39 protein-coding genes (1 of these 39 cut by a window edge) are annotated in these 57671 nt (G+C 46.4%); 12 read left to right on the forward strand and 27 right to left on the reverse strand.

Annotation, left to right across the window (positions count from 1 at the left end):
• Positions 1–264: 264 nt before the first annotated feature.
• On the reverse strand, positions 265–1491 hold the full coding sequence (ispG, locus tag N836_RS69765; RefSeq protein WP_023076563.1) for a (E)-4-hydroxy-3-methylbut-2-enyl-diphosphate synthase: 1227 nt from the start codon (positions 1489–1491) through the stop codon (positions 265–267).
• A 126-nt stretch (positions 1492–1617) separates the two neighbouring features.
• On the reverse strand, positions 1618–2088 hold the full coding sequence (locus N836_RS69770) for a tetratricopeptide repeat protein (protein WP_023076564.1): 471 nt from the start codon (positions 2086–2088) through the stop codon (positions 1618–1620).
• Positions 2089–2412: 324 nt separating this feature from the next.
• On the opposite strand from N836_RS69770, the gene N836_RS69775 reads away from it, so the two are divergent.
• Positions 2413–3258: an AAA family ATPase gene (locus N836_RS69775; protein ID WP_023076565.1), complete on the forward strand. Its 846-nt coding sequence runs from the start codon at positions 2413–2415 to the stop codon at positions 3256–3258.
• A gap of 14 nt (positions 3259–3272) precedes the next feature.
• On the opposite strand, the gene N836_RS69780 is transcribed toward N836_RS69775, so the two are convergent.
• Positions 3273–5078, reverse strand: coding sequence for an aspartate kinase (locus tag N836_RS69780; protein ID WP_023076566.1), 1806 nt, complete (start codon positions 5076–5078; stop codon positions 3273–3275).
• Positions 5079–5547: 469 nt separating this feature from the next.
• Here N836_RS69780 and N836_RS69785 point away from each other — a divergent pair, with 469 nt between their 5' ends.
• A complete protein-coding gene (locus N836_RS69785) occupies positions 5548–6969 on the forward strand; it encodes an NAD(P)/FAD-dependent oxidoreductase (RefSeq protein WP_023076567.1) in 1422 nt (473 codons plus the stop codon).
• Between the two features lie 58 nt (positions 6970–7027).
• On the opposite strand, the gene N836_RS69790 is transcribed toward N836_RS69785, so the two are convergent.
• Genes N836_RS69790 through N836_RS69800 form a run of 3 tightly spaced genes read right to left on the reverse strand, consistent with a single transcriptional unit; the run spans position 7028 to position 10091 of the window.
• On the reverse strand, positions 7028–7936 hold the full coding sequence (locus tag N836_RS69790; protein WP_023076568.1) for a S66 peptidase family protein: 909 nt from the start codon (positions 7934–7936) through the stop codon (positions 7028–7030).
• Between the two features lie 37 nt (positions 7937–7973).
• Positions 7974–9773, reverse strand: coding sequence for a WD40 repeat domain-containing serine/threonine-protein kinase (locus N836_RS69795; RefSeq protein WP_023076569.1), 1800 nt, complete (start codon positions 9771–9773; stop codon positions 7974–7976).
• A gap of 36 nt (positions 9774–9809) precedes the next feature.
• Positions 9810–10091: a Ycf34 family protein gene (locus N836_RS69800; protein ID WP_023076570.1), complete on the reverse strand. Its 282-nt coding sequence runs from the start codon at positions 10089–10091 to the stop codon at positions 9810–9812.
• A gap of 342 nt (positions 10092–10433) precedes the next feature.
• Here N836_RS69800 and N836_RS69805 point away from each other — a divergent pair, with 342 nt between their 5' ends.
• Positions 10434–11705: a CCA tRNA nucleotidyltransferase gene (locus N836_RS69805; RefSeq protein WP_023076571.1), complete on the forward strand. Its 1272-nt coding sequence runs from the start codon at positions 10434–10436 to the stop codon at positions 11703–11705.
• Between the two features lie 45 nt (positions 11706–11750).
• Here the strand turns inward: N836_RS69805 and N836_RS69810 are convergent, their stop codons facing one another.
• The 14 genes from N836_RS69810 to hpsE all read right to left on the reverse strand — a co-directional run bounded on the left by N836_RS69810 (position 11751) and on the right by hpsE (position 29368).
• Entirely contained in the window at positions 11751–12566 is an 816-nt protein-coding gene (locus N836_RS69810) for a sulfite exporter TauE/SafE family protein (RefSeq protein WP_023076572.1), read from the reverse strand.
• Between the two features lie 71 nt (positions 12567–12637).
• Entirely contained in the window at positions 12638–13264 is a 627-nt protein-coding gene (locus tag N836_RS69815) for an HAD family hydrolase (RefSeq protein WP_023076573.1), read from the reverse strand.
• 41 nt (positions 13265–13305) lie between these two features.
• Positions 13306–13899 carry a pilus assembly FimT family protein gene (locus N836_RS69820; protein WP_023076574.1) on the reverse strand — a complete coding sequence of 198 codons (594 nt, stop codon included), beginning with the start codon at positions 13897–13899 and terminating at the stop codon, positions 13306–13308.
• A gap of 203 nt (positions 13900–14102) precedes the next feature.
• Entirely contained in the window at positions 14103–14624 is a 522-nt protein-coding gene (locus tag N836_RS74005; protein ID WP_023076575.1) for a pilus assembly FimT family protein, read from the reverse strand.
• Between the two features lie 17 nt (positions 14625–14641).
• Positions 14642–15682 (reverse strand): PulJ/GspJ family protein, encoded by a 1041-nt coding sequence (locus N836_RS69830; protein WP_023076576.1) that lies wholly within the window; start codon positions 15680–15682, stop codon positions 14642–14644.
• A 24-nt stretch (positions 15683–15706) separates the two neighbouring features.
• Positions 15707–16360, reverse strand: a complete 654-nt coding sequence (locus tag N836_RS69835; RefSeq protein ID WP_235071186.1) for a type II secretion system GspH family protein — start codon at positions 16358–16360, stop codon at positions 15707–15709.
• 68 nt (positions 16361–16428) lie between these two features.
• The gene (hpsA, locus tag N836_RS69840; RefSeq protein ID WP_023076578.1) at positions 16429–20979 is read right to left on the reverse strand and encodes a hormogonium polysaccharide biosynthesis protein HpsA; all 4551 of its coding nucleotides are present in this window, start codon (positions 20977–20979) and stop codon (positions 16429–16431) included.
• 482 nt (positions 20980–21461) lie between these two features.
• Entirely contained in the window at positions 21462–21698 is a 237-nt protein-coding gene (gene rpmB / locus N836_RS69845) for a 50S ribosomal protein L28 (protein WP_023076579.1), read from the reverse strand.
• Between the two features lie 168 nt (positions 21699–21866).
• Positions 21867–23849, reverse strand: a complete 1983-nt coding sequence (htpG, locus tag N836_RS69850; RefSeq protein WP_023076580.1) for a molecular chaperone HtpG — start codon at positions 23847–23849, stop codon at positions 21867–21869.
• 316 nt (positions 23850–24165) lie between these two features.
• The gene (locus N836_RS69855) at positions 24166–25035 is read right to left on the reverse strand and encodes a sulfotransferase family protein (protein WP_023076581.1); all 870 of its coding nucleotides are present in this window, start codon (positions 25033–25035) and stop codon (positions 24166–24168) included.
• 23 nt (positions 25036–25058) lie between these two features.
• Positions 25059–25943 (reverse strand): sulfotransferase family protein, encoded by an 885-nt coding sequence (locus N836_RS69860; protein ID WP_023076582.1) that lies wholly within the window; start codon positions 25941–25943, stop codon positions 25059–25061.
• 82 nt (positions 25944–26025) lie between these two features.
• Positions 26026–27273, reverse strand: a complete 1248-nt coding sequence (locus N836_RS69865) for a glycosyltransferase family 4 protein (RefSeq protein WP_023076583.1) — start codon at positions 27271–27273, stop codon at positions 26026–26028.
• Between the two features lie 8 nt (positions 27274–27281).
• Entirely contained in the window at positions 27282–28265 is a 984-nt protein-coding gene (locus N836_RS0139725; protein WP_023076584.1) for a glycosyltransferase family 2 protein, read from the reverse strand.
• Between the two features lie 86 nt (positions 28266–28351).
• The gene (hpsE, locus tag N836_RS69870; RefSeq protein WP_031294507.1) at positions 28352–29368 is read right to left on the reverse strand and encodes a hormogonium polysaccharide biosynthesis glycosyltransferase HpsE; all 1017 of its coding nucleotides are present in this window, start codon (positions 29366–29368) and stop codon (positions 28352–28354) included.
• A 695-nt stretch (positions 29369–30063) separates the two neighbouring features.
• Here hpsE and nrdJ point away from each other — a divergent pair.
• Positions 30064–32241 carry a ribonucleoside-triphosphate reductase, adenosylcobalamin-dependent gene (gene nrdJ, locus N836_RS69875; protein ID WP_023076586.1) on the forward strand — a complete coding sequence of 726 codons (2178 nt, stop codon included), beginning with the start codon at positions 30064–30066 and terminating at the stop codon, positions 32239–32241.
• Positions 32242–32427: 186 nt separating this feature from the next.
• Here nrdJ and N836_RS69880 read toward each other — a convergent pair whose 3' ends face one another.
• Entirely contained in the window at positions 32428–32610 is a 183-nt protein-coding gene (locus tag N836_RS69880; protein ID WP_023076587.1) for a hypothetical protein, read from the reverse strand.
• A 297-nt stretch (positions 32611–32907) separates the two neighbouring features.
• On the opposite strand from N836_RS69880, the gene N836_RS69885 reads away from it, so the two are divergent.
• Positions 32908–34368 (forward strand): DEAD/DEAH box helicase, encoded by a 1461-nt coding sequence (locus N836_RS69885; protein WP_023076588.1) that lies wholly within the window; start codon positions 32908–32910, stop codon positions 34366–34368.
• On the opposite strand, the gene N836_RS69890 is transcribed toward N836_RS69885, so the two are convergent.
• Positions 34365–36368: an ATP-binding protein gene (locus N836_RS69890; RefSeq protein ID WP_023076589.1), complete on the reverse strand. Its 2004-nt coding sequence runs from the start codon at positions 36366–36368 to the stop codon at positions 34365–34367. The genes N836_RS69885 and N836_RS69890 overlap by 4 nt on opposite strands.
• 21 nt (positions 36369–36389) lie before the next feature.
• A complete protein-coding gene (locus N836_RS69895; RefSeq protein ID WP_023076590.1) occupies positions 36390–37292 on the reverse strand; it encodes a substrate-binding domain-containing protein in 903 nt (300 codons plus the stop codon).
• A gap of 107 nt (positions 37293–37399) precedes the next feature.
• Between N836_RS69895 and N836_RS69900 the strand changes: the two genes are divergently transcribed.
• Complete coding sequence (locus N836_RS69900) at positions 37400–39406, forward strand: ABC-F family ATP-binding cassette domain-containing protein (protein WP_327058735.1); 2007 nt, start codon at positions 37400–37402, stop codon at positions 39404–39406.
• Between the two features lie 5 nt (positions 39407–39411).
• Here N836_RS69900 and N836_RS69905 read toward each other — a convergent pair whose 3' ends face one another.
• Complete coding sequence (locus tag N836_RS69905; RefSeq protein WP_023076592.1) at positions 39412–39696, reverse strand: hypothetical protein; 285 nt, start codon at positions 39694–39696, stop codon at positions 39412–39414.
• A gap of 1535 nt (positions 39697–41231) precedes the next feature.
• Here N836_RS69905 and N836_RS69910 point away from each other — a divergent pair.
• From N836_RS69910 to N836_RS74015, 6 genes are all read left to right on the forward strand, one after another.
• Positions 41232–45563, forward strand: a complete 4332-nt coding sequence (locus tag N836_RS69910; RefSeq protein ID WP_023076593.1) for an amino acid adenylation domain-containing protein — start codon at positions 41232–41234, stop codon at positions 45561–45563.
• Positions 45564–45658: 95 nt separating this feature from the next.
• On the forward strand, positions 45659–46393 hold the full coding sequence (locus N836_RS69915; RefSeq protein ID WP_023076594.1) for a HalD/BesD family halogenase: 735 nt from the start codon (positions 45659–45661) through the stop codon (positions 46391–46393).
• Positions 46394–46422: 29 nt separating this feature from the next.
• Positions 46423–46920 carry an SET domain-containing protein-lysine N-methyltransferase gene (locus tag N836_RS74010; RefSeq protein WP_023076595.1) on the forward strand — a complete coding sequence of 166 codons (498 nt, stop codon included), beginning with the start codon at positions 46423–46425 and terminating at the stop codon, positions 46918–46920.
• A 251-nt stretch (positions 46921–47171) separates the two neighbouring features.
• Entirely contained in the window at positions 47172–49901 is a 2730-nt protein-coding gene (locus tag N836_RS69920; protein ID WP_023076596.1) for an ATP-binding protein, read from the forward strand.
• A 136-nt stretch (positions 49902–50037) separates the two neighbouring features.
• Complete coding sequence (locus N836_RS69925) at positions 50038–51357, forward strand: hybrid sensor histidine kinase/response regulator (RefSeq protein ID WP_023076597.1); 1320 nt, start codon at positions 50038–50040, stop codon at positions 51355–51357.
• A 144-nt stretch (positions 51358–51501) separates the two neighbouring features.
• Positions 51502–52758: a hypothetical protein gene (locus N836_RS74015; RefSeq protein WP_023076598.1), complete on the forward strand. Its 1257-nt coding sequence runs from the start codon at positions 51502–51504 to the stop codon at positions 52756–52758.
• 8 nt (positions 52759–52766) lie between these two features.
• On the opposite strand, the gene N836_RS69930 is transcribed toward N836_RS74015, so the two are convergent.
• The 3 genes from N836_RS69930 to N836_RS69940 all read right to left on the reverse strand — a co-directional run.
• The gene (locus N836_RS69930) at positions 52767–53234 is read right to left on the reverse strand and encodes a chemotaxis protein CheW (RefSeq protein ID WP_023076599.1); all 468 of its coding nucleotides are present in this window, start codon (positions 53232–53234) and stop codon (positions 52767–52769) included.
• Between the two features lie 94 nt (positions 53235–53328).
• Entirely contained in the window at positions 53329–56313 is a 2985-nt protein-coding gene (locus N836_RS69935) for a hybrid sensor histidine kinase/response regulator (RefSeq protein ID WP_051394713.1), read from the reverse strand.
• Between the two features lie 86 nt (positions 56314–56399).
• Positions 56400–57671 carry the end of a GAF domain-containing protein gene (locus N836_RS69940; RefSeq protein WP_023076601.1) on the reverse strand. The gene runs 1854 nt beyond the window's last position, so 1272 of the gene's 3126 nt are visible here — the last part of the coding sequence; its start codon lies off the right edge, out of view; it ends in the stop codon at positions 56400–56402.

The raw sequence follows: 57671 nt of genomic DNA on the forward strand, positions 1-57671 counted from the left end.
CACACTTATTCATTTCATGCAGATTAGCAACTCCACAGGGTAATTGGCTAGTGAATTTAAGATCGGTATCTAACTAGCCGAGCAGACTAGCGGTAATCATAAATGCTCATTCAAGTCACCCTGAGCGATTTTCATAGGCTAACAAATCGAAATGAAATTTAGATGAGGACTCCCTTTGATAGGACTTAGTCCCGCAAAAACTAGCGTTTACACGCCCCACAAGCCCATGGTTTTTGCGGGTAACACTGTCCTTTTGAAAGGGGGTTAGTTTTCTGGCTCAACCCAACGGCCATCGGCCTTGATTAAATTAATCAATTCCTCTACGCCGCTATCCTCAGGCACCCGTTTAATTTCTTCCCGCCCCCGGTATAAGGAAATATATCCGGGCGTTTTACCGACATAGCCATAGTCAGCATCTGCCATTTCCCCAGGACCATTCACAATACAACCCATAACCGCAATATCTAATCCTGTGAGGTGATTAGTCGCTGCTCGTACCTTATGCAACACTTCCTCTAAATTGAACAATGTGCGGCCACAGGATGGACAAGCCACATATTCCACCATGGTTTTGCGTAGCCCCAGTGCCTGCAAAATGCTGTAACAAACTGGAATTTCTTTTTCAGGGGCTTCCGTCAGAGAGACGCGAATGGTATCACCAATTCCTTCTGCCAGGAGAGTACCGATACCGGCGGTGGACTTAATGCGACCGTATTCTCCATCGCCAGCTTCAGTTACACCTAGATGGAGTGGATAGCTCATACCTAGCTGATCCATGCGCTGAGCCATCAAGCGATAGGCTGCCAGCATCACAGGCACCCGCGATGCTTTTAAGGAAATAACCAGGTTATAAAAATTGAGGGATTCACAGATGCGGATAAACTCCAGGGCTGATTCCACCATGCCCTCAGGAGTATCGCCATAGGTAAACAACATGCGTTCTGCCAGGGAACCGTGGTTAACGCCGATACGCATAGATTTATTTTGGTCCCGCAACGAAACCACAAGCGGCTCCAGGGTTTCTCTAATTTTTCCGCCGATGGCATCAAACTCTGTCTGGGTGTATTCGGTACGGCTATCACTCGGTTTTTCAAATACATAAAGACCGGGATTGATGCGTACGTTATCTACATGCTTAGCCACTTCCAGAGCTATTTTCATGCCGTTGTGATGGACGTCAGCGACTAAGGGGACTGCCTGATAGGTCGCTAATAGGTTTTCCTTGATAGTGGCGAGTGCCCTAGCATGGGCCATACTCGGCACGGTCACTCGCACAATTTCACAACCAATTTCGTGCAGGCGGCGAATGGCAGCGACAGAGCCATCGATATCCAACGTGTCCTCATTGATCATCGACTGGACGACCACCGGAGCCCCACCCCCAATCATGACGTTGCCGACGGGTACTGGACGAGTTTTACGACGAACTATTTTGGTGTCGATCAGTTCGTCTACACCAGTGTTGAAAGAAGGAGGCGTTAGGGTTTGCATACGTCGTGAAGCGAATTTTACGTCTATATACCTATTCTATTTTGCTAGGGTCTCACAAAGTGCAATTGGTTACTGGCAGTCTGGACAACATTAAACACATAGAATTTCGGGTTTATCTGCCCCCAGCTAGCTAAGCTTGGCGGTGCATTCTAAAATTAAGCGCTGGTTGATTAGAGAAAAGGGTTGGATGTCTAAGGTGCGACGAAAGCATTGAATGGCATCCAGGTAGTTGCCAACGGATGCGTGGCATAATCCCAGGCCGTGGAGGGCACCAAAGTGATGGGGAATTAGCTCAATGGTTTTTTCACAGTCTTGGATAGCGTCCGTATAGTGACCCAGCATGTAATAAAGCACCGCCCGGCGATTCCAGGCTTCTGCAAAATCAGGTTGACTCAGAATCAGTTCATCCAGGATGGATTTGGCCTCCTCGGTTCGCTCCGCTTCAACTAAGGTCTGGCTCTCAATCAAACGTTTGGCTCCTTGGATACCCTTTTGGTGAAACCACATGTGCCAGAATTCGCCTGTTGCTTGATTGCGTATGGTTTCATCTGGATCTTTCAATGCCTGTAACAGGCGCTCAATGTAGGCAGAATCCATCGGTCAGACAAATCGATCGGGCGAATTGGGTTGAAATAGTCCAGGCTGTAATCCTAAAAACTGGGGAAGATACGGCTGAGCCCAAATAAATACGGAAAGCACTAGTCAGGCGATGAATAAGTCTAGGGGGAGCAATAGAGAGTGGTATACCCCACTGGGGAATGCTAAAGCAAATGCTATTGCTGATTTTTGAGAGTTGCTTATCTGTAGATTTAGCTACTAATAGGCATTTTACAGATTGAAGCAGACTCAACAGCAATAACTAATCAGTGGGCAGTGTAAACGTTATAGCCCATACTCCACTTACAAAGGATCGGTATCTTGGTGTCCACGGTAATTCAGGTGCGCCCTCAGCAGTTTGTAAAGACCGCTGCACTTGAGCAGATCATGCAGCGGGCGCTGCGATATCTGCGATCTGGCTATTCTGTCCATTTGGAAGGCCCGACAGGCGTTGGTAAAACTACGTTAGCGATGCATTTGGCTGATTGTCGAAAACATCCAATGGCGTTGGTGATCGGTGGTCATAACCTAACGATGTCTGGCCAGAAAGATTCCTGGCTAAGGCTGGCGTGTTGTCAAGGATGGACGCTGATCTACGACGAATTTAATCGGTCTCGACCTGAAATCAATACGGTTTTGTTGTCTGCTTTAGAGGAGCGGATTTTGGTACTGACTAGTGAGTACGGAGCGGAGTATGTGCCTGTGCATCCTGAGTTTCGAGTGATTTTCACCTCTAATTCTGAGGAATATTGCGGTACCTACAGCACGCAAAATGCTTTGTTTGATCGATTGGTTACTATTCGTCTACCAGAGCCTAACATTTTAGAGCGGCAGCAGCTTCTAATAGAATTAGCAGGTATTTCTGACCAGGCTGCTGCTTTAGTAATTAAAGTTGTACACCAATTCTTTCGTCAGGTAGCGCCTGAAGGACAATCTAGTTTACGTCCACAATTAATGATTGCTCAGGTGTGTCAGCGTGAGGGCATTCATATTTCAGCCAATGATGCGGATTTTCGACAAGTGTGTCGTGATATTTTGCTGGCTCGCTCCTATCAGTCGACAACGGATTCTAATCAAGTGTTATGGGAAGTGTTTAATCAGCTAGCCAAACCGATGCCAATGATTGAGTCAGTCGCGTCTCGCTTATCGCTGGAGCGGGTGGGATATTAGCTCTGTTTGGCTTCCTAAGCGGGCACCTCAATTTCCTGACTTCCTGCCAACCCAAAGGCTGCATGGACCGCTTTCAGCGCGTCAATACCGTTATCTTCTGCCACAACACAACTAATTTTTATTTCTGAAGTGGCAATCATTTGAATATTGATGTTGCTATCGGCCAACGCTTGAAACATTTTGGCGGCTGTGCCGGGTTCAGTAATCATACCGATGCCTACCGCGCTGACTTTAGCAATGGCTTTGTCCAGGACAAGTTCGCTACTGCCAAACTCCGTAGCCAGGGATTGCAGCACATCGCTGGCCATGTCAGCGTCCGCTTGGGCTACGGTAAAAGCAATATCGCGGGTTTGAATACCGTTACGTTCCCGACAGCGTTGAGCCTGGATAATCATGTCGACGCTGATACCCCGATCGGCGAGTACCTGGAAAAGTTTGGCGGCCATACCAGGCTGGTCAGGGACATGACGTAGGGCCAAGCGGGCCTGATTGCGATCGAGGGCCACTCCGCGCACGGCTGGGCCGGTAACTGTGGTGGTGGTGTCTAAACGAGCGGGGGATTGGTTAAGGTCGAAAGCGTCACAGAGGGCCGCAATTGTGCGATCGCAATCTTCTGTTGCGATCGTGCAGCTCACCTTTACCTCTGAGGTGGCAATCATCTGAATATTAACCCCAGCTGCGGCCAGGGTAGAAAACATTTTAGCGGCTACTCCAGGACGACCGATCATTCCAGCCCCGGCGATACTGACCTTGGCAATTTGGGTATCCGTCACTAGGGCAACGGTGTCACCGTCGTCAGCGGCTCCCCGTAGCGAGGGCGTGAGCGATGATGCCAGGGTAGTGGCCTGGGGCAAAACATCTTTTTCAACCGTAAAGGCAATGTCGTTAAAATTCCCTTCGTTGATGGACTGAATAATCAAATCAACGTTGAGATCTTGTTGCGCAACTGTGCCAAAGAGCTGAGCTGCAATTCCAGGACGATCCGGCACCCTAAGCAACGCCACCTTAGCTTGATTCGTATCAAATTCAATGGCATCAACCGGATGCACCAATTCCAGCCCCTCCAAAGGGCGCGGTTGCCTGGAGGGTGCCGTTACTCGTGTACCGGGATCTTGGGTCCAGCTAGAACGCACTACCAAGGTAACGCCATAATTCCGGGCAATTTCCACTGCCCGTGGATGTAACACCTTGGCCCCCAGGCTGGCCAGTTCCAGCATTTCATCACAGGTGATATCGTTCATCAGCTGAGCTGATGGCACTAAACGGGGATCGGTGGTTAAAATGCCAGGTACATCGGTATAAATTTCGCAGGCATCGGCCTGGAGAGAAGCCGCAAGGGCGACAGCGGAGGTATCAGAACCGCCCCGCCCCAGGGTTGTAATTTCCAGGTCTGGGGCATCGCTAATCCCTTGAAACCCGGCCACTACCACCACTTGACCCTGATCCAAACAGCGTTGAACCCGTTTAGTCTCAATTCTCAAAATGCGAGCATGGCTATGGCGCGCCTCTGTAACGATGCCCACTTGAGCCCCAGTCATGGAGACAGCTGCCTGCCCCCGCTCCTGCAGCGCCATGGTCAATAGAGCGATGGAAACCTGTTCCCCAGTGGAGAGCAACATATCCATTTCCCGACGGCTAGGCTGGCTAGAAATTTCACCGGCAAGCTTGACCAAACTATCGGTGGTTTTGCCCATGGCGGAGACGACGACAACCACAGAGTTACCTGCTTGCACGGTCGCTTGTACACGTTCGGCAACAGTTTGAATGCGCTCAACACTTCCTACCGATGTACCGCCATACTTTTGGACAATTAAAGCCATAGTTCCGCTGTCCTTTATCAAGCCCGCAAAAAAGTTTTTTCTAGCAATTTTTCCTATGAGCAGCTTGTCTGGTTCAACTCATCAGAAATAGACGCTCTCAGTGCTGTTTTTCAACCTGGTTAACCAGATTACCAAGCAAAGCCCCATCCTAGACCCTAAAATCAGTCAATTTGCATGATACGTATTCTTGAGAAAAAGAAACTATAGGAGCAGATATGTAAATGCCATGACATATTACGAAACATACTAAGAAGCGAACACGTCAACCTATCTAGAAAAGTTTCTATGGCAACCTTTTCAGGCTTTTATCCTGCAAAAGGGAATGCTTCAGGATATACAAATCCCTGATGTGCATCCTGCTTAATGAATGAATTATGTAAACAAACTTTGAAGAAGAGTCGGGTTTACACACCTAATTTAGAGATCCACGATATAAGATTGTTAATCATACGTAATAGTTTTTAACGCTATGACAGCAGCCCTCACTGGTCAGGCTCCAACAGCCCAAAAGACAACAGCTCAGCAAAATTCCCTACATCATGTAGTGATTGTCGGTGGAGGCTTTGCGGGGCTTTACGCTGCTAAGTCTTTAGGCAAAGCCCCAGTCAGGGTAACGCTCATTGATAAGCGCAATTTCCACCTGTTCCAGCCGCTGCTGTATCAGGTTGCTACGGGAGGCTTATCCGCTGGTGATATTTCGTCGCCGCTACGTTCAGTTTTGAGTCGGCAGAAAAACGTCAAAGTGCTAATGGGTGAGGTCGTAGATATCGACCCAGATGCCCAGAAGGTGACCCTAAAGCGCAACGAAGTTATTAACTACGATAGTTTGATTTTGGCGACAGGCTCTAGCCATCACTATTTTGGTAATGATCACTGGGCTAACATTGCGCCGGGGATGAAGACCATTGAAGATGCCCTTGAAGTCCGCCGTCGTATTTTCCTGGCTTTTGAAGCCGCCGAGAAGGAAACTGATCCCGCGCGTCGCCAGGCGCTGCTGACTTTCTTAGTCGTTGGTGCAGGCCCGACTGGTGTCGAGTTGGCGGGAGCTTTAGCAGAACTGGCTTACGAAACCATCAAGGACGATTTCACAAATATTGACCCTCAGGAAACCAAGATTATTTTGTTAGAGGGTATGGATCGGGTGCTGCCACCTTACCCGACTGACCTGTCAGCTGCGGCTAAGGTGTCTTTAGAAAAACTGGGAGTTGAGGTCCGCACACAGTCCCTGGTGACCAATATTGACGGTGACACCGTTTCCATCAAGCACGATGGAGAAGTGGCTGACATGCAGGCTTGCACTGTCCTGTGGGCAGCTGGCATTAAAGCTTCTCCTTTGGGCAGAACCATTGCTGAGAAAACTGGCGCTGAAACTGACCGAATTGGTCGAGTCATGGTTGCCTCTGATCTGAGTGTGCCTAACTACCCCAACCTTTACATTGGTGGTGACTTGGCCCACTTTGCTCACCAGGATGATGATGGTAAGCCCTTACCGGGTACGGCGGCTGTTGCCATGGATATGGGTAGTTATCTGGCTAAAACAATTAAAGCCAAATTAGCTAAAAAGCCTGTGTCTGCCTTTAAATATAAGAGTAAGGGCAGCATGGCGGTGATTGGTCGGAATGAGGCTGTGGCTGACCTTAACTTTATGAAGTTATCTGGCTTCCCTGCCTGGTTTATCTGGATTTTTGTCCACATTTACTTCCTGATCGAGTTTGATAACAAGCTGTTGGTACTGCTCCAGTGGGCCTGGAACTACTTTACCTATCAGCGTGGGGCTCGTTTGATCACAGGGGATGATTCGATTCCAGCCTTGTCAGAGGCCGTGATGAACGAGATGGAAACAGAAATTGTTACCGTAGATGGCGGCAAAAAGGAAATGGTTAAGGCGTAATCATCGATAATTACGCCTTATAGCCAAACCCCGTGTAGGGGCGTTGCATGCAACGCCCCTACACGGGGTTTGGCTCATGGTTTGGAAATGATAGGAGGCCGGGGCCATTAGCTCTGGCTTCTAGTTTGGCTGGGATACCAAAGGGTAGGGCTGCATTGACACCATCATGACCAAAGGGAAGATTGGCAACGATGGGAATACCCAGATCACCGAGACGTTCTTGCAGCACCTCCATCGCTGTAAAGCTAGGAATATTGGCGGGTGGCTCACACTGACTAAATCGACCCAGGGCAATGCCGGCGATGTTGTCAAATTTGCCCAACATGCGCCAGTGGGTCAACATGCGATCAATGCGATAGGGGGCCTCAGTGACATCTTCAAAGGCCAGGATGGCTCCGGCTAGGTCAGGTTCGTGGTTAGTGCCTAACAGGCAGGTGGCTACTGTGAGGTTGGCTGGCAGCAGTCTGCCAGTGGCAGTGCCCTTGTTCCAGCTGTCGCCTTGTAATGATTCCAGGGTGTGATGCTCTAGCCAGTTAAATAATCGCTGCTGTGACCAATCAGGTTCCTGGCTGAGGGTGGTGAGTAGGGGACCATGGACACCGCCGCTAAGGCGACCACTCCAGAGCAGACTGGTGATATCGGAAAAGCCAATCAGCCATTTATTCATGGCTGGCCACTGCCAGTTTTCTAAAAGACGAGTGCTACCATAGCCACCTCGCACACAGAGAATGCCATGATACTTTGGCTCTTTAAGGGCGTTGAGTAACTCCTGGCGACGCTGCTCGTCTGTCCCTGCCAGGTAGCCCCAACGTTTATCATGGGTGGGGCTCAGCTCGACCTGATAGCCACGATCGCACCAAACTTGCAAACCCGCCTCAAACTTACTGGTTTCTCGTAGCGCACCGCTGGTAGCAACAACGTAGAGCAAATCACCGGGAACAAGCGCAGGCGGAAGAGCAGGGACCATGATGGAATCGCAGAGAATAAGTAAAGGTCGCCTCTGATCATGTCACGGAGTCGTCTTGCTGTTGCCAAATCGTGACGGTTTCATCCTGACTGCTACTGATCAGCATCTGCCCATCAAAAGCGATCGCAACTACACCCCAACCCTGGGTCAGTTCAGATACACACTGACCACTAGCCCCTTGATAAACTCGGAGCACATTGCCATCGGTCCCCACTGCCAGCAGGCGGGCATCGGGGCTGAGCGCCAGGGCTGTAATGCTGTCAGTCATACTACACAGCTGGTCTGGCTTAGCCAGATTGTCCACATGCCAGACCTCCACCTGCCCTTGTTCACTGCCAACAATGATATGACGACCGTTGGGATGCAGGGCCAGAGCCTGACCGCTGCTAATCGGTACCGTGTCAAGCAACCCCTGGGCTGACAACGACCAGAAACGCAGAGTACGATCGCGACTAATACTGGCTAGAGAGTCCCCATGGGTTGCGATCGCGCTCACCCAATCCTGATGCTGGCTAAACGTGTGGCGTAACGTTAGCTGCTCTAGATCCCAAACAGTAATATGGCCTGTCCCATCGCTCACCACCAAATCAGGCAGAGCAATAGCTAAATCTGTCGGTTGCCAACCTGGCTGGCGTAGGGTGTGCTTTAGTTGACCAATGGTCAGATCCCACAGTTTGACGGTGCCATCGCTGCTGGCACTGAAGAGGATTGGAGAGTATGGATGAAAAGCCAGGGCAGCGATGCGATCGCGATGGGAGCTACCACTGAGGGTATAAATTTCCTGATCGGTGGCCAGGTCACACACAAAGACAGCGCCCGAACTAGTGCCCAATGCCAAAGTCCTCCCTTGGAGAGCCAGGGCAGTCGTGATGCCTTGAGTGGTGAACTGGTAGCAAAGTTGCCACTGCAGCTGTGTTACAGATTTCTCCAGTCGCTGAGCTGGCAGCGCACCCACCTCGGTTTGAGCGGGCAATGGTGGTAAAGAGGTCTGGGAGCGTAAAAAAGAACGGGCTTTACCCAGTAGCGATGCGACCGATGTTTTTTTAAGCGCGGCCAGTGCTTGAGCGGCACTGATATAGCGTCTGGCCAGGGAGCGTTCTAGGAGTCCATGCAAAACAATACCGAGGTGCTGGGGCAATGGCTCAGTCACTAAGTCAGGCCATATCCAGCGATTATCAGCCACTGAATAAAGGTCAAACGGAGTCAGCCCAGTCAGTAAGTGAATAGCCACCAGACCTAAGCTATAAAGATCGCTGGCATAGACCAACTCACCCAGGGCTTGTTCTGGAGCCGCATAAGCCGCATCTCCTCCCGTGGCAGTCAAAAATTGCTGCCGTCTGCCCAGCCGTTGGGTAATGCGCAGGTCAATGAGAATGGGCGGTTGACAACTAGCCTGGCGAATATTAGTCGGACGAATATCCCCATGGATAAGACGAAAGCTGTGGATGTGTTCCAGAACGGGCAGGAGGGACAGCAGCAGGGCCTGTACCTGCTCTGGTGGCCAGGGGGGAGGATCAACCTGGGCAATTGGAGGGGCTGCAATAAATTCAAATGCTAAAAACTGACCAGCCGCTGTTTGCCAACCATCTATTAACGTCGGTAGTTGAGGATGTTCGCCAACGGTTTGTAGCCTCTGGATCAGAGCATCCAGCGACTCTTGGGGATCATACAGGTGCTTAATGACAACAAACTTGTGGCTAGCATGGGACGCAACGGTACGAGCCAGGATCGTTTGGCCACCCTGTCCTTGCCCAAGCTGCTTGACCATCTTGTATTGGTCTTGGGCTTGATCAAACTCACGACTCACAGCTGACGACGGTGGCTCTGGTCCATCCATCTATTGGTTTTTGGTTTTCTATGCACTTCAACCAAGTTACGTCGGTATGGCTTCACCGGGACGTAGCCTGGCCCACTTACCCATATCTTGCTGAAAGCTGTCGCAGCCAACCACATCGTATTCAAAGCCAAAATCGCCAGATTGCACGATGCGATCGCCCTCGACACTCACCACTGGAGGAGTAATGTTGGCATTGATAGTCGGATTTTGCGGGTCAAAATCCGGGGTATCTGTAAGGTGGGGTTGCCGATGATTGGTTTCAACTGCATGGTATGTGATGCAGCGGTCAACGTAACGGCAGTTGATGCAAATACACATATATAAAGGAAGAAAAAAGTAGACCTGTGTTTACGACCAGAGCGTCGGTAGAACTTGAGATAGCAGAAATATCAGATAAACTGACAGCAAAAGGACAATGCGCAAAGTAAGGAAATAGCTGCTATCCCGGTTAGGAGCATGCACTTTGCCACTACTTTAGCGCAGCTAAAATATGGGCAGGAAAATTTGTTTCAAATTGTGCGGTTGCTGCCTTAGTTTGAGAGAAAACCTAGCAAATACCTGAAAATCAGGTGGCAAAATACGTGCTTACGGGCGACGCAATATAGGAGAATTGTAAGCCGCACTACGTTTGGAGCTGCATCGTTGAAGTTTGTGTCGTCTATGGCGTCTGCCCTAATTCCTAAAACCTGGCCCTTTGACAGTCGCTTGCTGCCAGAAACAGCCTGCGTGGTAGGGGGTAGTGTGCGGGATGCTTTGTTGGAGCGCCAGGCCGATTATTTGGATTTAGATTTTGTGTTGCCCGATGGAGCGGTTGCGATCGCAAGTGCCATTGCCAGACGCTATCGAGTCGGCTTTGTGGTGCTTGATGCCGATAATCAAATCGCCCGCGCCGTCTTTGACCAAGCAACCATCGACTTTGCCCAGCAAGTTGGCCCCACCCTAGAAACCGACTTACAACGACGCGACTTTACCATCAACGCCATTGCCTACCATCCCCAAAGCGATCGGCTCATTGATCCACTCAACGGTATTGCCGACCTGCGGCAGCAAACGTTGCGCATGGTCAGCCGGGAAAACTTAGCTGAAGATCCGCTGCGGCTTTTGCGAGCCTATCGCCAGGCAGCCCAGCTAGGCTTTACCATCGACAGCAATACCCGTCGTACCATTCGTGAACTGGCTCCTCTGCTCAAAACAATTGCAGCAGAGCGTATTCGCCACGAGTTAGATGCTCTCTTAAGTCAGACCAATGGTGCCGCCTGTTTTCAGATGGCCTGGCAGGATGGTCTATTAACCACCTGGTTACCTCACCTTACCGATGCCCATGCAAAGCAGCTGGCCGCCCTCGATAAAGCCCTGGCCAATCTGCCTCAGATACCGGGATATCGCAATTTGCTCTACAGCTGGAAAGATGCAGTCCCAGCTGGACACTATCGCAGCTGGATCAAAGCAGCCCGACTATCTTGCTTGCTGCCACCCGATGAAGAAGCCGCCAATCGCTGGCTGACGCGACTCAAATACAGCCGTAGCGAAGGGCAGGCTATTTTTAGAGTGCTGCAGACCCAGCCCTATCTGGAGCGCATGGCTGAACAAGGGGGCGATTTATCACGATCGGATCAATTCTTTTTATTTAAGACCGCTGGCAACAGCTTTCCAGCCGTGTCTTTGGTGGCGCTTGCCATGGACATGCCGACATCATCGGTGGTCGATCTGGTGGAACGCTATCAAACCCATGATGACCCCATTGCCCATCCAGTGCCTCTTGTCAGTGGCAAAGACCTGATGCGGTTATTAAACCTAAAGTCTGGTCCCCAAATTGGACAATTGCTCAGCGCTATTGAAAATGCCCAAGCCCAGGGTCAGCTTATCAGTGCTGATGACGCCTTAATCTGGGCAAAAGAATGGTTTCTTAAGCAGGAAGAGCCCTCTGCTTAATTTTCTGGAGCCAGCATCCAGCTGAGCTAGGATCAGTTAACCTGCTTAGGCTAAAAACTGCAGACCGCCGCTAAACATCCGTAACCCAATCACTACAAGCAACAGGCCAAAGATTCGCCGTAGTTGGTTGGGCGAAATAACGTGAGATAGCTTGGTGCCAATCGGTGCCCCTAGCACCGTAAATGGGGCTACCAAAGCCACGGCAGGCCAGTAAATATATCCAGTTGCCCAGGCGATATCGGTATATCCCTGGGAAAACAGTAGAAACGACAGGGTGCCCACAATGGCAATTGGCAAAGTAAACGATGCCGAAGTACCACTGGCTTTACTCATGGGGAGGCCGCAATACAACAAGAACGGTACGCTGATTGCACCGCCACCAATGCCGAGGATTCCGGACTTGAAACCAATTAAGGTACCAACGATGGCCACTAACCCCAAGGGTGGCTGGGTAGTCTCTTCAAACTGAGGTTTCCAGTTCAATAAAATCTTGATCGATACTACTAACAGAAATACCCCAAAGATAATTTCTAACCAATTGGTATCTAAGTGATTAGAAAGTAGGTTGCCAATCAGCACACCAATCCCAATGGCTGCAATGATGCGACTAAAAATATCCCAATGAACATCGCCTCGCATGTGGTGAGAGAACGTAGACGATGCTGAGGTGAAAATCATAATGCACATGGCACTGCCTGCGGCGAGATGCATCAGGCTATAGCTTGGCAGGTCCATGAGTGAAAACAGATAGAACAACCCTGGCACTATGACCATGCCACCGCCAATGCCCAACATACCGGCAAGGGTCCCAGCACCAATGCCTAATAGAGCAAATAGGGCAAAATCAGTGATTCCTACCATGGGAGATTATCGTGTCAGGGGAACAGATCATTATTCTATCCTTTTCCCTGTCGTCATATTCTCTGAAAACACTATAAACTCAGCAAATTCAGGCTTTCGATCGGGTTTTTCTGGGTAATGTGGATTGTTTGTAAGCCTAACTGCTGAGCACCTACTAAATTGTGGGCTGTGTCGTCTAAGAAAATTGTTCTCGCCGGGTCTAAATTGTTTTCTTCAATCACTCGCTGAAAGATACTGAGGTTGGGCTTACGATCGCTCACCAAATGTGAATAATAGGCCCGTTCAAACTGATCGGCCAAGGTGCCAATGTCGTGACCCATGGCTTCGGTGAACTTGCGATCGCTGGTTGCCAAATGTAGTTCATTAATGTTTGAAAGCAAAAAAATTCGCTTTTGCCGACCAAGTTGCCGAACCAACTCCACCCGCTCCGGTGGAAAGTCGAGAATCAAAGCACTCCAAGCCTGATTGATAGCTTCATCATCCGCCTCAAACTGCAACAGCCGCATTAGTCCCTGGCGAAACTCAGCCGCTGTAATACTACCCACCTCAAACTTAGAAAAAATATCCGCCTGGCGCTGCTGACTATATTGCTGAGTGATGTCATACCCGGCCAACTTACTCAACGCTTGAATAGTTAAACCATAGTCCAAATTAACAATCACCCCACCCAGGTCAAAGATGATGCTATCAAAGCTCAATTGTTGACTCCTTGGTAGCTACCCCAAACAATTAATACACCTTAATAACAATACCGTCCTCTACGGTTAGGTTGATTTTGCTCCTGTGAAAGTCTTATAACTCCTAACATTGTTGACATCACTACACAGCGTTTGAGCGATTGAACTTTACTGCTGGTTAGTGTGAGTGTGCGCGTGCGCGAAGCTAGTCTGCCTTTAAAGTTAAAGCGCACATAGTACACATCATTACGCTTATCTAAGGTTGTATCTGCTAAATCGATATCTAAGGTGTCACTACCTAAAGACTCCCAATTTATTGGAAATCCTGCCTCAGGATGGATGGCCCACTCTATCTCACCAGAAAGAGTCTTGCGAATACTAAACTGCCAAGTGGTCCGATTCTTTAAAGCAGAAATCTGAGTTTGGCGAATAGCTGAGTAAACATTGCTCTGCGCCTCTGAGACCCGCCATTTTTCCAAAAAAACATTCCAGGCTGGAGCGGCTAAGCCACTAGTAATACCGATAATGCTTACTACCACTAATGTCTCTATCAAAGTAAATCCCAAACATTTGTTAGGCTTAACAACTCTTCTAGCGGTGCCCATTGCTTCACTCAAGTCAAAATCAAATTGTGCTTCTAAAATTCCCAGAAGCATTACTTGAGGAACGCCTTTAACGAGCTACCCTACGCCTGTTCGATATAATAATCCCGCCTAGAACTTTTAACTTTATATCAACCCACAAGTATCTTGTTCGAATAGAGAGAGCCCATTAAGTAAGTTACAGCTCTCGAATTCATTGATTCAATAACACAACTGTTAGATTTAGGAGACTTCTTATCTTCAGTTAAGAAGCTTGCTCATTCATAAAGAGTGACATCGCAATCATCACCTTCTGCTTGGACAATTCCTCCTAATAAAGTCGATACAATCACGCATCTAGGAGTGTTACTGAACTCAGATGTTACAGACACCATATAAGGGGCTTCTTCCGCCTCACCCTTATAGTTGAATACAAATTCCTGGGCACTTGCGGTCAGCTGTATGGCATCGTTTTGTTCTCCACCAACAGACTGTTCTCTACCATCAGTTAAACCTTCTTCCGGGTTGACCTGAACAGTAGGTGGACCGGGTACATCAGCAGCCTCGGAAAATCTGATCACTCTTGTGGAATTTCTTTGTTGTGCTTCGGTTTGCGCGCTTTGAATAATTTGGACTAAATCACTACGGGCTCGACTCACACGTTGGCGACTGATATAACCTAGCCAACCAGGAGCAGCAATAGCAGCTAAAATGCCTACCATAATGATGACAACAAATAGCTCAATTAAGGTAAACCCATCCGTTCGAGTAACAGAATTATGCAATCTAAACCGCTTCATTATTAGTTTCCTTGTAACTAGTCACTATCCCGATTGATGACACCACCGAGTTGCACTTGAGTTTGCAATACAGGAAATCGACTGCCTACCCCTGCTGGTTGCAGGAAGCGATTTGCAGATTCAGCATTACCCCTGAGAAAAAGATAAACGTCTTGGTTGGCTCTAAAACTTCCGTCTGCTAGGTCAGGCTGCCTGATACAGGCAAAAAAACCGGCTCTATTAGTCGCGTCTGCAGGACTAAGCACATAGTTGTATTGCTCAGCCGTAGCATCTACTTCTCCGGTCAAAGGGCTGTTAAGGTCAAAGATCAAGGCTGGACAATCGATAGCACCATCTGCATCTATGCTGGTTTCTTCGACAAAGTCAACCAGTACTGCACTATTACCCCCAACAGCAGCGGGGGCTTCGCTAGGCTCCCAATTTTCAAAGTTAGTGTTTGTTTCAGTAATTGGATCCTCATACCCTGCTGTTTCAGCAAATGTGCTCAGGTCGGCGTATTGGGGAAGTTCGTAGCGTCTGAGAACACTTTGACCTTCCCACGGGGATGTCGCATCACCATCGTCTCTATGCTGTTGGTAGTAGACAACGAGTGAATAACTTGCTCGACGAGTTCTAGCTACTAGACAAGCTTCCTCATCTGGAGCAGCTGAGCAATCATCTAGCAAGTCATCATCATCTAAAGGTACTGTACGCCAGAAAGCTAGCAATGGAACTGCTTCACCAGAACCTGGACCACCAGGTCCCATCTCATCACTCAGTAAAGCAATATTGTCAACAATCTCAAGTAGACTATCGTTATCGTAGACGTAGACTGCTTCTTCGAGATCATCAGCAATGTAGTCCAAAGCTCGTTGCATATCTCGCTGGACTCGCTCCAAGGCAATTTCTCGGCGATCTATCTGTAGTAGTTCAACAACTAGAAATAACAGGCCAGAAATAATGACGCCAGCAATTGCTATTGAAATTAGAACTTCAGTCAGGGTAAAGCCGGTCGTTCGACGCTGTTGCTTCTGTAATAACCATCGATACAGCCAAGTTTTAGAACGATAATCAGCCATGGATGTTTTCAAAAGGTAATGCAGTTAACAGTCTGAAGGAGCAGGAACAGTAGTTCCTCGAATATCGTTGATGAAGTCGTAATAGTCACAGAGTGACTGCTCAGTATCGCTTTTGACAATGCTGGTGTAAATGTTAGCGAGAGGGCGATTAGCTGATTGGCCTTCGCCACTAGTTATGGTTAACCGAGCCTGCTCTACCTCTAAAGGATCACCATTCACTACGTCAGCTCTATAAACTCTCACTCCCAGATCAAATGCAACTGGTCTTGTATCAACTGTGATACCTTCAGTTTTGAAGATTTGAACAGCGTAATCGTCATCGCCATCATTATCGACATCAATACCACGTGCAGAGGTAACGTCTGTTGGATAGTCATCGGCAATAGAGTCTGGTGCGGGTACCGGAAAATCATCAAAATCTTCTTGACTCAGAACGGCAGCTGGCGTTGGCGCAATGTTCAGGGTGTAATCGCCGCCACGTTCAACAATTAGTTTGATGCGGTCTACTTCTGCTTGGGCTATTTGAAAAGCTTGCTCTGCTCGTTGACTCTGAATTCTAGTCCCTACAGCTAACACAACCATTGGGGTCATAACTGCAACTGAGATACCAATGACTGCGATCGCAACCACACCCTCAAGCAAAGTCAGACCACTTTCATATGACTGAACAGATGACACTAGCCCAGTTTTTGTAAACCTTGGCAATTTTAGTTGCCTACTTTTCAGAAACATTTTTCGACTACTCCCTATTGGCAACCTACATCATCACCCAACACAAGCTCTTCAGCCTCATTCCTCGCTGTACAAAGGTTAGAGATGTATGCATCATTTAACGGCAGCTCTCGATAAAACTCACTTCGTGGCCTACCGAATGAGATGAAACGACGAGCAATAGGAGCAACGCTGGTGTACTGGAAGGCAACATCGTATCCCCAAATACGGGTTGCTGCACCATAGAAGCCGTTGTACACAGCCATGCTGTCAGGGTTTGTACCTGGCTCCCAAGCATCCTGGTCAAATGGAGCAGTTGCCTGGGTGCTAAAGTTCAGCTGGAAAAAGCCCCCAGCAATAAACAGATTTTTATCAGGCCAATATTCTAGTAGGCGTGGAAAATTGTGCAAGCCTCCATAATTCTGTCCTGAGCGCAGAGGCACAATGCCCGAAACTAGCAGAGCATTCACTCGAGTATTATCAGCAGCTGGAATTAGATTCTCCTGGCGCTCATCCCGTTCATTAAACTCAATGTGGTCTCCACCAAATGTAGCAACACCAGGATAGACCTGATACGTTCCTGCACGCTCCCGATAAGGAATTCCATTGCGGTCAAACCTAATGGGAAGCTCAACAGTACCAACGTCAGTGGCATCATCAAAATCTTCACGCTGCCAGGTATCAGCTGCCAAGGTAGCACCAATGTCAGGACGATCCGAATTTAAGTAAGAAGACAGTATTCCGTCCGGTGCAGTGGGCCTACTGCCGTCAGTTCTAAAGAGATAGGCATCCTCAATCCATCCATCACGGTATTCGCTAGACAAAATAGTGACAGCGTCTGCAAATACTTCAGAAGGACGCCATAAGTCTTCACCACCTCGAGCAAATCGAACATCTAAATTCTCACGACCATAAAAATCATTAAAGGGATCGCCTGCTCCGGTAGCAAAGTCCACACCTAACTGTTCTTCGAACTCCTCAAGGATGTCTCCACCAGGAGTCTGGTGCAAATTGAAATTACCATAAATATAGGCAGGATTATCAGTTACGAAGGTGACACCAGCCGCTTTATCATCATCCGAGCGATGAATTATGGAGCCGTTAATTAATCGGAAACCGTGGGGTCGCCGATCTGGATCGGCATACATATCAACAGGTTTTGGACTAATCAAGTTATCAGCCAACGGCGGGTCATAAGTACCCTTCTGACTTGCATCAGTCGGGTTGTCGACTTTCATTGGACAATTTTCTCCAAGATCCAACAGGTTGGCAAAATCTCTACAGTCGGCCCACTCAGCCTGGCGAGGACGCACAATACTATCTTCCCGTACAGCATCTTCTCTAGCCGCATAGAAAATACCATCGACCTCTGGAATCCAGGCGACCTGGGTAGTTCCGTCAGTGAAGGATGAACGAGGATCAGCCGTAATATCCGTGAGCTTATCGATATCTAAATCAAGCACACGAATACTTACAAGCTCACGCCCATCCATCATGGCCTTATCTAAAAAGGCCAGCTCATAAGTATTGCCACCGTCAACAATAGTGTTCCTTTGCAATTCGTCCCGAGAATCTGGTTCAGCAGCTACGATACCGCTGGCTGGCTGCTTAAAGGCAGCAACCGAAGGTTCAGGATCAAGTGCAACATCACTTAAATCATTCGTATCAACATCGGTTGGATCAATGACCGCATAGGCGACTGCACTGTTTACTCTTACATTGCCTGGGGTTGTATCAAAAATGTAATTATCAGCAGCTAGCCCCTCAGTAACGTATTCATCTGTTTGAGTGGCGGGTCCATTGATAAGGGCACCACCAGGAGCAATAGCAACTGATGAACCATCTTGATTGTGATCAAGAGTTGGGAACAAATAATACAGAGATGGATAAGCTGGTAGCTGATTTGCTGAACAAAAAGCATTGGCCAGCGCATCTGCATTAGGACCTGCTAGCGCTGAGTTAATCAGCGTAAATTCATTAGCTAGACAGGTTGGAGAAGCAGTTGGTGACTCAAAGCCATGCTGTCTATCTCTGAAAACTTGACGATACAAAGCTATAACTTTGGCTTCTTCCACATATGATGAGCCGTCAGCTTCTAGGTCTTCTACCCACTCCGATGCTTGAACAGGTGAACCCGTTATACCAATCAAATCACTAGCAAGTCCCACAGCAATAGGAGTGTTTGCAACGATAGCGTTATAAGAGGCTTCCAGGGTTTCCAAATTAGTCGCCAACATCCCCAGTGTGCAAGCAGCAGAATGCAGAGCCGATTTGTCAGCAGGACTCAGCGCATTGTATCTTGCACGCGTATCAACTAAATCGTCTTCACTACCATCATCGTAATTATGCTCGAACAGAATCCTACGTAATATCGAAAAGTCTCCCCACATAGAAAGATAAGGGTAGGGATGAACGAAGTCATCATCAGCTTCTAACGTCCCGCCCACAGCATCGTCTCTGATTCCTTGAACCGGTGAAAAAGATGGTGCACCACCCTGCGGATCACCTGCAAAATGCGCTAAATTACGCAGTGCTCTTCCCAAAGGCTCATTGGGTCTAACAGCATCTCCAAATGCATCAGAATTTGCATACTGACTCTGAAAATCAAACTCCCAACCATCAGTACCATTGCCGGTTAAGAAGTCGATGCGTTTTTCTAACGTCTGGGGATAAGTCCCAAAAGTTCGGCTGTTTGTAAGGGTCTGCTCAGTACCTGGATGTACAGTTGAGGCCATACAAATATAAGGCAGTTGTCCACTGTCCTGAGTGTAGTGATAGACAACCATTCCCTGGACGGCCGCCAGATTATCCCGCAATGACGTTTGCTGCTTTGCCTCGGCAGGTCCTTTCATAACATCCCCATCATCATCAGTTATGTTCTGAACTTCTGCAGGTGGATACAGCGGATCATCAACCTCCCAGCCAAACCTATTGCCTAGTTCAAGCCGTTGTCCCACAACAACTCTGAGTCCCTGAGCAATCGAGCGTCGTTCCCAATAGCCATCTAAGCCATATTGTTGTTCATCCGGATTATCAGTTGCCAAAAGTGGATTATCGTCAATGACATCACCAATCACGTTTGAAACATTTGGCTCGTCGCTATCGGCCTGAGTCAGGCTGTTTCGAGCATCATAACGAGGCTTGGGTCCATAGCGATTATCAGCCCGAAAGCCATCATCAACAAACGGACGAGCTGCATCGGGAAATACTCTCACCCGAGCACTATTGGTTAGGAGCCGATCATTCACAATATCCGCTATGGCATCTTTGCCAGCCTCAGGATCCCAAGTATCAGGATCCAGGTTAACGGTTCTGTCTTCTGTAAGGATCAAAACCGGATCGACAGCGACATCCGTTAAGTCAGTTCCGCCACCCTCATCAACCGAATCAGTATCGTCTTCCAGCTCATCAATGCCGGGATTGAGCGGATTCGCATTATTTTCCTCGTGAAAGTCTGTATCTCCCCCAAAAGTGTCATCTCTTGAAGCACCTGAAATTAAATGCCCCTGGAAAAATTCGTCATCTGTCCCATCGCCATCAGTGTCATAAGCACTCAGGCTAAGTGTAATTTCAGAGGCGTCTGTGCTAAATACGCAAGATGCTGGAGCACTGACCAAATAGGCTTCCAATCCCTGATTTGTAATAATGTTTGACTCCGAATGCATCGCCCCATTCCAGCGGAAGTCCGCACCGGGAAATATTTCTAGATCGTAGCGAAACCATGCACCATACTTATTGCCCTTCGGAGTACTGCGCACCTGCTGGTATTCTGCCGAACTAACAGTTCGATTAGGGCTATTAGGATTTGAGATGTTTAAGACATCAATTTGAAAATTCTTCTGTAAAGTATTGCCAGCATCCTGCCAACCGTCGCCAGCCAGGGTACTTACAGGACAGCCCTCAACAGACTGTTGAGTATTAATAGGACCGTTACGTGTGACCAGGCTGTTTGCTTTTTCCCGAGTCTGGTTAGAGGTTAGCGTTAAATCATTACCATCTGCATCTGTAAGTAGTTCTTCAGTATCAGGGTCTCTAGCTTCGTGCGAGGTCAAAATGGAGTAAGCAATAGTACTGTTATCAACTACAAAACTCCACGCAGGATCAGGTTCACCATCATCATTAATATCTAGCTGCGTTTCGTCTGGCAAAGTATATGGATCAAGCTCAGCATGATTGTCAGCTCCCCAAGTACCAGACTCAGCCAGCAATGCATTGATCAGATCGGTACTTGATGGTGGTCTTTTGTCAACAATATCTCGATCTCGAGTGAACAAATACTCGATTTTAGATTTAGCTCTATCAACAGCTGGGGCAGCAAAGTTATCTATTCGCTGCTGCTCACGATAGGCAATAGTTTGATTCAGCCGACTAAAGGAGCGAAAACTAAGACCACCAACGGTCAGTGTTAGCACCAAAATTAACAAAACCGTTGTCGGTAATACAAACCCGGCCTGATTAGTGCGACTGAAGCGAGCACTAACAAAAATCAGGCGTAGCAACCAAGCCATAAATTGCTTAGGTAACTGCCCGAGCTTACTCAGTGAGCCACGACGATTAGAAACTCTAGAGCGTTTTGGGGTAGACATTGCTGACTTCTAAAAACGAGCGGTAGCGTTGGTGGAGTTAATACCACTGTGTTTATACATCCATGACCCACTAAGGCCAAGCATATATATTCTTCAAGGGAACATCAAAAAGTTGAGCGGCACTTATATGCCCCATAGTAGTCTTGCCTAGCGTAAACCCTCAATTACCAAAATAGTAATCAGGACAATTGCTCTACTATTCAACAAAGAACTTACCCATTCCTTGTAGCAAAGCGATCAGTCAGTCTTCAAAATAGAACACTAGCGTATGCTGCTGATAGTCTCGGTTGCGCTCGTTATCAAGACTTCAGATGTTTGACCGTTAGTTCATACATCAAAACCTCTGAGCCATCTGGTCAGAGGTTTTATCCGTGGATACACCAAAAAAATGGATTTACCGGAGCCAATCAGTTAGCACTAAGCCATGACGCCCTAAATACTTATTGGCTAACTCAATGATTGAAGCTCCATTCAGCGATGCCCTAATACTTGCTTAAATCAATACCTGCTTCACGAGCCATAGCTTCAATCCCTTTCTTTTCTAAGGTTTTAATAGCTTTAGTCGATAAACGCAGCTTTACCCAGCGCTTACCAGTGGGCCACCAAACTCGCTTATCCTGAAGATTAGCATGCTGTAAACGCTTAGTACGTCGGTGAGAGTGGGAAACAGCAAAAGCATTATTAGCCTTCTTATTGGTCAGATCGCATCTTCGGCTCATGGCAAGGTCCTTCTAGTACAGCTCTTAATCTTTACACAGTTGTCTTCCATAAAACAACCCCTGAACAGCAAAGAAGCTTGATCTCAAGGGTTATAAGCTGTGACCCAGCAAATCCTAACTTGAGGACTTGACTGGGTCACAAGAAAGCTAGGTTCTAGGAGAAACTGCTTATGACTTGGTCAATCCTGTAAGCAAACTATTCGAGCGCTCTACAAAGGACTTCATACCATCCGCGTCAAAGCCTTTTTGTGCCATCAGAGCAAGATCGTACACATGCTGGCAAATCATATTGGCCATTGTTGCTGACGGAGACTCACCACCATCAGCTTGAACGATAGTTCCCTGGCTCATATCCAAAAGATTTTGAATCAGTGGATGTGCCGTATTGACTAACAGTGTATGTTCCTCAGGAAACTGTGCCGTCTGCTGCTGCATCATCGCCATCATCTCCTGCATACGGCGTGTTTGTTCAGGTAGCAGAACAATGGCAGGGGGTGAGCCCTGGGCATCATCAGATTTCAAGGCATCAGTACGAATCGTCAACTTAGGCTTACTCAGAGCGTGCTCAAATAGCTCCTTTACCCTTTCCGCCTTAGTTTTATTAGTGTTCGGGTCAACGATATCCCCCCCTGCCGAATCATCGATAAGGGTGTCATCCAGGTCAGAGTCCACTCGGGAGAACTTTACATCGGAATACTCCCGTTCCAAAAATGGAACAAAGTGGGTGTCGATAAACGAGTCTAGATAGAGAACTTCCAACCCCTGACGTTTGTGTAGGTCAATATAGGTAGCCTGGGATACGTCATCGGTGGCATAGAAAACCCGATTTTCGTGCTTTTCCTTATTGCGCTCCAGGTATTCCTTGAGGGTGGTGTAAGCATTACCATCCGCATCCACCGCTGCTGAATTTTCCCCATCGGCAGATTGCCAGGCATCATCCTCTGCCGTTTGAACTTCCACCTTAGGCTGATCGCTAGTTGCCAGTTCTGCTGTAGTGCGGAAAATCACAAAGTCAGCGATTTGCTGTTTGAACTTATCGTTATTTAAGGACCCAAACTTAACGAATGTGCCCAAGTCTTGCCAGCATTCAATGTACTTGGCCTGATCAGTGCGGTAAAGCTCCTTAAGGCGATCCCCTACCTTCTTTGCAATGTAGTCAGCGATGCGGCGTACGGTTCGGTCATTTTGTAGGAAGCTGCGAGATACGTTGAGTGGAATATCGCTGCTATCTACGACACCACGTAGGGGTAGCAAAAACTGAGGAATAATTTCTTCACAGTTATCACTGACAAAAACCTGGTTGCAGAAGAGCTTGATCTGCCCCTTAGTGACATCTACATCGGGTTTTAATTTTGGAAAGTAAAGAATCCCATTGACTACAAATGGATAGTCAGTATTGAGATGAACCCAAAGCAGCGGATCTTCCTGGAAGGGGTATAGATAACGATACAGTTCCAAATAGTCGTCATCACTGAGACCACTGGGAGATTGCTTCCAAAGGGCATTTTGCTTATTGGCGACTTCCCCATCTAACTTGATGGGAACTGGCATAAAGTCACAGTAGGTCTTAATCAGCTGCTGAATGCGAGACTGCTCCAGATACTCAGCCTCTTCTTCCATCAAATGCAGAGTGATGGTAGTGCCTCGTTCCGTCCGTTCTGAGTCACTAAGCTCAAAGGAAGTAGTACCGTCGCAGCTCCAGTGGACAGCACTTGCGCCCTCTTGATAAGACAGGGTGTCGATCTCTACGCGATCGGACACCATAAACGACGAGTAAAAGCCCAGACCAAAGTGGCCAATGATTTGCTGGTCAGCGTTATCTTTGTACTTGGTTACGAATTCTTCGGCACTCGAAAAAGCTACTTGGTTGATGTACTGCTTCACCTCATCAGCTGTCATGCCAATCCCGTTATCATTAACACTGAGGGTTTTGGCATCTTTATCAAGGGTGACGGTAATCTCTGGCTCGCCGACCTCACCCGTGAAATCAGAGCTTCGGGACACCATGTTCAGCTTGCTGATAGCGTCTACCGCATTTGAAATTAGCTCCCGCAGAAAGATTTCATGGTCGGAATAGAGCCATTTTTTGATGATGGGAAAAATATTTTCAGTATGGATACTGATATTTCCCTTTTCTTGAACAACTGCCATGACTTAGATTTACTCTGACTCACTAAGACTTATCAACGGTATTGGCTTTATGCACTAAGACAAACGCACATCAACCAGCCCGCAGCCTACATTGACCTACATTACAGATCAAAACCCAATTGTAGATTTCCGATGATCCAGTTCGGTTTACCTCACCTATCATTCTTAAGCTGATGTACAAAGTGTAGTAGGTGTTAGTAAACAGGATGGCAAACAACTCTTCTACATACAGATCTGGCGAACTAGAATATTTTGGGAATTTAGCGGCAGAAAATTAAAATTTTCTATTTTTTGCTATTTGTATAAGAGAACAGATTTACCAGTTAAAGCTTTCTCCAAGTAACTTATAGAGTTCGTGATTATGAGGCTCAAAATAGTAGTCTAAAGCTTTATAAACTGACGATGCCACGCTTATCCGGTTTGACGCAATGTTACGGGGTCTTAAATTTTTAAATTGATACTCTGAATCAATGTCAATAAACTGACAAACCTTTTGCAAAACAGATGCTGGGTCTTGGAATAAGTTTTCAGCATTTAAGACTAGTAAATTTTCTCTAGGAAAATAATCTAAAAATCTCTTTAACTGCTCTGCATAGTGACCACGACTTTTATAAGATAGGTGGATAAATATTTCATTTTTATAGTCTTGGTTAGCCCACATAGGCGCTAGTCGTTTTTCTTCAGTCGCTATCGCCTCAGCAATATCTAGCGTTTCGCGTCCGTAGCGTCTTTCGTGAAAATAATGTGAAATAGCTCGCTCTGTAGGATTGCGTAAAATCGCGATAATTTTAGCCTGAGGTATGAGATTAAATATCCGTTGAGCTACTAAAGGATTAAACATGTAAAGAGGAGAGGCTTCAAAGGTCTGCTCACCTGTTTTAATATGTGATTTCAGAGGGAAATTTGCCCGATACCATCCTTCTCCTTTTTGAAAATTATTACTCTTGGGTGATAATCCGCCATCAAAGAAATGTACTTCTTTAATGTACGCAGGCCATAACTGTGGGTGCTCAGTTAAGTAGTCATATAGGCTTGTAGTCCCAGACTTTTGGGCACCAACAATTATAAAACTTGGCAAAGTGCGGTGCCATGAAGTTGCCCGACGTGCTTGCCAAATCATTGGTTGCAAGACGCTATCTATTCTGCGCAAAGCAGCACCATTTAGCTTTTGAAGAAAACTGGGCATATTCTTTGCCGTTATCTTAACTACTAGCTTTTAGCAACAATTCCAGTTTCCAGAACTGGCAAATTAACTTCCTCTACAAGATGTCGAACATAATTCTGCTGTTCGATGGTGAATACTGATAGAAATTTTTGAGAATTTGCATTTTGTATATTCTGCTGGGTTAATGCCTTCCAAGTTTCACGCGAACGGATGAGTTGGCTTGATGTGTTGCGGTAATTTTCCAACATAGAGATATCAAAGGGGACACCAATAAACTGGCACAAGCGCTCGATTTCATCTGCAGGCTTTTCAACCAGTTGCTCGTAATAAATTAGGGTGTGGTTAGGTTTACTTAAGTATTGATGGGTAATGGCAATGTCATCAGTCCAGCGCTTAATACAACTATCTAAGGTTTTATACACACGCCCCCAATGGTTGGGATGACGTTGGGCTAGATCATAGATAGAAGCGATAACATCCATACCGTTTCTCACGATATGAATCACCTTTGCTTCTGGCAAATAGTTTTCAACATACTTTAGCCGCCATAAATGCTCAGGAGTTTTCTCTAACCAGATCGACTTCCCTTGCAGTTGAGTGAGCTCATCAAGAATTGCCTTAAAGCTTTGAACATAAGCCTTAATAAGCGGTAAACGTGGCAGCTTACGTTTGAGTTCTGGATGCCCCACTTCATCTAAAAATGACTCTAGGGTAGTTCGTAACTGTTTGGATACTAGACCTAGAGCATAGCGCCGTGACCGTTCTTCTGGCATCCAAACAAGATCTACAAAAAATTTAGATTCTGGGAATGAAGCGATTTCAGGATGACTGGCTAGAAGGCTTTGTAAAAGGGTTGTACCTGAGCGAGCGCAACCAACAATAAAAACAGAGGATGTCACAGGCTGATGGTTAGGATGTTGGACGAGCATAGGTAGGGGAGAATAAAAAATAATATATAAATGCCTGTCTTACTTTCTCGATTAGTGTCCGTTTAAGATTTTATCTTTTAGCTCACCTAAGTAATGCTTGATAGAGTTCTGCATAGGCCGCTGACTGAACTTCAAACGAAAAATTGCTGATTGTATCCTGTCGAGCTTGTTGGCCTAATCGTTTTAGGCGGGCAGTATCTTCGAGGCTCCAAAAAATACCTTTAGCTAAATCTGCAGCACTAAAACATTCGGCCCGATAACCATTTTTCTGATGTTCAACAATATCCCGTAAGCCTGTGGCATCAAAGCAAACAACGGGTGTGCCACAGGCCATGGCTTCTATAGCAGTCTTGCCAAAGGCTTCTTGGATAGAAGGCACGACCATTACATCTGCAGCAGAATAGGCTAAAGCCAAAGTAATGTCATCGTTTAATCGTCCTAAGACTGTGTAGGGAATATTGAGTGGCATTGATACAGCTGTTTTCTCAGTACCAAAAATGACAGCCCGTAAGGGCAAAGAATCAGTTGTTTTGAGTTGTTTGATGGCAGCGACTAGATGATTAAACCCCTTACGTTTATCAGTTGTGGCACTCAACGCGCCAAAAAGAATTAGTTTGTCGTGCTGGGGTAGCTGCAGGATGTCGCGGGCAGCCTTCTGATCAATAGGGCGAAAAATATCAGTGTCTACAGCATTAGGAATAACTCGCGCTGGGTAATGATGTAGTAAAGAGCTTTTGCTGGCACAATCAGCTAACCACTGGCTGATGGGCGCTAAGGTGAGGTTGAGCCCTTGCCAGGCGCGATGTTTGCGTTGCCAGACTTTTCTGGATAGATCATTTTCCTGCTTGGAGCCTAGCATCGGGCAGCGACCACACTGCTGTTGATAGCGGGTGCAACCCGCGGTGTAGCAACATCCGCCGGTAAAGCTCCACATATCTCGTAGAGTCCAGACAATCGGTTGGGTAAATGTTTTTAGTTGTTCTGGTCGCAGTAGCCCAAGCCCTACCCAGTGCAAATTAATGATGTCCGGCTTAATTTGCTCAATCTGTTTAATAACAGGATTAGGATAAATAGCCGGGGAAAAAAGACCGGGTGATTTATGGGGATAGCGTTTTAGGGGCCAATACTCAACGGTCTGACGGATACCGTTAAGTATTTTCTGTCCTCCAGTAATACCGTTGGGGCCAATAACGGTGTCATCGCTTGTGTATTTTTCGGCTACAAGCATATGGGAATCAATGCCAGCTCGCTTTAGGGCTGTGTGCATCCAATAGGTGCCCCGTGCGGCTCCACCGTTGATATCTGAGGTGCTGAGGTGCAGTACTTTCATGGCTTTAGCTACTTTAAGACCGACTGCACCACGTCGTGAGGCACATTGTGTTTTTGAAAGTATGCCTCGATGTGTTTACGCCGCATCGATGTCGGAATTAATTCGCTGCCAATTAGTTTGATCAGTTTTTTGGCGTGAAACAGGGTATAGGTCCAGCGGGGTACCTGGTGAGATTGCCGGTGAATGCTGTTGACCATGTGTTCAACATTATGGGGAGATTTACGGTTGGTCAGGCTTTGGAGAACAGTGAGTTTATCGCCAAGGGTTCGGCTGATGTACCACTGAATCCAGAGTGGCATATAACGAATAACATCACTGGATTGCCAATCAGTACTTGCTTTTAATTGGCTGTATAACTGCACCTCATAACCCACTTCTCTAGCTCGGCAAATATATTCATAATCCCCCCCATAATGACAAAATCGCTTGGCATTGGGTAAGCCAATGTCTGTAATCAATTGAGTGGGGAGTACTGCAATGTTGCCATTGAGGGTATCTACCTTTAGTGCCGAACAATCTTTAAATTGCTGTAGGTTATTAATTGGCTGACTGGCAATGACACCGCCAAAAACAATCCAGTCGGAATGGGTTTGATCGCAAACAATGCCGCCTGTGATGATCTTTTGCTGCAGATTACTTTGGCACAGCTGTATAAGTTGGTATATAAAATCGTCTGCTAGTGTGATGTCGTCGTTTAGCCAAACTATGTAATTTGTTTTGAGCTGCTGGTGAATGTAGTCCATGCCGGTTGCGATCGCACCTGTCCACCATAAATTGCCATCCCCATGTAATAAATGAACCTCAGGAAAAAATTGAGCAATGTATTCAGGAGTCCCATCGCTGGAGCCATCATCAACCACAACAATGTGGATGGTATGCTCACCTGAGTACTGAGAAATTTGTGCTCTCAGCTGATGCAAAATTGCCGATGTATAGGCTTTGCGATTACGAACTGGCAGGATCAGCGCCGGGCTAACATTAATTACAGGCATCAAGTGCAAAGAGCCTACAGTGTCTAAACTTCAATCGGGAACCCCCAAGCTTCTATATTCCCAAAATTATTGGTGCAATTAATGTCTCAGGGCTGATTTTTTAGCAACCTGAGCAACAGTAAGCGCCAGATATACAGCGGACTAATTAAGCTACAGAGATAAAACTCTAGTTCACAAGCAGAAACTACATCGGTTTTGAGTAGGGTCCGATAGGTCAGCAAATGATGCAGTGCCTTACGTAAATCACTAGCCACATAGAGCCAAAACATAAAGGGCCGCTGCCACATCGGTATGTTGACCATGCGAGTTACGTGGCGACTTAAACCAATGCCACGGAAAAAGGCTAGCAAATAGCTGCGCTGTAGACGGCGAGCAGGAATATGATGACAAACCTTCATCGCCGGATTATGCCAAATTTCCCAGTTGCCTCTGCGGATATGGGCAATGGCTTCTAGGTCTTCGCCAGTAAGCATTTGCTCATCATGACGTCCAGTTAAAATTAATTGCTCAGGTACGTTATTAAGCCAGGCCTGGCGACGTACTACCAGTCCTGCTGATGGTGGCAATACCCGCAGGCGAGGCTGATAAACGTGGGCTTCTTCGCCACGCTGGGTCAGGGCAAAAAATGATTGGATACGATGAAAATCTTCAGGTAAGCTGCCTTCAAACTGACCGTGAATTTGACTGCCATAGGCTCCAACATAGGGATGGTCTCGGCCAAACTTATACGCGGCTGCCACCCAGTCATCGGCAGGTAAATTATCATCATCCAAAAAGCCAACCAGTTCGCTACTGGCTTTCTTCATTGCTAACTGCCGAGCATAGGCGGCTCCCTGACGCTTTTCAAAGAAGTATCGCAGGGGCACTTCAGATGGCCAGTCTTGCTGATATTGCTTGACTACATCTGCTGTGGCATCACTGCTATTGTTATCGATGACAAAGACTTCCCAGCGTAGCTTTTGAGTGCCAAATTGCTGCCGTAATCGGTCGAGGACAGCCGGAATACGTTGGGCACCGTCGTAGGTACAAATAGCAATTGTGAAATCACATGGCCGCTGCACTGTCTCTATAGAGGGAGAGGACAACACTACTGAATGGCTCATGGGCAGTGGATAGATTCACAGCATTGATACAGGGAAGTTGAACTAACTTCGGCAAACCCCTCAAAAAGAGTTAACCAATCGTAAGACAGGGAATCATTGTCATGGGCCAAAAACATGCCAATACTATAAATGGTCAGTACCCGTTGAACTGTTTACTACCACAGGTTTAAACTCTATACGATTGGCTGGCTTTGTTCGTTATCGGTGCATTTTTACTAATTTTAGCAACTTGATCACTTTGCGGATTGCACTCAGATCACGACCTTAACGTCAAGTTCTATAAAAATTAAAGTTTCTAGCCAAAATTGCGCAGCTGGCAGTTCTGACATTACAAAATTGCTGCCCTATCTCCAATCATACTTGTTTAGCAACGGGATGTCCCCCTCAGTCCCCGCTGCCAGGTGTTAGTTAGCTCATTGGTGGAGATTGACTGATTTTGACAGCATTTAGTTCTCGTAAATAATAAATTGCTAGGCAATCACTATATCTAGCGTTTGTTCTGACTGCAAGACGCTAGATTTTTTTGGGTATGGGTGCTAGGCTTTATGTCCATGCGCCGGAGCACATTTAGAGTGTTATCGAGTGTTGAGGACGTTATCAGCGCTAGATATGTTGTTTTGTGTATCGCTGGTGTGTATCGCCCTCTTGCTCATGGCCCCACTTACACCCCTAAATTCGTAAGGAAATCCAGACGAATGGTTCAAGAGTTAGAACGACTACGCACAAAAACGCCTTTTCCGGAAACTGCGCCAGCAGCTTATCCGGTGTTTTATCGGACCTACAGTCGCCGTTTGGATGATGGCCAACGGGAATCTTGGTACGATGTTTGCGATCGCACCCTAGGTGGTCTGGTAGAACTGGGCAAGCTCACCGCCGATGAGAAAGCCCTGGTTCAGCGTATGCAGCGAGAGCTAAAAGCGCTGCCGTCGGGCCGGTGGCTTTGGGTCGGTGGCACTGATTGGAGTAAGCAGCAGAAAAATTTTTCTGGGGCTTATAACTGTACCAGCACCAACGTAGTCGACTGGCGAGCCTTTGGTCTGATGATGGATCTGGCCATGATGGGGTGTGGCACGGGGGCCGTGCTGGAACCTAAGTACATCAATCAGCTGCCGGTGATTCGCAACCAATTAAGCGTCACCATGGCCGGTGACGTGGGTATGACTCCGGCTAGCCAGCGCCGTGAGGAAACGGATGTCGTTATTGATGGCAATCGGGTAGAGATTCGCGTGGGCGACAGCCGCAATGGTTGGGTGATGTCGTACCAGACAATTTTGGAGCTTTCTAGCAGAGAAGGTTTTACGGGAGATGTTGAGGTGGTCGTCGACCTGAGTGACGTGCGACCTGCAGGTGAAAAACTCAAGGGATTTGGCGGTATGGCCAATCCGGTGAAGCTACCTGGGTTATATAATCGCTGTGCCACTATTCTCAACAAGGCGCTCGGTCGGCAGCTGAATTCTGTGGAGTGTTGTTTGCTGATTGATGAAGCGGCTGCCTGTGTGGTTGCTGGTAATATTCGTCGGTCGGCGGGGATGCGTCAGTTTGATAGCCAGGATGAGTTGGCGACCATGGCTAAGGATAATCTGTGGCAGCAGGATGATGAAGGTAACTGGCGGATTGACCCTGAGCGGGATGCGCTGCGGATGGCTAACCACACACGGGTTTTTCATGCTAAGCCTTCGTTAGAGGACATGACTAACGCGGTGCGTAAACAGTTTTACTCTGGTGAGGGGGCGATCCAATGGGCTGGTGAGGCCGAGCGCCGGGCTCAGGGTGAAGGCCGCTATGGTCTTAACCCTTGCGGTGAAATTCTGGGTCAAAACTTTCACTGTAACCTGGCGGAAATTCATCTCAATCAAATTGAGCCAGAGAATCTGCAGGAACAGGAAGATGCGTTTCGAGCTGGTGCGATCGCCGTTGCTACCCTACTCAACCATCAGTTTATTGAACCTCGCTATCAACAGTCACGGCTAGAAGACCCCATCGTTGGCGTCTCCTTTACCGGCCTGTTTGACTTTTTTGTGCGTGCCTTTGGCGTAGACTGGCTCAAGTGGTGGGAGGCCGGTCGCCCAGACACCATGCCAGGTATGGCATTTAAGGCTAAGGAACAGGAATATTTAAGCCGTTGGCAAGCGATTGTCCATGAGACGGTTTGGGACTATTGCGATCGCCACGGCATTAAACGCCCTAACCGCTGTACTACTGTGCAGCCTGCTGGTACCAAAAGTCTGCTGAGCGGTGCGTCCTCTGGCTGGCACCCCCCCAAGTCCCAGCGCTTTATCCGCCGGATCACCTTCCGTAAGGATGATCCAGTCGCTTTGGCTTGTATCGACTACGGTTACTCCGTGGTACCGTCCCAGTCCGACAAAGACGAAAATGGTAATTTGCTTAACGATCCGTTTGACCCTCGCTGTACTGAGTGGCTAGTGGAAATGCCCGTGGAAGTTCCCTGGGCCAATCTACCTGGAGCTGACCAGATTGCTATTGAACAGTTCTCGGCCCTGGCCCAGTTTGATTTCTATATGCAGGTTCAGCGCCACTACACCGCTCACAATACGTCAGCGACCATCGAGTTTCGTGAAAATGAAATTGAGCCCCTGGCCGAGCGCATTCATCGAGCCATCCAAAACGACGAGGGTTATATTTCTTCGGCACTGTTGGCCCGCTTTGACGATCTGCAAACATTCCCTCGTTTACCCTTTGAACCCATTGATAAGGCTCGATATGAGGAACTTTGCCGCGAAATATTGGCCCGCCGTACGACCGAAAACTTCCATGCCGCTCTGGAGCGCTATGATGCGGGCGAGCTAATTGAGGCGGGACCTGCAGGCTGTGATTCCGATAAATGTTTGTTGCCGGAGAAGGCACCGGGTTAGGCCGCTGGAATTATGCTGTAGGCTTTGCCTTGCGTCCCTGAGGTCGCTTAGGTGCCTTGAATAGAATGACACCCAGTGGTTGAGTGCAAACTTGCTAGTCAATCACTGGGTGTTTACGGTTATGTGAGAATGACGGACAAAGGTTCTAAGAACCGGCCGTGTCAAAAACTTAAGTGATACCTCGGATTAGGCCCCTTTGTTGGACTTTTGCTTGGGACTGATGGAGATGCCCCCATCGCCACCCACACTCACTACAAATTCGGATGGGTTACCGGTTCGTGATTTTTGTTTTTTTCCTTTCGGTTTGTTACCACTGAGCAGCATAACCGAACCAGCAAGAGCTAACCCCAGAATCATTGAAATATCCATACGACGATTCTCCTTGGTAGAACACTACGAATAAACACAGTAGTAGTTACACCCATTCCAGAAACAACTAAAAGTCAATAGATGGTTTTTCGGATGGTTGCCTATAATTGTCACCAGATCCACATAAACCACCTCCGTAGTCCTACGGAGTCGATATTGGCGGGCGTAAGACTTGTTTACTTTGAATAATCAGTTATGAATATTTTTTGTGTTTGGTATAGTTATTTACCAAATGCAGGGTGAGACAGGTTTGAGCTTTCAGCCCAGCTTTGTTGCGGATTTGTTCTGGTGCTCTTGATGGTGCGTACGCCTACTTTACGGTTTGATCGTGGCACGTTGATTTTGCATCCGCCCCCCCGTGGCAAGGGGTGGATTGATCATGCGGTGTGGGATGACCGGATTGAGCGATTTCGGATTCCGGCCCATTGCTATCGTCCTTTGCTGGAAACGTTACGCCGTGAAAAAGTAGAAATTAACGATCAAGCATCGGGTTTTACGGCGTTAGAGCTGACACCTCGACTTACGTTTAAACCTTATCTGCATCAACAGGAGGCTCTGGCGGCCTGGCAACAAAATCGCTGGCAGGGAGTGGTGGTGTTGCCGACGGCAGCGGGTAAAACCTATTTGGCGCAGCTGGCCCTACAGGCGATTCCTCGCAGCACATTGATTACGGTGCCGACATTAGATTTGATGCATCAGTGGTATGCCCATCTAGAGACGGCTTTTCCCGATGCGGATATTGGTTTGTTGGGTGGGGGCAGTCGCGATCGCACCGATATTTTAGTGGCTACTTATGATAGCGCCGCCATCCATGCAGAGAGTTTGGGTAATCGCTATGGTCTGTTGATTTGCGATGAGTGCCACCATCTGCCTAGTGACTTTAATCGCGTGATTGCTGAATATGCGATCGCACCCTACCGTCTGGGGCTAACGGCCACCCCCGACCGCGCCGATGGACGACATACCGACCTTGAACAACTGCTGGGGCCGGTGGTTTACCATAAAACCGCGGCTGAACTTTCGGGACAGGCGCTGGCACCCTATCAAATTGTGCAGCTCAAAGTTTCGCTCTCAGAGGTAGAACGTCAGCGATATGCTAAGTTGATCCAGCAGCGCAATGACTTTTTGCAAGAGTCTCGTATTTGGTTGGGTAGCCCTGAGGGCTGGCGACGATTTGTTACCGCTAGTGCGCGATCGCAAGCGGGTCGTCGGGCAATGCTGGCTCATCGGGAGGCCAAGACGATTGCCCTGGGCACGGCGGGTAAACTACGCATTTTAGAAGACCTGTTGGCCCAGCATTACCCTGAACGCACAATTATTTTTACCAACGACAATGCTACTGTCTATAAAATTTCCCAGGACTTTCTGATTCCTGCAATCACCCACCAAACTCCGGTAAAAGAGCGGCGTGAGGTGCTGCAATATTTTCGCACAGGAGACTATAAAGTAATTGTTGTCTCCCATGTACTGAATGAAGGCGTCGATGTTCCCGAAGCAAGAATTGCTATTTTGCTATCGGGCAGTGGTTCTACACGGGAATATATTCAGCGGCTTGGGCGAGTGTTGCGTAAAGGCGATGGGAATAAGCTAGCGCTTCTGTATGAAGTGATTGCAGAAGAAACCACAGAGGAGAATATTGCCCGACGGCGTAAACAATCTCCTGGCAAACGGGATAACATTTATCGCACCGATCCGACCCAATTATCGCTGGCTGCAGAAGCAGCGGCTGATTGGCAGTCTGACGATCTGCCCTACTAAGGAGCGACTTTGACAGGCGAGATATGGGTCGGATCGGCCATAGTTGGCTCGGCGGGTAAAACATCAATGGGCAAGGTAATAATAAATTCTGTCCCTTTGCCGATCTTAGACCGTACACGGATTTTACCTTGGTGTTGTTGAATGATTCTAAAACAAATGCCTAACCCTAAGCCGGTGCCTTTACCCACGGGTTTGGTGGTAAAAAATGGATCAAAAATTTTTCTGCGGATTTCGCGGGGAATCCCTGGACCGTTATCACAGATGATGATTTGTACTTGATGCTCGTTAAGCATACGGGTGATGATTTTTAGCTTTTTGCGATCGTAATCAGCATCAAACATTGCGTCTAGGGCATTGACAATGATGTTAGTAAATACCTGGTTAAGCTGGGCGGGAAAACACCGGACTAACGGCAGATCGCCATACTTCTTCACCACGGTAACTTCATGCTTAATCCGATGATTTAAGATGAGCAGCGTGCTATCAAGCCCTTCATGAATATCGACATCTTTAACAGTGGCTTCATCCAAACGAGAAAAATTACGTAGCGACTGAACAATCTCATGGACCCGTTCTGCTCCCAAATTCATTGAGCCTAGTAACTTATCTAAATCTGTTAGCAAAAAGTCAAAATCTATTTCTTCTTGCTTTTGAATAATGGCGGTGGTAGGTTCTGGATACTCAGCCTGGTAGGTTTTAATCAACTCTAACAAATCCTGAAAATACTCTTTTAGGGGGTCAATGTTGCCCTGGACAAAGCTAATGGGATTATTGATTTCGTGGGCAATCCCTGCAATCATTTGCCCCAGGCTGGACATTTTTTCGCTTTGAATCAGCTGAGCTTGGGTGTCTTTGAGTTCTTTGAGAGTATTAGATAGTTTTTTAGTCCGATGCTTTACCCGGACATCCAGGGTTTGGGCAGCCACTTCTAGCTCATTAGTATACTGGCCCACCCATTCAATCAGCTGATTGACAGACAGGGCTAAAACACTGATGTCATCTTGAGTATTGGCGGGTGCTCGTAGATCAAAACGACTCTCCCCAGCTACTTGTTGCGCAATCAGGGTAATATCTTGAATCGGTCGGGCCACTCTTTTGGCAATCCAGTAGCCTAATATCGATGTGATCAATGAGCCTACAAATGTAACGATGGCAATAAAAAACCAAAGTGCCTCCTGAGCCTGGGTTAGTGACTGTTGAGAAATCAATAAAACAAGCTCAAATTGTTGTTCACCCAAACTTTTTAGTAAGATTGGCTCAGCCAAAAAATCTTGGTGATCGATGGTAATAAATCCTTGAAGATCATTCAGGTCAAGGGTTCCCAAGTCAGCTGGATCAGCTGAGAATGTAGAAGCAACTACTTCATCATTTGATACAACAATAATCTGTTCTCGAATAGTTTTGTTGATCTGCTTTAGAAAGTCATCCCCAAGTGCTGTGCCTAATGTAACCCCACCAATTACACCCTGATCATTTTTGATCGGTGCTGTGCCAATCAAAAACGGTGGCCCAGAATTGCTGCTGCCAATAATTGCATTGGTATCTGAGCCGGTAACTAACAGGGCATTCACGTTTTGATCCTGCAGATTAAATGTCTGTAATCCAGTGCTTTGGATGCTGAACAATTCTTGCTGATCGAGGCCAATGATTTTAACAATATCCGTATCTAAAATACTTTTGAGGGGTAAGACGGTTTGTTGAAGTTGATTGACATCTTGGCTGATAACGCCTTGGGCCATCAGTGCTTCGATTGATAGAAAACGAGCGCCTTGACGTAAAGATTTCAGTTCCTGATTAATATCTCGCTCCACTAAATTTGCTAATTCTTTCGCCTGTTCTTGCTGGTCTTGTGCTAATTTATTGGAGAAAAATATTCCTACTGCAGCAACGCTAACAACCCAAAAGCCCAAAAACATGACAATAAAGGGAGCACTAATTTTTAGCGGTAGTGAAGACTTTTGGTATTTGATTAGTAAGTTTTTAAGCAACAGCAAGCCCATAACCCATAACGCCGTGACAAATTAATTGGCTTCGAGCGGTACATAACTAGTGCCGCTCAGAGTTTGCTGCCCTTCTGGACTGGTGGCAAACTTTAGAAAAGCCAACGTGGAACTGGAGGGTTGTTTATTGAGGACGACACCCAGGGGTAGAGTCATGGGATATTGTCCTGATTGAATGGTTTGAGCTGAGGGAATAACTCCATCAATGCTTAATGGAGTTACGGGTAAGTCGTCGAGGTTCTGTTCATAAACCACCGTTGCCATACTAAATTTTGTAATCGTTGCAGTTTCGACTAGCTCATCGTCTTCAGGGAAGACAACAGCGTTGGGCGTAATTTTTAAATCTTGACCCAGATAAGTTTCACGAAGCACCCGTTTTTCATTTTCATCTTCTGTAAAGTCAAACAGGATGATATCGGCATCTGGCCCACCAAGGTCTTTCCAGTTGGTAATTTGACCACTGTAAATCGCTTTAATGTGCTCGCCAGTGATATTGGTGATGCCGGTAACGCTATTGTGGACGATAACAACTAGAGGCGCGTTGGCTAATCGGAGATAGGTTATTTGCTCATCGCTTTCCTCAGGGGCTGGTATGCGGCTGACGCCTCCGATGTCGAGAACTGCACTCTTAACGCCTTGAATTCCACCACTGGTTTGACTGGGGGGAAGAAAATCAAATTGGGTATTTGCAGATTGTGTTTGATAAGCCTTTACAAAAAGTTCAAGGATTTCATAGGTCTCTGCAGAACCACCGATTTTAATGGGGTCACCTGAGAGGTCTGCAGAAGACGGTGCTATGTCCTTTAAACAGCTAGTTAGCAGCAAGCTGGCAAGCAAACCATGCTTTATCAGGGGGGTACGGATAAAACTTCTGATAAAAAGTTCTACGCTATTGACTAACTGTAAGGTTTTGGATGTTGACATAGCACGGCTAAGGGGAGATGCCCATTCAGCTCAAGTTGATGGTGGAGCGCCCAATCAATTTATTGATACGTCCTCAATTCCTATACATCCGCCATGAATTTTGATAAGTGACCATTGCTTCATCTAATCTGGATCTATGGATGGATCTATGGATCGGCGGCCACGCTACACTAGCTACGGTTGTTCTGGGTTATCTGATGACTCTGCTGGCACTACGGGACATAAGCAAAGATTTTGGCATTAAGGAAATTCTGCGGAATGCCAGCTTTAGCATTGAGGAAGGAGACCGGGTTGGGCTCATTGGTACGAATGGTTCTGGAAAGTCGACGCTGCTAAAAATGATTGCGGGGTTAGAACCCATTGATAGTGGCGAACTTTGGAAAAATGCCAGCAGCAAAATTGTTTATTTACCTCAGCAGCCGGATTTAGATGAAGATCTGACGGTGCTGGAGCAGGTGTTTGCTGATAGTGGCGATAGTATGGCGCTGGTGCGGGAATATGAGCTGATTTCTGCCAGGCTGGCGACGGCTACAGGAGATACAAACCAGCTGATGTCAATGCTATCGCGGGTATCGCAGCAGATTGATCAAGCGAATGCCTGGGAGCTAGAAACCCAGGCGAAAGTGGTGCTGAGTAAGCTGGGGATTGAGGATTTTAATGCCAAGGTTGGGACATTGTCGGGGGGCTATCGGAAACGAGTTGCGATCGCCACCGCCTTGCTAGCCGACCCTGACCTTATCCTGATGGACGAGCCTACCAACCATCTAGATGCCCTATCCGTCGAATGGCTGCAAGACTATCTCAGTCGCTATCGCGGAGCCTTATTTCTCATTACCCACGACCGCTACTTTTTAGACCGAGTTACCAACCGTATCCTAGAAATCGACCGAGGTGATCTCTACCCCTACGGAGGCAACTATAGCTATTACCTGGAAAAAAAAGCAGCCCAGGAAGACGCCGCTGTCAGCAGTCAGAAAAAGCACGCGGGGGTACTCCGGCGGGAGCTAAAGTGGTTACAGCGCGGTGCTAAAGCCCGTAGTACTAAGCAAAAAGCTCGGATTGATCGCATCCGGGATATGCAAAATACCGAATTTAAACAGGCCCATGGCAAGGTGGAGATTGCCACTGCCGGTCGCCGCATCGGTAAAAAGGTCATTGAACTGGAAAATGTCACCAAGGGTTACGATGGTCGCATTCTAATCAAAGACTTTTCCTACCTGTTTACCCCAGAAGACCGCATCGGCATTATTGGCCCCAATGGTGTGGGTAAATCCACCTTAATGAACATTATTACTGGGCGAGAACGGCCAGACTCTGGCACCGTTGAGATCGGTTCTACTATTCATATCGGTTATTTTGACCAGTATTCAGATGATGTCAACATCAACGAAAATCAGCGAGTCATTGATTATCTAAAGGATATAGCCGAGCTGGTTACTACGGCTGATGGCACTGTAATCACCGCGTCAAAGATGCTGGAGCGGTTTCTCTTTCCCCCCGACCAACAGTATGCCCCAATTCACAAACTCTCCGGTGGCGAGCGGCGACGACTGTTTTTGTTGCGGGTGTTAATGCAGGCTCCTAACGTGTTAATTTTGGATGAGCCTACGAACGATCTAGATGTACAAACTCTGGGTATTCTTGAAGAATACCTAGAAGACTTTAATGGCTGTGTGATTGTTGTTTCCCACGATCGTTATTTCCTTGACCGTACCGTTGAAACAATATTCTCATTTGAGGAGTTGGGTAATCTCAAACAGTATCCTGGTAATTATTCGGTTTATCTGGATTATAAGGAAAAAACAGAACAGGAAGAGAAGCTTAAGCAACAGACTGTGACCAAATCTCAGAAAGTTCAGTCCTCAAAATCAAAGACTCAAAACTCCTCCAAACCAAAAAAAATCTCTTATAAGGAAAAGCGCGAATATGCTTCCTTAGAAGAGAAAATTCCCGCTTTAGAAGAGGAAAAAGAGACCCTGGAAAAACAGCTCTATACTGACCCACCCAGCGATTACAATGAAATGCAGGCACGCTCTCAGCGGTTGGCAGATCTGACAACGGAGATTGATAGGGCAACAGAACGCTGGATGGAGCTGGCTGAGCGTATGGAATAGGGCTATTACTGTAGCTTTAAAAAATCGACCTGGGGCACCAGCGGATCATTGACCACACCGACACCCTCATAGCCCCAACGCTCCATCATTTGCTTCAGCTGCAGACCGCTAATGGGCTCCACAGCAAAGCGATTGGCAACTTCAGCTGCATGATGATTGACGTAGCTAAGGGCCTCATGGTCAGCATTAAACAACATTAGAAAGCCTTTAGATGCTTGATTATGGGGTTTGGCGGCTAGGTATTGTCCGTCTTGGGTGGAACGTAGAAGATAGTAAGACTTAGTAAACATACTGTGTCTTAGTAAAGATATTGGGTAGGTTACTTTTATCTCTACGCTATTAGAAAAGTTGATGATTTGTACGTAACCGAGATATTTTTTATTGTTGGCGGTGTTTTGCGGCCCATTAAAGGGACTGTTTGATGATTGGAGATGACCTGATGGGAGATCATATATCTATAGCGGTCTGCGAAGCGGCGGTGGTGCATTGCTCTACCCGTTAATTTCAGGAGAGTGAATTCACAATCAACTCACTACAGCATCTGTTCTCACAAGGCTTCTCATCCACTTTAGAGAGTAGTAGAGCCGCTCTCTCTGAAGTGCCCAAAACCATAGTCAATAATTGATTTCTCCTGCATCTTAGTCTGAGGAGGATCGAGCTTAAAAATCTAGAGATTGAGGTTTAAGCCGAAAACCCTAATAAACTTTGTGACCTATCTCTATTTTACAAAATATTAGATTGATTTACTCAATTAAATTTTAATTTACTAATGCATAACTCAACTCAGCTGATCTCATTAAATTCCCTAAGTTGCCTCATGGAACAGTAAAAATACCGCAAATGAGTTTTTGAGGAATTGGACTCAAAATGTAAACAGAGAAAACACTGAGGTGTCATAAGGAAAAACAGAAAAAGTTGTTGCTGTACTCTGGATGCTAATTAGTCTTAGGTCTGTTGTCAAAATCATGCCTTCGTGTATCAAAAGATGCATGCATGAGTGTCCGTATACTATGACAAGAGAAGTTTTAAGAAAAAGCCTCAGTATTCAGATATATGAACTAATGGTCTAGCCCTTGACTTCTCAGGTTTTTTTAATGAGCTAGCAAAGTAAAAGTAGCGATCGCAAAAATAATGTATCTTTTGATACTACAGAAAGCTTTAAATACGGTTTTTATCAAGGGAAGATACAGCTTAAAACAAGACTGACAAGAGAAACCGCATTTGGTTTTTACTTACTCGTTTTTTGTTTTAGACGATTGACGAGTTATATTCAGTCAACGATCAATACAACATTTCTCTGTATTGATGATTAGCGCATGTCAACGTCTGAATTTGAGATAGCACGTTTCCTAAATTGCCAAGTCTATGAGTGCCAGAACGTCTTTTGTAAGCGTTGAAGAAGTTGATATCAATCTTCAAAACTTGGAGATGAAATTTTTGTCTTGCCTAATAGAAGCGTTTCCTACTAATGGGTAAGCTTTCCCAGACTTATCATCCTATGTACTGTGGAAATGATTTTTGAGCTACCAAGCTAGGGATCAGGATTTTATGAGTCCAAACAAGTTTCTGCAGAGGCGTTCCACGCCTGTATTGCAAAAGATAGGACCTAGTTGAATCCTCATTCCTAGCATGACCAAGATAGTTCTCTATCAGTTGTTCCATGGTTACTAATGGTGAGTAAATTTATGTTTTTTGCTCCCTGTTAGAGATAGGAAACACTCTTTTAGTGTCATTGCCCATTGATGCCCCTCAAAGTGTAATAACCTCATGTTCAGCTTTAAGAACTAAAGTCGTCGAACCTATTAAATTTAGAGAAAATTCAGGCATGGTTTTTACAGACCTTCGAGATCAATCGCTGGCTCTTCCTGTTGAAAATTCAGTATCTGTTTGCAGATTGTTTGAGTCTCAAGTTAAAAAACAATCTGCAACGTCAGCAATCGAATTTATGGGGCAAAGTTGGAGCTATCGCACCTTAAATGCTCATGCTAATCAGCTAGCTCATTATTTACGTGAACAAGGTGTTGGCCCTGATGTTCTAGTCGGTTTATATCTTGAACGTTCTTTTGAGATGGTGGTTGGGGTACTAGCCATTCTCAAAGCAGGTGGAGCCTATGTTCCCCTAGATCCCAACTATCCCTCTGAGCGACTTGCTTGGATATTACAAGACTCTCAAGTATCTGTTCTACTCAGCCAAACATCCTTAAGTCAGAGTCTGCCAACCCATAGAGCCCATGTGGTTTGCATGGATAGTATCAATGTTACCCAGTTACCCACCGAAAATCCTCTACCGGTAACGACCACCAAAAATTTGGCCTACGTTATATATACCTCTGGTTCCACCGGTAAGCCCAAAGGAGTTATGGTTGAACATGGGGCATTAAGTAATTTCGTACAAGGGGCCAATCGAGATTGTGGGATCAAAAGGGCAGACCGAGTTCTCCAATTTGCCTCAATTAGCTTTGATACTGCGGTAGAAGAGATCTTTCTAACGCTAACGCAAGGGGCAACGCTTATTTTGCGTACTTCAGATATGCTGCAGTCGGTTTCAGGATTTTTGAAGACCTGTGAAGAGCTTAAGATTACTGTCATAGATTTACCCACTGCCTTTTGGCATCAGATTTGTGCAGAACTCACTACAACAACTATCCCAAACTTGCTCCGTCTAGTGATTATTGGAGGAGAGCGGGTGCTACTTAATTGGCTGGAGGTGTGGAAAGAGCACGTTAAGCCTGAAGTTCGCTTAGTCAATGGGTATGGTCCCACAGAATCAACAGTTGTAACAACTTACTGTGAATTGATCGGTCCCCAGGCAACATCGATTCATAATGACACAGTCCCCATTGGAAAACCGTTACCCAATGTCCAGACTTATATCTTAGATAATGAGATGCAGCCCGTTGGTTCTGGGAAGGCAGGTGAACTCTACATTGGTGGGGTATGTTTAGCACGTGGTTATCTAAATCAACCTGATTTAACCAATATCAATTTTATTGAAAAAGCTTTTACTGGTAGCGAACAACAGCGGCTATATCGAACGGGTGATTTAGTGAGATGTAGAGAAGATGGGCATCTCGAATTTTTGGGTCGAGCTGATCATCAAGAAAAAATCCGAGGTTTTCGGATTGAGCTAAATGAAATTGAGACCACCCTTGAGCAGCATCCTGCAGTTCAGGAGGCTATTGTCATTGCCAGAGAGGATGATATCGGGATCAAGCGTCTGATTGCTTATATTGTGCAGTCTTCATCAGAGCGGTTACCAACGACCACTCTGGATACTAATCAACTGGAAGCAGAACTTATTAATCAATGGAGACTGATTAATAATAGTGAACAGCTCAATCCCACCAAAAATAATTGGGACGACACGTTCAATATCAGCGGTTGGGTTAATAGTTACACTGGTGACCTGATTGCTGATATTGAGATGAAGGAGTGGGTCGATAATACAACATCGCGCATTTTAGAACTCAACCCCCAAAACGTATTAGAAATTGGCTGTGGCACTGGGCTGCTTCTATTTCGCATTGCACCCCATTGTCAAAGCTACTTAGGCATAGATATCTCGGAGTCCTCTTTAAATTACATTGAACAACAGTTACAGTCTCCTCAAATCCATCTTCCTCAGGTGACTCTTGAACATCGAGTAGCGGATAATTTACAGGGAATTGCCCCTGGCTCTATAGATACTGTGATCATCAATTCAGTGATTCAATATTTTCCGAGTGTTGATTATTTGATCAATGTTTTAGAACAGACTATTAAAGTCATCAAACCGGGTGGAACTCTATTTCTTGGAGATTTGAGAAACTATTTACTGTTAGAAATGTTTGCGACATCGGTGGAAGTAGCGCAAGCTCCTGATAATCTACCAACGGCTGAATTATTAAAGCGTATTCAACGACGACTACATCAGGAAGAAGAGCTCACCCTTGATCCCAAATTCTTTCTAGCACTAAAAAAGCGAATTCCCGAGATTAGTCATGTGCAAGTGTTACTAAAGCAAGGGAAATTCCATAACGAACTAACACGATTTCGTTATGACGTTATATTGCATGTCAATGCTGAAGTGATGTCAACACCAGGTAATATCAAGACCTTAGATTGGCAACAACAAGATTATACTGTTCAGAAAATTAAGCACTACTTAGCAGACAAAACACCTGTTGGATTACGTCTGGACAATATCCCTGATCGGCGACTATTTGAAGCAGTTCAAGCCTTAGCCTGGGTGAAACAGAGTAACTGTCCCGATACGATTACCTCACTTAAGAAGAGTCTCAACACGACATGTCAAAGTCAAGCTATCGACCCAGAAAAATTGTGGCAACTCTCTCAAGAGATTCCCTATCATGTTTATATTGATGGCTTGGATTCAGGACCTCAGGGTACTTTTCAGGCCACATTTATCAGGTACTCATCATTAAAGGTTAGGAATTCTATGCATGGGTTAGGTACGAGCCAGCGGCCACACACCAGGACCCTACCTAATCCCTGGCATACCTATGCAAATAATCCTCTACACAGCAAAATAACGCAAGACTTAAGAGTACAGCTCAGATCTTATTTGAAGCAACAGCTACCGACCTATATGCTGCCAGCTGCTTTTGTTTTTCTGAATAAGTTCCCTTTGACAGCTAACGGTAAAGTCAATCGTAAGGCTTTGCCTGCTCCAGACTTAGCCAGACCTGCCCTAGAGGTAGAATTCTTGGCACCTCGTACCCCTCTAGAGGAATCCCTGGCAGAACTCTGGTCCAAGATCCTGGAGATTCATCAGATAGGGGTCTACGACAGTTTTTTTGACTTGGGTGGAGATTCGCTACGTGTCATGCAGCTCTTTTCCCTGTTAAAAAATCGATATGCAAAAGAGATTTCCTTTACTGATTTTTTCAATAAGCCAACGATTGACTATTTATCTAAACAGCTACAGAGTTCTGAAAGTGCATGTACGCCAACTGCAAACGAGCGGATTACACTTCAGAAACTACGACAGGAGATCGTCTTAGGCGATGTAAATACTGGTTTAGCGAAAACTTTCTCTGGCTCTCCTCCTGCTCATTGGACAAAACCTCAAGCCATTCTCCTGACAGGAGCAACTGGATTTATTGGCATCTCTTTGTTACATGAGCTTTTACAGCGAAGTGATGCAACTATTTATTGTTTGATTAGGACCCAAAGCCTGACACAGGCTTACCAAAAACTGCGTTATGCGGCACAACGATATTTACCCGGTGTTGCTTTTTCCTATTCCAGGATAGTTCCATTAATCGGTGATTTAGCTCGTCCCATACTGGGGCTATCAACAGAACAATTTCATAGTATTGCGGAGATAGTGGATACTATCTATCACAGTGCAGCTAATGTTAATTTACTGTATCCATTGTCCAGCTTAAAAGCCGTTAATATTATTGGTACCAAATCAATTCTCAAGCTGGCAGCCCATAGGAAATTGAAACCGGTTCACTTTGTCTCTACTTTGGATGTCTTTGAGCCACTGGCTGCTACTGGAGTTAATGTCATCTATGAATCGGACGATATTGATCAAGGGGATGCCATTACCGGCGGCTATGCCCAGAGTAAATGGGTTGCAGAGAAACTGGTGACTGCCGCCGCCGCGCAAGGGATTCCCACCTGTATCTACCGACTTGGTATGGTTACCGGTCACTCCTATACAGGGATTGGTAACCCAGAGGATTTATTAAGCCGATTGATCAAAAGTTTGATTCAAATTGGTATATCACCTGAGCTTAATTTACAAATTGATATGACTCCTGTAGATTATGTTAGTCAGGCGATTGTTTACTTATCTACCCAGCTCAAGTCATTTAATAGAGCATTCCATTTAGTCAATCCCACAGCATTTCATTTAGAAGATCTGGTTGAAACTATCAACCAACTAGGTCTCCCCATTCAGTCTGCTTCTTATAACCACTGGGTAACTCTCTTAAAGAATCGTTCTCATGCCCTGAGCCCTCTTTGCGAAGTTGTCACTGAAACAATTGCGCATGAGCAAATTACACGGTTAGAGATGTGGCTTTCTGGTACACAGCTTTTCAATTGTAATAATACACTCACTGGATTGGAAGGCAGTGCGATCAGCTGTCCAAACAACAATCATACTCTCCTAAGAAAGTATCTGGATAACTTGAGTTTTCGGTAAGTAGTATCTAATCAGACGCTTAATCAAGCCCTAGTCTTGGTTGTAAACAACTACTGAAAACAACTTAATTGTCATCCTTAGCCCTATCCTAATCAATGGCTGATATTATCACCGAAACTCTGAACGTTGGTTCTCAACAACAAGTTGAATCGCTATTGAAAAAATATTTTTCTAAGAAAAATCTCAATAGCAAACAGAAAATAGAACAACTATTCCAGGAGTTCAGAAGTTGTCACTATGTTTGCCTCAAGGAATTTATCCCTTTGGTATTACAAACTGGTGCGCGAGGAGAAACTTCTGAACTCTTGAATCACTTTTCATCAAATGTTTCAGTGACCGATGCTTCTACAAATAAAGCACCGCTAATAGCTCAAGTTTCTCAATTGGATATTGAACATAGAAGTATCATTATACCGGCACTGTACTACTCACAGTCTTTACGCCAATTACTCTTGCTGATTACTGCTAATGAAGTCATCCCTTACAGTTCTAAGCATGGAGGGATATCTATTACACATGTCAATGAAGCAGATTATTATGAAAATTGGCAGTGTGTAGAGCATGCATATCAGCTAGTTTGGTTTATTGAAGCTCCCAAAGTAGATGCTGGTGGGGCGTTTGAATTTATCAAAAGGTCTACCGATCAAGACTTGAGCATCAATCATGATATATCGGAAAATCAAATTCAGCGAAGATATCACAAGTCAAGAGATGTTTTCCTACTGAAAGCTGATGCCTGTCTCCAGCGATTTGCTCCATTTAATCAGGGGGCAGAAAGAGTCGTTATAACTATGAACTTTGCTAATGGTCCTAGGTTAGGAAAAATTTAGAGCATTTGACCTTATTTACCTAAAAAAAAATGAGAATACAACCCAGAAAGTCGCTGATTAAAATAGAGAGTAGAGATTGGCTAACTAATGCAGTGATTGCCACAGATACGATCAAAGCCCGCACGGTGATCTATCAAAGCCAGGAGTTTTTGATTTTACCTAAACCCAACTACCAAACGGTTCAAATAGCTGACAATGCTCATATCATAGATCATGTCTTTGCTAATCTGAATCATCATTGTTCCCCAAATACCTTTATCGATGTCTCTGATTTCTCTCTTGTTGCTGAAAGAGATATAGAACAGGGAGAAGAGTTAACATTTGCTTATTTTACTACAGAAGTAAAGCTCGATAGGCCATTTTATTGCCAGTGCAATTCATCCAACTGTATTGGTAATATCCTAGGTGCGTCTCAAATGCCCTTTAAATCTCTAATGTCTTATTCTCTTAGTCATCATGTTTTGAATTTAACTAAATTTGCAAGTTCAGAGCGGTATCAAGCTTATGAATTAGGGCCGCAGCATTAAGTTTGCCTGTGATGGACGTCAAGGCATGCGTTAGAAATCTGTGGTGCATGAACCTATTGGACTGGTTAACATGTGTATTGAGCGACCTGATGAGAATATTCGGGTGACAAAGCTAACAGCCATCACATCGTTAATCATTGATTAGTCAGGGCATCCTAAAGTACAGTTTGAAGTCTGACACCCCTACCCAGGTGAGATGTTAGACTTCAAACTGTATTTGTTTACCTGATCAAACACAACCTGCAATCAGAATGTCAAACGACGTTAAGGTTAATAGGGGATACCAGGTTCAAGGCATACCCTTAAAGTTGGCATTAATTGTGCCATTTGTTCTGCAGATTTTTACCGCTGTAGGGTTAGTCGGATATCTCTCTTTTCGGAATGGCCAAAAGGCAGTTAATCAGCTGGCCTTAAAGCTGAGTGCAGAGATCGGCGACCGAGTTGATCAGCATCTAGATGCTTATTTGGAATTACCTCATCAGCTGGGTGATATTAGCGTTGATGCCTTAACAACGGGGTTGCTGGATATTAAAGATTTTGACCGTACGGGTCGTTATCTATGGAAACAAGCCCAGGTACATGAGAATTTTACATTTCTTGGATATTACTTGCAAACGGGTGAAGGCGTTGCTGCCCAGCGTTGGCCCCCTGGTTCTGGGGTTAACATTGTGGAGCATTCCCTAGCAGATGGCAAAGACTATAACTATGCTACTGATAGTCAAGGAAGCCGTACTGATTTGCTTGATGCGACCGAGTACTATGCTCCTGCAGATGATTGGTATGTAGAAGCGGTCAAGGCTGGGAAACCAACCTGGAGTAGTGTTTATACAGCAGATGGGTTTGAAGATTATGTGGCAGCATCTGCGACGTTTCCCATTTATGACCAAGCTCAGGCTATTTTAGGCGTCTTTGCAGTTGATTTAATTTTAACCGATATCAGCAATTTTCTAAAGGAGTTAGATATTAGCCCCCATGGTAAGGTGACCATCATTGAACGAACTGGTCTGCTTATTGGTAATTCTGTTTCTATACCGACATATCGCATAGTAGATGGCGAAGCTGAGCGGTTGCATATCCTTGATAGTGAAGATATGTCGGTTCAAGCAACAGCTCAATTTTTGACAACAGAATTTGGTGATTTTGAAAATATTGCGGAGAATCAGCAACTCGAGTTTCTGATTGATGGCTCTCGACAGTTTGTACAGGTTGTACCTTGGCGTGATGACTATGGCTTGGACTGGTTAGTTATTGTTACTATTCCAGAATCTGACTTTATGGGGCAGATCAATGCCAATACTCGCAATACGATTGTGCTGTGTATTGCAGCGCTGATAATTGCAACTTTACTCGGAATTTTGACTTCAAGGTGGATTACGTCTCCAATTAATCGTTTAAATCTGGCGAGTCAGGCTATTGCTGCCGGGGATCTTGATCAAGCCCTTGAGGTCAAGGGGCTTCGAGAACTGCGTGGGTTATCTTCTGCGTTCAATCAAATGGCCGAACAAATTAAAGACTCCTTTGAGATGTTGGAAACCCGTGTAGCTGAGCGCACCGCGCAGCTGGCAGAAGCTAAGGAACGAGCAGATTCTGCTAACCTGGCCAAAAGTGAGTTTTTGGCTAACATGAGCCATGAACTGAGAACGCCGCTAAACGGTATTCTAGGCTACTCTCAAATCTTGCAGTTTCAAAAAAATCGTCCTGAAAAAGATCGTAAAAGTATTGAAACTATTGCTCAATGTGGTAATCATCTTTTAACGCTAATTAATGACGTTTTAGATATTTCTAAAATTGAGGCTCGTAAGCTTGAACTCAATCCTAAACCGTTTCACTTTCCATCTTTTTTACAAGGTGTGGTCGAAATTTGTCGTATTCGAGCCGAGCAGAAAAATCTGCCGCTTGTGTTTGAGGCTCTCGATACGTTGCCTCCAGGTATTGTTGCAGATGAAAAACGTCTGCGCCAGGTTTTGTTAAATCTGATTGGTAACGCGGTTAAGTTTACACACACAGGTAGTGTCCATCTCAGAGTTGCGACTCAATCTGATCCTGATGTTGCAACTCTGACACGTCTGCATTTTGCTATTGAAGATACTGGCATTGGTATTGATGCTGATAACCTTGGCAAGATCTTTGAGCCGTTTGAGCAGACGGATAATACTAAACATGTGATTGAAGGAACCGGGTTAGGCCTTGCCATCAGTCAAAAAATCATAGAACTTATGGATAGCCGTATCCAGGTTAAAAGCACGCTGGGTATGGGCAGTACCTTTGAGTTCACGGTTTCCTTTCCCCTGGCAGAGGACTGGATACAGGCTGATCTGCAACATCAGGAGCTGGGTCAGCTGATTGGCTATGAGGGCGGACGTAGAAAAATTTTAGTCGTTGATGATCGTTGGGAAAATCGATCTGTGATCGTCAATTTACTTGAACCGCTTGGCTTTGAACTCCTTGAGGCCCAAGATGGTGAGGATGGATTAACCAAGGCACAAGCATTTTTACCAGACTTAATCGTTACGGATTTATTGATGCCTAACCTGAATGGTTATGAATTCCTCAAACAGCTTCGGGATCTAGCTGAGTTTCAATCAGTACCCATCATTGCGTCTTCAGCCCATTTATCTGGTATTGAACGGCAAGACTGTACTGAGGCTGGATTTAATAGCTTCTTAGCTAAGCCGATCAAAGCACCCGAATTGATCGGGCAGCTGCAGCAACTTCTAAAGCTAGATTGGCGATACGACCTCAAATCTGAAAAGCAATCGTCTGACATGGCATCGACGATGATTGTACCTGCATCGGACGTGCTCATACCGCTTTATGAAGCTGCTGAAAGAGGTTATATTGCAGATATTCAAGATGAGATTGCTCGACTTCGGCAGCTCAGTCCGGATTACACAATTTTTGTTGATAAATTGCTCAAATTAGTTGATGAGTTTGATGATGAAGGAATTGTTCAACTGGTAAAACCCCATATAAACTTTTAAGGTATATGAGCTTCTATTGGTGAGACACCTACTTTGGGGCAATCTAAATCTACTCGATTAGCTAAAAAAAGCGTCGCTTGTTTTGATAGTGATTGACGTGGTTTTCATGATGTTTTTCTTTGGACCTCGCTAGACCATGTTGAGTTCCCAACAAGGTGAGATTTTGATTGTTGACGATATTCCGACTAATATTAAGCTCCTCTATGAGGTTCTGCAGCAATCTAACTACAAGGTCTCAATTGCTAAGAATGCGGAGAGTGCCTTTAAGAAACTAGAGAAAATTTTACCGGATCTGATTCTACTGGATGTGATGATGCCAGGGCTGGATGGGTTCGAGGTGTGCAAAAAGCTGAAGCGCAATCCTAAAACCCAAGATATTCCGGTCATTTTTATGACGGCTTTGACTGATGAAGTTGATAAGGTTAAAGGGCTTAGTATCGGGGCTGTTGATTATATTACTAAACCTATCCATCCCGATGAGGTATTAGCTCGCATTAAAGTACACTTGACGTTGCGTCATACGCAAATGCAGCTACTCAGTGAAATTACTGAGAGAAAACAAGCGGAACGGGAATTGCATCATGCGCTTAGTGAGTTGCAAAAGACACAAATACAGCTGGTGCATAATGAAAAAATGTTGAGTCTGGGGCAACTTGTTGCTGGTGTTGCTCATGAAATCAATAATCCGGTCAATTTTATTCATGCCAATCTACACCATGCTGAGCGTTATGTAGAGGATCTATTGGATATTATTGGGCTCTACAAACAGTATGTTCCCAACCCTCCAAAAGAAATTTCCGATAAGATAACCGAGATTGATCTTGACTATCTTGAAAAAGATTTAGTCAAAATCTTAAACTCGATGAGTCTTGGTACTAGCCGTATCTGCGATATTGTATTTTCCCTACGCAACTTTTCTCGTCATCACGAGGCAGAAGTGAAGCAGGCGGATATCCATGAGGGTATTGATAGTACCCTGACGATCTTGCAAGGTAGCTTGCAACGTGACAATAGTTACCCTGATATTCAAATTGTTAAAGATTATGGCTCACTACCGTTGATTGAATGCTGTGTGGGGCAGCTGAATCAGGTCTTTATGAATCTGTTGAGCAATGCTATTGAAGCTGCCAATGAGCGGGATGCTGCTTTGACGGTGGCAGAAGCGATCGCAGATCCTAGCGTGATTAAAATTTCAACCATGGTCAAGAATCAACGACTGTTGATTCAGATTGTGGATAATGGCTTAGGTATTCCTGAGGATTTGCGATCGCAAATCTTTAATCCCTTTTTTACCACCAAGGACGTTGGCAAAGGCACTGGTATGGGGCTGTCAATCAGCTATGGCATTATCACTGAGACCCATAAAGGTAAACTCTGGTGTGAGCCCAATGTAGATCAGCCGGGCACCCGATTTTGTATTGAACTGCCAATCCCATCAGAGCAAGTGTCGGTGTAAAACCTCGGGTGTCAGCCACCTGCGCTTCCAGATATAAAGAACTGCTGAGATTGAGTCAGTTAATGGGTGACGCCCTGCTAACATCTGCAATAACCTTGGCGTCATTAAAATTTCCTAGCTGTACCATTATTAGCTGGAGGACATATGGGGACCTGGATTAAGGAAACTGATAAAGCTATTTATCTGATGGAAGGTGGGCACTATCGACAAAAAATCGATAAGTCTCCGCACCAAGGGGAAGTGGAGGGTGAAACCTTTTTTAGAACTGAAGTACTTAAGGAATGGCTGAATAGCGACGAGCCACCGGGATTTTTTCTGGTTTCTGCAGGTACTGATACGGATGAACCTGAGCCCTTGCCCGTAACCCCTCCGCCTGTGAGTCCAAGTATTAGATTTACTAAGGTGCCTGCTCTGGTCAAAATCTATCACCCTTATCAACTAGCGGGTACCGCCAGTGATGACCTGGTGGGCGAGACCGTTAGCCTATATGTTGACAACAATCAAACTGCTATTGCAACAACAAAAGTCAACGATAGTAAACAGTGGGTGTTTCAATCTATTTTCTTAGCAGTGCCCAAACCTCAGCTACGACGGCTAAAGGTCGTAGCTGGCCAGGTAACAGACGTTGCTTCCCTAACCCTAACTCCTTACATTGAAAAGCATCCAGGTGCTAAGAAGCTGGCTTTGAGTGCCAGCGTTGGGGCCGGTGGTGCTAATCGGGCCAGCGATGTTAAACGGGTGCGCGAGCGGTTGGTGGATCTGGGATATGATTCTGCCAGCGGTAGTTCGATGGATGCTTTGATCCGGGCTATTCAGTTGTTTCAAACCGCGATTTCAGGTAGCACTACCATTCGCGGTGACGGTCGCATAGATGTTGGTTTTAGTACCCAACAATTTTTAGAAGCGGCCAATGCGCCTCAATGGATGCGCATGCCGGGTCAGGGGGTGGGCTTCTACAACGTTGAGGTGCTCGACCAGCCAAGGGATACCCACGACTACGGCATCGACTGGATTAGTAATGTGATTCGAGCGGCGGGTATTCACTATGAGCTGGCCTATCGCAAAAATCGATCAGAGGTGGCTCCCATTGCCATTAACGATGTGAGTTTGCCCAATGGGGGGAAGACTCCCGACCATGCTGGACACCAAAGCGGCAATGCAGGGGATGTGGTGCTACCGCGTAAGGGGGGGCGATTTGGGAATACGCGATGGTCGAACGCTAACTATGATCGCGAAGCGACGGAGGAGATTTTGAAAGCGTTGCGGGCGCAGCCCTGGGTCAATAAAGGAACACTGTATTTTAATGATCCGGTTTTGATTAAAAAAGGGCTATGTCGAAAGGTTAGTGGTCATGATGACCATATTCATTTTGAAATTGATGTGCCCCCAAAAATTGATTAAGGTCAGGCTCAAGCGCTGAGCGGCTGACCAATGCTATGTTGAAATACTGCATGGACATCTAGCAATAATAGGGTGCGATCGCTCTCCTTTTCAGACACAATAGCCATGTGACTGATCCAATTTGTTTTGTGATCAAATGGAGTTTCCAGGGCTACTGGTTTAAAGATTGTTAGCGGTAGCTCAATCAGGTCAGGAGGCTGCTCTAGGGCAATCCCCCATAGCTCTTTTTGCGGATTTCGGACCACCACTAAAAACGGGGCATAGTCTGGAGCAGATACATGGCCCACTTCTTGATACAAATTGACCAGACGGATAGTGTGAGAGCCCAGCTGGACTAAGCCAATGCCAACAGTACCCCCCTGGGTAGCAGGAGGACAGTTAACGATTCTCAAGATGGCGGTTACAGGCAATAAAAACCAGTAGTCAGCCACGTCAAAGATAATAAATTTTCCGGTTTCTGCTGTTGGAGTATCCATAACAGTTCTATGGGAAGGAATGGGTGAATCATGCTGATTTGGGAGACTCTCGGGTCATTAATACTAGTCTTAGTCCATTAATGCCCTTTGCCCCTTATTCACTTAGGACATTGTTGATGGTCGCTAAAAGTTGAGGCATCAGATAGGGCTTGGTCAGATAGTTGTTAGCCCCTAGATCCTCAGCTAGCTGTCGGTGTTTATTGCCTGTACGAGATGTCAGCATAATAGTTGGAATTGCCGCAATTTCAGGAATTTGCCGACGGGCTCTGAGAAAATCAAAGCCGTTCATCCCAGGCATTTCCAAATCGCATAAGATAGCCGTAACCTGAGAGTGATGCAGCTTTTGTAAAGCTTCGTTGCCCTCCTTCGCCTGGATCACCATGTATCCAGACTTTTGTAAGCCTTGGGTCAGGGTGTTGCGTACCGTAATTGAGTCGTCTACCACTAAGATGGACTGCTTACCCGTCGGTTTGGGTGGACGACGGGTGGGTGCAGGCTTAACGACCACCCCATGAGACTTTGGTGCTGACCGTTGTAAAGCCTCCAGGGTTAAAGCTGCCGCATCAATTACCAGACTCAGACGGCCATCCGGCAGGATGCTACAGCCATAGATGTAATCTGGTATGGGTGTACTATTTCCCAGTGAGCGGATCACCAATTCCTGTTCTCCCAACAGCTGATCGCTTTCTAGCCCGACAATCCGCTCATGGTGACGCATGAGAATAACTGGGTTAGCTCTTTCTACCGCTGGTTTAGTCTCTGGCCAGTAGTTGGGGGGAAGAGTGGCATGATAGGTAAGAGATTTTGTCAGTGAAATGAGGGGGATCAGACACTCTTTGCCATCAATCTGCCAACTTAAGACTTTATTGTTCTTACGGGTGCTGATCTGCTCAGGTTTAGGAATTAAGATTTGTTCAATAGCATCAGTCATAAATGTGTATAACGTTTCACCCGCCTGACAGACCAACAGTTTGGCAATGGTTAAGTTGGTAGGAATCTTCAGGGTAAAGCATGTTTCCTGATGCGGCTTATGGCTAATTGTGATCTGGCCCTGCAGGGCCTGGACCTGTGCCCGTGCGGCATCTAGCCCAAAACCTCTCCCTGAGAGATCGTTGACTTGAGCCGTCGTTGAAAAGCCGGGTCTAAAAATTAAATGACTGATTTGCTCGGGGGTGAGTTGTTGAGCTTCTGTTGGGGTGATCAGCTGTTGATAAATAGCTTTTTGACAAATCGCCTCAAGGTTTAAGCCTCGCCCATTGTCCCGAACGCTAATGTTGAGATGATGCCCTTCTTGTTTAGCCGATAGCTGAATTTGGGCGCTGTCTTCTTTCTCTTGCTGTTGACGCTCCCATGGTTTTTCAATCCCGTGGTCAAACGCATTGCGCACCAGATGCAGCAGTGGTTCATATAGCTTATCGGCAATCATTTTATCGACTAAAACATGTCCCCCTTCAATTGTTAGCTCCACAGGTTTGCCCTGCTGAGCGACCAAACGTCCCAGTACCTGGTGAAATCGTTGAAATATACTTTCGATTGGCTGCATCCTAGCCTCAACCAGAGTCTCTCGTAGGCTGTTAATTAGCCTCTGTTGTTTTTGGATTGTTTGGGTGCTGTGGCGGACAAACAGCTCAATCGCTTCAGCGCTTTCCAACTGTTGTACTAAGGTGTCCAAAGAGGATTGAACCTGTAACTGTAGTTCGCTGTAGTGGTCTAGTTCTAACGCATCAAACTGATGTTCGGTCGAGGGTGTGTGTGCCAGGGTATTGGTTACTGACGTGGCCTGGCTTTGTAGTTCGATTAACTGTCGTTGTTGCTGCCCTAGCTGTTTGAGTAATGTTTTGACGCTGACGGTTAGCTGTTCGTGGTAGAGCGTCTGTCGGTTTTGTTGAGTGAGAAGATCACCAATGGCGTGATTAATCTGTTCAAGATGGTCAACGGATACTTTCAGACTGGAAGTATGGGAAGTGGATCTCCCTGGTGGATCAGAGAGGACGGCGGGTGGCGGTCCGTCGGCTGAGAGTGATCTATTAGCCCCGTCGTTAACAACTTCTACATTAGGAGAGGTTGTGGTCAATAAGTCATCGTTTGTTGTGAGCGGTGCGGCAATCGAGTCTGCAGCAGTGGGTGCGAGTAAATCATCAACGCCTCCTCCCTGATGGGGCAATGACTTGGCTGGCTGGGGTGAGGTTAACGTTTGAGGAGGGTGAGGCTTTGGTGGGGTAGCCGTACGTGGAATGGGTTGGTTAAGCGCATTCCACACTTGTCCAAGCCAGTTGTTTTTAGAAGGCTTGGGCGGTGTGGCCAGTTTTTTGAGCATCAGACTAGGCTCACCCCCACGGGTGCGATCGCCTTCTAGCACCTGACGCTGACCAGCCCGGTAGTCATCTAGGGCAATCTGGGCAATCTGTATCACCAGTTCGGGTCTACGATCCAGTGCTTTTAAGGTGGTGCGGACAATATCTCCAAACCCTGGTAGGTTAAAAGACTCGGCTAAGCCACTAAAGACATCAGCATGGGCTCGTAGCAGTGCAGTCAGTGCAGCTGGCTCGGGAGTCTCAAGGGCGTTCTCTAACTCCTGGAGACGTTTGTCGACACCCTTTTCAAAAACAGATTGGGTAATGTCTACCCCCAGGGCACTGGAGTTGGGTAAATCAACGTTTTGGCCAAATCGATTTCCCAGATGGTTTTCCAGATTTGAGATCACATCGGCCATGCGTTCTAGAATACTGGACTCATCGATTTGAGTTGTTGCTGTTTGGGCTGATAGCAGCAGCTGTAGACAGCTGTAGGCCTCAAAAATGAGCGATTCTACGGCCGGTGTCAGCGTTGCGTTGGGGTCACACAAGGCTCTAAACACATTCTCTAGGGAATGGGTGGTGGTTTTTATGTGTTCTAATCCAACACTGGCAGCGGCTCCTTTAAGGGTGTGGGCGGTTCGCATCAGCGCGTAGACCTTCTGGACACCAAAATCTTGGTGGAGGGTTTGCAGTTCATTGTCCATTTGCTGAAGCAGTTCAGACGCTTCTTGCAAAAAGTAGGCGGGGATCTGCTGGGAACTCACAGAATCAGAAGTCATCATTCACTGAAAACGAAATTGCTATGGCATTCAGACGGTCGGCAGCGTATCTCCGGTGGGAAGACGCTGCCAAGTAAGACAGTTAGACTTTATGTGCTCGTACCTGCTTGCAGGGCCTTGGCTGTGGTCAGCAGTTGATGAATTGACTGGGTCAATTGTTCTGAGTTTTTAGAGGTCTGACTGGCTGTCTGGGTGGCTTCTGTTACGGTCGCCGTCACACCCTTAAATTCATCGGCCTGTTTGTGAGTGGCCTGGGTGATTTCTTCAATCAGGTTGCTAATCTGACCGGTGGCTTCGACAATTGCTGTCAGGTTGCGACGGGCGTCTGTGACTAAGTTGGTGCCTTGAGCTACCTGCTGTATCCCCGTTTCCATGGCAGTGGAAACCTCAGCGGTGCCGATCTGGATTTCCTGGACTAGCTGCTCGATTTCAGTGGCGGCCTCGGCGGACTGGCGGGCTAGCGATCGCACCTCATCGGCCACTACTGCAAACCCTCGCCCATACTCTCCTGCACGGGTTGCTTCAATGGACGCATTCAAGGCCAGTAGTTGGGTTTGAGTCGTAAAGTGGCTAATCAGATTGACCACCTTAGAAATTTTCTGAGACGACTCACTCAGGCGTTTGATGCGCTGGTTGGTGTCAGCTACAGTTGACCGAATGGTCATAATGCCATCCACAGTGCGGTTCATCGCCATATCACCCACGCTGACCGTCTGGTTAGCTTGCTGTACGGCTGTTTCTACCTGTTGCGCATCGCCCACGACCCCTTCAGAGAGGCTCATCAGGTCCTGGACCCGCTTTAACACCTGGGTCAGAGCCATAGTTTGTTTGCTAATGGAGATTGCATTAAGCTGCGATGTCTGGCCTACCTGATCAGCTGCTTTTTGCACCTCTAGAACAATTTCAGTCAGGGCAGTGTTTTTAGCTTTGAGCTGTTCTAAATATTCTCCTTGCTGCAGCGCCAGGTTCAGCTGAGTCCCAATGCGTTGAATAAACTCCACTTCAGACTCCTGCCATGTACGAGGGCCGCTGCACTGATGCACACAAAACAGACCCCAGAGAATGTCTCCTTTGAGCAAAGGCACCACCATACTGGCCCGCACCTGCAGCTGGGAGAGCAGTTCTACCAGGCAGTCTGGAAGATCGAGGGTGGTAATATCATTTACCACCCAATAGCGACCTTTACGATAGTTTTCTGCCTGACTTTCTCCAAAACAATGGTCCTGGACCTTAGCCGCCATGGCCGAGAAAATGTCCTGGGCCACATCTTCAACCACAAATTCACCGACAGTATAGTTCGTAGAGATATCAAACTGATACATACCCACCCGGTCGGCATTGAGCAACTGGCGGATATCGCG

It is taken from the genome of Leptolyngbya sp. Heron Island J, assembly GCF_000482245.1.
GTDB lineage: Bacteria > Cyanobacteriota > Cyanobacteriia > Phormidesmidales > Phormidesmidaceae > Leptothoe.

Bases quoted from the DNA above. Each gene is read 5' to 3' on its own strand.
- ispG (WP_023076563.1), bottom strand. From the start codon at position 1,491: ATGCAAACCCTAACGCCTCCTTCTTTCAACACTGGTGTAGACGAACTG.
- N836_RS69770 (WP_023076564.1), bottom strand. From the start codon at position 2,088: ATGGATTCTGCCTACATTGAGCGCCTGTTACAGGCATTGAAAGATCCA.
- N836_RS69780 (WP_023076566.1), bottom strand. From the start codon at position 5,078: ATGGCTTTAATTGTCCAAAAGTATGGCGGTACATCGGTAGGAAGTGTT.
- N836_RS69785 (WP_023076567.1), top strand. From the start codon at position 5,548: ATGACAGCAGCCCTCACTGGTCAGGCTCCAACAGCCCAAAAGACAACA.
- N836_RS69790 (WP_023076568.1), bottom strand. From the start codon at position 7,936: ATGGTCCCTGCTCTTCCGCCTGCGCTTGTTCCCGGTGATTTGCTCTAC.
- N836_RS69795 (WP_023076569.1), bottom strand. From the start codon at position 9,773: ATGGATGGACCAGAGCCACCGTCGTCAGCTGTGAGTCGTGAGTTTGAT.
- N836_RS69800 (WP_023076570.1), bottom strand. From the start codon at position 10,091: ATGTGTATTTGCATCAACTGCCGTTACGTTGACCGCTGCATCACATAC.
- N836_RS69805 (WP_023076571.1), top strand. From the start codon at position 10,434: ATGGCGTCTGCCCTAATTCCTAAAACCTGGCCCTTTGACAGTCGCTTG.
- N836_RS69810 (WP_023076572.1), bottom strand. From the start codon at position 12,566: ATGGTAGGAATCACTGATTTTGCCCTATTTGCTCTATTAGGCATTGGT.
- N836_RS69820 (WP_023076574.1), bottom strand. From the start codon at position 13,899: ATGCTTCTGGGAATTTTAGAAGCACAATTTGATTTTGACTTGAGTGAA.
- N836_RS74005 (WP_023076575.1), bottom strand. From the start codon at position 14,624: ATGAAGCGGTTTAGATTGCATAATTCTGTTACTCGAACGGATGGGTTT.
- N836_RS69830 (WP_023076576.1), bottom strand. From the start codon at position 15,682: ATGGCTGATTATCGTTCTAAAACTTGGCTGTATCGATGGTTATTACAG.
- hpsA (WP_023076578.1), bottom strand. From the start codon at position 20,979: ATGTCTACCCCAAAACGCTCTAGAGTTTCTAATCGTCGTGGCTCACTG.
- rpmB (WP_023076579.1), bottom strand. From the start codon at position 21,698: ATGAGCCGAAGATGCGATCTGACCAATAAGAAGGCTAATAATGCTTTT.
- htpG (WP_023076580.1), bottom strand. From the start codon at position 23,849: ATGGCAGTTGTTCAAGAAAAGGGAAATATCAGTATCCATACTGAAAAT.
- N836_RS69855 (WP_023076581.1), bottom strand. From the start codon at position 25,035: ATGCCCAGTTTTCTTCAAAAGCTAAATGGTGCTGCTTTGCGCAGAATA.
- N836_RS69860 (WP_023076582.1), bottom strand. From the start codon at position 25,943: ATGCTCGTCCAACATCCTAACCATCAGCCTGTGACATCCTCTGTTTTT.
- N836_RS69865 (WP_023076583.1), bottom strand. From the start codon at position 27,273: ATGAAAGTACTGCACCTCAGCACCTCAGATATCAACGGTGGAGCCGCA.
- N836_RS0139725 (WP_023076584.1), bottom strand. From the start codon at position 28,265: ATGCCTGTAATTAATGTTAGCCCGGCGCTGATCCTGCCAGTTCGTAAT.
- hpsE (WP_031294507.1), bottom strand. From the start codon at position 29,368: ATGAGCCATTCAGTAGTGTTGTCCTCTCCCTCTATAGAGACAGTGCAG.
- nrdJ (WP_023076586.1), top strand. From the start codon at position 30,064: ATGGTTCAAGAGTTAGAACGACTACGCACAAAAACGCCTTTTCCGGAA.
- N836_RS69880 (WP_023076587.1), bottom strand. From the start codon at position 32,610: ATGGATATTTCAATGATTCTGGGGTTAGCTCTTGCTGGTTCGGTTATG.
- N836_RS69885 (WP_023076588.1), top strand. From the start codon at position 32,908: ATGGTGCGTACGCCTACTTTACGGTTTGATCGTGGCACGTTGATTTTG.
- N836_RS69890 (WP_023076589.1), bottom strand. From the start codon at position 36,368: ATGGGCTTGCTGTTGCTTAAAAACTTACTAATCAAATACCAAAAGTCT.
- N836_RS69895 (WP_023076590.1), bottom strand. From the start codon at position 37,292: ATGTCAACATCCAAAACCTTACAGTTAGTCAATAGCGTAGAACTTTTT.
- N836_RS69905 (WP_023076592.1), bottom strand. From the start codon at position 39,696: ATGTTTACTAAGTCTTACTATCTTCTACGTTCCACCCAAGACGGACAA.
- N836_RS69910 (WP_023076593.1), top strand. From the start codon at position 41,232: ATGGTTTTTACAGACCTTCGAGATCAATCGCTGGCTCTTCCTGTTGAA.
- N836_RS69915 (WP_023076594.1), top strand. From the start codon at position 45,659: ATGGCTGATATTATCACCGAAACTCTGAACGTTGGTTCTCAACAACAA.
- N836_RS74010 (WP_023076595.1), top strand. From the start codon at position 46,423: ATGAGAATACAACCCAGAAAGTCGCTGATTAAAATAGAGAGTAGAGAT.
- N836_RS69920 (WP_023076596.1), top strand. From the start codon at position 47,172: ATGTCAAACGACGTTAAGGTTAATAGGGGATACCAGGTTCAAGGCATA.
- N836_RS69925 (WP_023076597.1), top strand. From the start codon at position 50,038: ATGTTGAGTTCCCAACAAGGTGAGATTTTGATTGTTGACGATATTCCG.
- N836_RS74015 (WP_023076598.1), top strand. From the start codon at position 51,502: ATGGGGACCTGGATTAAGGAAACTGATAAAGCTATTTATCTGATGGAA.
- N836_RS69930 (WP_023076599.1), bottom strand. From the start codon at position 53,234: ATGGATACTCCAACAGCAGAAACCGGAAAATTTATTATCTTTGACGTG.
- N836_RS69935 (WP_051394713.1), bottom strand. From the start codon at position 56,313: ATGATGACTTCTGATTCTGTGAGTTCCCAGCAGATCCCCGCCTACTTT.